A 54,887-nucleotide genomic window follows, 5' to 3' on the forward strand; every position below is an offset into this window, starting at 1 on the left:
AGGCGGCCGCACTGTTGGGTCCGGTGTTGTATCCAAAATCGTTGAGTAATTGCGCCTAGCGTAATTCTTACAACAGACTACGGAAAGGCCGCCCAATGGGCGGCCTTTTTGCTTGGAGTGGGAAACGATTGTCCCGATTTCCGACACATTCCCCTTTTCCGCCATGTTTTGCCCGCATTTGCCCGTCAGGTTGGCGCCATGCCGGGGGGCAATCATGCGCAGACTGCGAAAGGGAGCATGGAAATGGGTTGGGTTTACGAGGTTTGGGCCGCACTTAAGGGTATGTTTTGGGGCTGGGAATCGCGTTTGGCGGTATTTTATCTCTGCACCACTGTTGTGATGATTTTTGGTATTTGGCTCTATCGCGGACGTCCTACCAGTTTTGCGAAGTTCTTGTTCCCGCGCGAGGTTTACACTCACAAATCCAACCTCATCGACATTCAGATTTTTGCCATCAACTTGCTGCTTGGTGTGGGTGGTATTTTTGGCGCGGTGTTGTTTACGCCGATTGTTGCCAAGGTGATGCTGTCCAATCTCATCGACTGGCAAGGCACACCGTTTCAGCCGCTGGATGTCACCTGGGGCCGTAGCGCGCTGGCCACCTTGGTCATGATCCTGGCGATGGATTTCTGCAAATACTGGGCACACTACATCCACCACGAAAGCAAGATTCTGTGGCCGTTTCACGCGCTGCATCACTCTGCTGAGGTGATGACGCCGCTGACCGCCAACCGCAACCACCCCGTGTTCCTGCTGGTTCGCAATCTGATTTACAGCATGGTGCTAGGCACGGTGCAGGCGTTGATCTTGTTTCTGTTGATTGGTCAAATTGACTTGCTGACTATTGGCGGGGCAAATGCAGGCTATTTCCTCTTCAATCTGCTGGGCGCCAACCTGCGCCACAGCCATGTATGGCTGAGCTACGGGCCTGTGCTTGAACACATCTTTATCTCTCCAGCACAGCATCATGTGCACCACTCCAGCGCCAAGAAGCACTTCAACAAGAACTACGGTGAAGTGTTTGCGATCTGGGATTGGATGTTTGGCACGCTGTATGTGCCCAAGGGCTACGAAAAACTGCAATTTGGTGTGGCGGACGGCAAAGGTGAATTGATTGAGCAACCTCATGCCACGCTGAAAGACGCGCTGATCAAGCCCTTTGTCGAGAGCCTTGAAGAGGCCACAGGCATCGAGATGGTCAAGCGTAAGCCCGATGATAGCGCGGCTCCGGCACAGGGACGTTAAGATGACCAAAGGCGTCTCAATCTGGTTGGATGTCTTGCGGGTGGTGGCCACGATTGTCGTGGTCCTCTCCCATTTGGCCTACCCGCGTTTTACCGGCACAAGCTACGCCTTCCTGCGCGACTGGAACGTGGGCAGCGACGCGGTGATTGTGTTTTTTGTGATGTCCGGCTGTGTGATCGCGTTTGCATCAGACCGGGATGGATCTGCCGGGCAGTTTGCGTTCAACCGGGTGACACGGCTGTTGACTGTGATGGTGCCCGCGCTGATCCTGACACTGGTGTTTGATGCGCTTGGCACACGGATTGACGCGGGGGCCTATCCAAACGGGTTCTATCAGGCGCTGCCGGTTGGGGAGTTCCTGCTGCGCGGTGTGACATTCACCAATGAATGGGCGGCGTTTGACCGGGTGCGATTGGGCACAAATGGGCCGCTGTGGTCGTTGAGCTATGAGGCGGCGTATTATGCGCTGTTTGGCGTGGCGTTGTTCACCAAAGGTGTGGCGCGTGTTGTTGGACTGGTGGCGCTGACATGGTTGGCTGGACTAAATGTGCTGCTGTTGATGCCGGCGTGGCTGCTTGGTGTAGCCTTATGGCATTGGTTGCGTTCTGAGCGCGTTTGCTCGTTTTCCCGCGGAATGGGCTGGGCTTTGGCACTTGGCGGGCCATCATTCTATTTGGTGGGGCAAATTGCTGGGATGCCGGTTGTTCTAGCTGCGATGACCGCAGACTTGTTGGATGTAGCCGATGCGCGGATGGTTTTGGGATTTTCCGATGAGTTTATCTGGAACCTCTTCATCGGGCTCTGCGCGGTGGCACATGTGGCCGGTGTGGCGATCCTGAATCCGCAAAAGATGTGGGGCACGCAGGCCATTCGCTGGATGGCTGGCGCGACGTTTTCGATCTATGTGACGCATTATCCGGCGCTGCACCTGCTGGATGCGATTTTGCCGGAAATGCTGGGCCGTGACGCGCTGTTGTTGAGCGGTTCCATTGTCGTCGGGCTGGTGTTTGCACGTTACTTTGAGCGCCCGGTGAAGACGTTCCGTGCATGGCTGATGCCGGTGATGCAACGGTTTGACCGCCGCTCGGTACAGGCCTCTTGAGCGATCTATTTATTGTTATTGGGGTTTTCGCTGGGTTTGCCCAGTGCGGCGTCCGCGGCATCGGTGATGTCGTCCAGCGCTCGCTCTAAGCTGAGGCGTAGAGTTTCGGTCTGCTCTTCGGTGGGTTTGCGCGGGACCGTATCGGTCCATTCCTGACAGGTGATCACTCCTCGGCTAAACGGCAGCGGCAGCATTTGTTTGTCCCATGTCGGCATACGCAACACCCGTTTTTGGGCAAAGGCCAATGTGAACACCCGCGCACCGGTGGAGCGTGCCCAGATCAGCGGCACAGTGGACGCGACGCGGGCGGGACCACGGGGGCCATCTGGGACAACGCCCAGAGAGCAGCCTTCGCGGTAGCGTTTGAGCACGTCGCGCGACAGGCTCACATGGCGTTGATGGCTGGACATGGGAATGGTTTCCCATCCCAGACGCACGAGGATTTGCCCTGCAAGACGTCCGGCGCGGGCCGCGGAGGTGAGTGACGCCACGCGGGTGCCTTTGGGCGCGTTGACCATATAGGGGCCAAGGATCAGCCGTTGGTGCCAGACCGTGGTGATCACGGCCTCGCCCCGAGCCAGGCAGGCGTCGAGTTCTTCGCAACCGTTGCGCTCAAATCGGGAGGTCTTAAAGGCGAATCGCACATACCCCGCCAGCATGCCTTCGACAGCGTTGTTGAAACGCGGGCTGTCGGCGATTTTTTTGCGCAGTTTGTTGAGCGATTGCTTGAGCGACATGGGGCAAAAACCTCTTGAGTGCGCACCTCTCTTACAGGGGCAAATCAAAGCTGGCCAGTCTTGCCATTTTTGCGCGTTTTCCCTCTTGCCACCGGCGCGGTGGTGCCTTACGAAACACCCCACGTTAGGGGTATAGCTCAGTTGGTAGAGCGACGGTCTCCAAAACCGTAGGTCCCGGGTTCGAACCCTGGTGCCCCTGCCATTTCCCATAGATTTGGACACGTCTCAAAGCCCCTTCGGGGGCTTTTTGTTGTTGGTCAGCCATGAAGACTGCGAAACTTTCGGTAAACCAATCGCCCTAATGGCGTGCAGAGCCAGTCTTTTGGTGTGTTGTTTTTGGGATCTCGAAAATCGATTTTTGGAATCGAGAATGAGGCCGCAAACAAACTATGGTAGTAGCGCGCCGCTGACGGGCCGTAGAGGGTTTGCAACACAAACACCGATGATGCCCTGCCATCCACAACGCCGTGGATAGTCGGGTGAGTTACGAAGTCCATAATTTTGAAAACATCTGCACAGAAGGACAGGCCATGGTCATCGTCAAAGGCAGGGGCATCCAGAAGTACAAAGCCATAGTTCCGCTTCGGTATGTTGGAGTGCACGTAGCCGCGGAAAAATCCCATTTCGAATTTTTCTCTTGGTCCGAGAATAATCTCGACGTGTTCGCGGTACTTTTCCGGCAAGTTCTCTGATGCGATCGCATGCCAAGCGGCCACACTTTCCATACTGGTCACACGGCCATTGTAGTCAGAATTTTCGGCTTTGAGCTTCTTGACACAGGCTGCAAGGACCATCGTTGAGGAACCCGTGCCAGACTCCAGGATCGCGACCGGTTGATACTTGAGGATGCGTTTTACGGACATCCAGAGGGTGATCCATTGTGTTCCGGTGGTGTTAGACTTTTTCTTGTAAGCGTCCAGATCGGACAAAACCCCTGGCAGGGTCTGCCCAATCCGCCAGCGACAGTACTTGTTTGCCGCCCGTTGGATGACCTTGCGCATCTTGTTTGCCCCTCTCAAAACGAGTCCTGTGCCGCTCTACATTCTGAGGTAGAGCTAGGTGGTCATAGGAGGCGTTTGTGAGAAAGCTGTCCAGTATTTTGGGCGGCGCTTAGGCAATAGAGGCGAAAAACTGCAACCTCGGGCGTTTCACCCGGCATAATTAGGCGTCTTTACCCCAGTCGGCGTCCTGCATTTCGCGCAGGCGCGAGGCGGTGCGTTCAAATTCAAAGATGCCTTCGCCTTCAAGATAGAGCATTTCCGGCTCGGCGGCAGCGGAGCAGATCAGGCGGACCTTAGCCTCATAAAGCGCGTCGATCAGGGTCACGAAGCGTTTGGCTTCGTTGAAGTTGTTGCGGCTGAGCGTGGGAATGTCTTCGAGGATCAGCACTTTCACCGCATTGGCCACGGCGAGGTAGTCGCCGGGGCCCAACATCTTGCCACAGAGGTCAAAGAAGCTCGCACGTCCGATGCCGTTGCGATAGGCGGGCAGGGTGACTTCGCGGCCTTTCACAGTGAGCACCAATGGCTCGGCGACGCCGCCGGTGAGGTCATCCCAGATGGCGCGGATTTGCGCACGGGCCTCAGAGCCAGCTTGTACAAAGTAGACCTGATTCCCTGCCAAGCGATTTTGGCGATAATCAGTTGGACTGACCAACTCCCAGCTGCGCATCTGTTCTTTGATCAAGGCGATAAACGGCAGGAAAAGTTGGCGGTTGAGGCCGTTTTTGTAGAGATCATCTGGCACACGGTTGGAGGTGGTGACCACCACAACGCCAGCCTCAAAAAGCTGTTCAAACAGGCGCCCAACAATCATCGCATCGGTGATGTCGGTGATCTGCATTTCGTCAAACGCCAGCACGCGCACACTGTCGGCTACAGCCTTGGCGACCGGTCGCACTGTGTCTTCGACGCCTTCGGCGCGGGCCTTGTGCATGGCCTCGTGGATTTCCTGCATAAAGGCGTGGAAGTGTACGCGACGTACCGGCACGGTGAGGCTGTCGACAAACAGGTCCATCAACATGGATTTGCCCCGCCCCACACCGCCCCAGAGGTAGAGACCTTGCACCGACTCCGGTGTAGATTTTCGGAACCATTTTTTGGGGACGGGTTTGGATACCGCAACACGGATGCGTTCCAGTTCCGGCAGCACCGCAACTTGGGCGTCGTCGGCGTGCAGGGTTCCGTCAGCCACGCGGGCGGCGTAAATCTCGGGCAAGCTATCCATACATGTCCCTTAGCCAATTGAGAGCGTGAGGAAAAGGGCCGCGCCGGACCCTATGACAGACTGTTATGAGGGAGTGAACAAATGCTGAATTGACCTCGGGTCGTTCATTTGTTCAGAGTTTGCGACGCGCGAACAGGAGTGAGATGATGAGTGAGAAGACCCCGTTGATGACCCCGGTTTTGATGGTGGGCTGTATCATCATCCTGGTGAGCTTTGCCATTCGGGCCAGTTTTGGGGTGTTTCAAATCCCAATTGCCGAGGAGTTTGGTTGGCTGCGCAGTGAGTTCTCGCTGGCGATTGCGATTCAGAACCTGGCCTGGGGTATTGGGCAGCCAATTTTTGGTGCGATTGCCGAGAAGATTGGGGATCAGAAAGCCATTATTCTAGGCGCGTTGACCTATGCGGCAGGGCTGGTGTTGTCGTCCTTTGCCGTCACGCCGGAAGCGCATCAGATGCTTGAAATTCTTGTGGGATTTGGCATCGCTGGTACGGGCTTTGGTGTGATCCTCGCCGTGGTTGGGCGCGCAAGTTCGGATGAGAACCGCAGCATGTCTTTGGCGATTGCCACGGCGGCTGGATCTGGCGGGCAGGTGTTTGGGGCGCCGATGGCGGAGTGGATGCTGTCGTTCATGACCTGGCAGCAGACTTTTGTGGTATTTGCGGCGGCGATTCTGGCGGTCTTGCTGTTACTGCCAGCGATGCGGGCACCTGTGGCGGCCAGCAAGGAAGAGCTGCAAGAAAGCATGGGCACGATCCTGAAGCGGGCCTTCAAAGATCCGTCATATACGTTGATCTTTTTGGGCTTCTTCAGCTGTGGCTATCAGCTCGCTTTTGTCACCGCACATTTCCCGGCAATGATTGCGGAGATGTGTGGGCCAATTGCGGCGGGATCAACGCTGGCAAATATGGGCATCACCTCAACCTCCACGCTTGGTGCCGTGGCGATTTCCTTGATTGGTTTGGCCAATATTGGCGGCACCTTGCTGGCCGGTTGGGCTGGCAAACATTTTCCGAAAAAGTACCTGTTGGCAGGGATTTACACCGGGCGTACCTTAGCGGCGGCGATCTTTATTCTGATGCCAATCACACCGATGAGCGTGGTGGTGTTCTCGGTGGTCATGGGCTCACTGTGGCTCGCAACTGTGCCGCTGACCTCTGGTCTTGTGGCCCATCTGTATGGGCTGCGTTACATGGGCACGCTTTATGGGATTGTGTTCTTCTCCCACCAGCTGGGCAGCTTCCTTGGCGTGTGGCTGGGTGGTCGGATGTATGATCTTTATGGCGACTACACGATGGTCTGGTGGGTTGGTGTGGGCGTGGGCGCGTTTAGTGCAATTGTGCACCTGCCGATCCGCGAAAACCGCACGCCAAGTGCCCCGGCGAGCGTTGCAGCGTAGGGCGCGTTAACCCGCCAAAACCACGTCAGTATAACGTCGGTATCGCGACTGTTTTGCGGAGGTGGGGTGTTTTTGAGGCCGTTGCGGGTTACCGCAGCGGCCTTTGCTTTAGGATTGGCTTAAGATTGCGCCGCCTGCCATTGGTCCAAGATATAGCGGCTGGTCATCAGGTCGAGATGCGCGCCGCCGCCGTTTTTGAACAAGGTGATCTCGTCGTCCGAAGTGCGTGTGAACCTGTCGAGGTTGTAGTAATCAGCCAGCACGTCCTCGCGGGTGATCACTCCTTCGGCAAGCGGGATTTTCAACTCGCCAATGTGATCCAGCGTGGTGTCGAAGCTGTCGACAAAGAGGCTGGCGCGGGTGAGGGCGACATCGTCGATCTCGCGCATGTCGGGGCGGTAAGCCCCAATCAGGTCGATGTGCTGGCCCGGTTGCAGCCAGTCGCCACGCAGGGTCGGTTCAGTGGACATAGTTGCCGAAGTCACGATGTCCGCTTCGCCCACGGCCTGCTCGAGATCGGTGGCGACGTTCAAGCCGTCAATTTCTGCGGCCATTTTTTCGGCGTTGGCCTGTGTGCGGTTCCAGACGGTGAACTCTGCGTCGGGGAAGGCGGCGGAATATGCCGCGTGCAGGTTGCGGCCCACGGTGCCCGCGCCAACAATCAGGATTTTGGAGCTGTCTGGGCGGGCGAGGCGACGGGCGGCCAAAAGGCTGTCGCCTGCGGTTTTCCATTTGGTCACAAGGTGGAAGTCGATGAGCGCGGACAGGATGCCGTGGGCGTCGTCAAACAGCGTTACGGCGCCGTGGATCATTGGCACGTCCTGAGACGGGTTACCCGGGAAGATGGTGGCGGATTTCACCGCGATGCCGAGCCCGTCGATCCAGGCTTGGCGTTGCAGCAGCGTGTCTTTGCCACGGTAGAGGAAACTGTCGGAGATTTCCGCTTTGGGCAGGGTGTGGCCAGCGGCGAGCGCGTCTGTCAGCCCAAGCCAGTTGATGTTATTTTCGCCCTCTTCAAAGGAAATAATGGTGGTCATTTGGCTTCTTCCTTTGTGAGCAGGCCTTCGGATACCAGACGGTCGGCCCAGCCTTGCGGATGTTCAAACAGATGGGTTTGCCAGCCACGTGCCGCGGCAGCGGTGATGTTCTCGGCACGGTCATCGGCGAACAGCAGGCGGTCCGGCGCGATGCCGCAGTCGGCCTCGACATGGGCATAGATTGCCGGATCGGGTTTGATGAGCTTTAGGCGGCCGGAGACATATTCGCGACTGAAACGATTGAGGAAGGGGTAGACGGCTTGCGAGAGCGGGAAGTTGTCGTGGCCAAAGTTGGTGAGGGTGAAGACAGTCACGCCTTTGTCCACCAGCGCATCCAGAAGGCGCACGGAGTGCGGGATGGCGGGCGCAGCGAGGTCGTTCCAATTGTCGTTCCACATACGCAGCTCAGCCTCATATTCGGGATACTGCGGCACAAGGCTGTCGATCATGCCGGGCAAGGAGGCGCCTGCGTCGATCTGTTCGTGGTGGTGATGGATGTTGGTGTCCGCAAAGAAGGCTTTGCGACGGGCTTCGCCGACGGTGCGGTCGTAGAAGTTTTCCGGCTGCCACTGGATCAGCACATTGCCAATGTCAAAAATCACGGCGTCAATTTGCGACATAATTTGCCCCTGAAGTGAAATGTTTGCGCCGACCTTAGTCAGTGCAAACACGGAAGCAAACTGGGATTTGTGGGTTTTGCCTTAGCGGCGGACTCGCGGGCGATCGGGAATGGGCGCGCTGCTGACTTTGGTTTCGCGCCAGAACACAAACAGCCCTGCGCCAGTAATCAGCGCCATGCCAATCCACGTTGTGGGGGCAGGCCATTCCTTAAAGATCACGATGCCAAACAACACACCCACGGGCAGGGCGGCATATTCCAGCGGCGCAATCAAGCTGGCCTCCGACACCCGGTAAGCTTGGGAGATGAAGAAGCCGCCAAAGGCGATGGAGCAGCCCAGCAAAAGCAGGATGGGCCAGTCACCCAGAGCAGGCCAATGCCACGCGCGCAGCAGAAAGCTGATCATCTCGCCGCCAGCGTTTTCATATTCCCCATGGCCCAGAAGCAGGCCCACAATGCTGGCCACGACAATGAAAACAACCTGGATGAAGACAGCCATTGTGGCGGCGCTGTCGGTGGTGCCAATTTTGCGGGTCAGCACGTGCAGCAGCGCGTAGGCGACGGCGGAGACCAAGGGCAGGAGCAGCGCGAGGTTGAAGTCAGAGGCCCCGGGGCGGATCATGATCAAGACGCCAATCATGCCGGCCACCACGGCGACTTTGCGACGCGGGCCAATGACCTCACCGAGCAGAAGCGCGCCAAACAGGGTGATCAGCAGGGGCGAGATGAAAAACACCGCCATGGCGTCGGCCAGAGGCAGCACGGACAGGCCCAGGAAGAAGGTGGTGTTGGCAAAGACCACGCAGAGACCGCGCAGCATGTGCATGCCAAGGCGTCGGGTGCGCAGGGCAGAGAAACCACCTTGGAACGGCACAATCACAATCATCAGAATGGTCAGGCCAATGAGCGAGCGGATCAGCACAATTTGATGCAGCGCATAGTCGCCGGACAGGAACTTGATGGCGGCGTCGTTGATTGCAAAGAAAAACGTCGCGATCAGGGCGGAGAGCGGGCCAATTGGCAAGGTGGAACGGGACTGGGACATAGGCGCAGATGGCGCGAATTCGGGAGGCGGGTCTAGGTCAAAAACGACCTTGGCGGGAAAACATGTGAATTGCGCTCTCACAAAGGCTGTTGACTCAGTTTGATTTTATTCATAACCATTGAGTTATGAAACTATCTGGTTATGAAAGCCCCGAATTGAACGCTGTGTTTGCCGCGTTGGCAGACCCCACCCGCCGCGCGATTCTGGCGCGGTTGAGTGAGGGTGAAGCCAATGTGCGCGATTTGGCAGAGCCGTTTGAGATGAGCCAACCGGCGGTGTCCAAACATCTGAAGGTGCTGGAGGCCTCTGGGTTAATTGAGCGCGGACAGGTGGGACAAAGCCGTCCAGCGTATCTGAAGGCCGCGCCGATGAAAGAGGCAGTGGACTGGATGGAGCAATTCAGCCGCTTCTGGTCCGGCAGCTTTGATCAACTGGATGCGCTCCTTGAGACAATGAAATCTGAAACTGAAACCACTGTAAAAAAGGACTTTTTGAAAGATGACTGATTTACCGATCTATTTGTTCAACCGCACGTTTGCAGCGCCCGCCGAAATGGTGTGGAAGACGTTTAGCGACCCAAAACTATTGTCGGTCTGGTACGGACCGGGTGTGGAAACCGTGATCCACGAGTTTGATCTGCGCCCCGGGGGGCGGTGGCTCAATGAGATGAAATGGGGCGAGAAATCTGACTACAGTCGGATGGAGTTTCAAGAGGTGGCCAATGGAGAGAAGATTGTCTGGATGCACCACAGCACTGATGCAGAGTGGCTGCAAATCCCCAATCCAATGATGCCAAACTGGCCGCAGAAGCTGTTGACCACGGTAACATTTGCCGAGGATGGCGGGCAGACCAAAGTGAAGCTGGAGCAAGTGCCAGTGGACGCCAGTGCGGAAGAAGCCGCCTGTTTTGCGGAGATGATGGGCAACATGGACAGTGGTTGGGGCAAAGGCTTCGATCTGTTGGAAACACTGCTCTAAGAGGCAAATCTCTATTTTCTTTGCCAAAAACGCCTGTCTCAGCTTACGCTGGGGCAGGCGTTGCGGTGTTTTGAGACTGTTTTGCGCAAGGGGGATGAGATGAAACACATGTTTTTTACGGCCTGTATTGCAGGCCTGATTGGTGGCGTTGGCATGGCGGTGGCGGAGGATGCGGGGGCGTTCTGGCAACCGGCGCGGGACACGTTCAACAAGATGTCTGACGACGCTTGTGATGGGGATGGCAGTGCGTTTCGCGAGCTGATGCAGGCGGCGATTATGGAAGAGCATCCGGTGGCGCAGAATGATCTGGCCTGGGTGTTTGGCACGGAGCGGTGCCAATATTACGCCGATGATATTGAAGCGGTCGCGGAGCTGCAAAAAGACGCGGCCGATGCGGGCTACCCGGTGGCGCAACACAACATTGGCGTCAAGTTCATGGAAGGCGATGGGGTGGCGCAGAACACCGATCTGGCCATCGACTATTTTGAAGCGGCGCTGCGGGCGGGCTACGGCAAAGCGGCGGCGCAGTTGGGCATCTACTTTGCAGAAGGGGAGTATGTTCAGCGCAACATCGCGCGGGCGGATTTGTTGCTGGAAGACGCTTACGCGCAGGGAGCAGATCAGGACATGATTGATCGGCTGACGGCGGCGTTGGAAAACGCGGCGCCAACACCCGCGTCTTTGTCGTCTGATCGATGGGCGTATGAGGATGGTGAAGCGGGGTATGATCTGGTGCAGAACAGCGCGTTGCTGGCGCGGGTGTTTTTAGGCCGGGATCAGGAGACTGGTGATTATTACTACGGCATGTACCGCGTGTCTGATGACCCGATGATCCACTTCATGGGGGTGTCGGTGAAACATGCCAACGGCCGCGACACCGAGTTGGATATGAACGGCTGCGGCGGACAAAACTGTTTGATCGATTACGGCGACAGTGGGCAGGTGCGGATTCCAATTTCCGGACCCACTCAGGCGGCGATGCTGGAAGCGTTTAAGTCCGGGGACACAGTGAAGTTCCGCTATCAAACCGAAGCCAGTTACGCAGAAAACGAGTTCAAGACGATGACGTTGGGTCTCAAAGGCTCACGCAAGGCGATTGAGGCGGTGCAAAGGTACGCACCTGCGCCCAAGACCCCATCAGTGAGCGCTCCTGAGGTGATCGCTCCGCAAACAGACACCACAGCACAGGCGGACCCGCAATACACCGCTGGAACGTCTTACTACTATGAGGATACCAAAAACGGGGATAGATTCTGCCAGGCTGACGACCAAGCGGAATTTCCAGCGCACTTCTTTTCCGAATTGAACGAACTGCAGATCAAAGGCTGGGTGGAGGAGCCCACCGGCCTGCTGAAACCGGCCAATCTGGACTATCTCAATACGGCGACGACATTGTGGCATGGTGGGCTGCATTCCAGCAGCTCGGGGAATCTGGTGTTCTACAAAAACGGCGCAGTGAAAGAGCTGCAACACACCGCACGGGATGGCGTGTTTGACGTATATGAGGTTCTGTCTGGCAGTTGGCAACGTGACAGCGGGCGAGGCGTGGTCCTGCGATTGAAATCAAAGTGGAGTTATTGGCAGTCGGGCCATGACCACTATGAGTGTACTGGTGGCACGTTGGCTTCCAACACATCTTTTGGCTTCCGCGACGGGGAAAACGCCAGTTGGCGCAGCTGTTCCATTGTCTTTAAATGTGAGCGTTGGAGTGACGAGCGGCCTGAGCGTAAGCCCATGCAATATTACGGATCTTTACGGGAATGGGCACCAGGCGATGTGGCGCCGAAGCAATTGAAATGGAGCCAATTGCAACTGAAGGGCCGGAACTAGGGCTTTGCCTTCATTGTCGCCAACATCCCCGCCAGAGGTTCCAACATGTGCCGCGCACGCAGGTTTTAGCGCTGAGCCGCCCGCAATTCTCGCTCCAGCGCCTCTAGAAAACGGGAGCGGTCGGCCTTGGTAAAGCCTTTGCCACCGCCTTGCCGGAAAGGGTCCGCGGCGCGCAGGTCGGTCATCAGGTCGCGGGTGGCCAGCACATTGCCGATGTTGGCGGAGGTCAAAGCCTCGCCGTTGTGTTTGAGCACGCGTGCGCCGCTTTCCACACATTTGGCCGCCAGGGGGATGTCGCCAGTGATGACGACGTCGCCTGTTTTGGCCCGGTCCGCGATCCACATGTCGGCCACATCGGGGCCTTCGGGTACAATCACGTTTTCCACCAGCGGGTTCTGCGAGGGGCGCAGCCCGCCGTTGGATACCACGTAGATGGTCACTTTGTGACGGGTGCCAACGCGTTCGACCTCGGCTTTCACCGGACAGGCGTCGGCATCCACATAAATAGCGGTCATTTGTAGTGCTCTTTCTTAATCTGCGTAGAGCGCTTCGGCGTGGAAGGCGATGTGCTCTTCCATGAAAGTGGAGACAAAGAAGTAGCTGTGATCATAGCCTTTTTGCAGGCGCAGCGTGGCTTCCTGACGGCGGGCATTGGCGGCTTGTGCCAGGGCTTCAGGACACAGCAGATCGATGAACTGATCGTTGGTGCCGGTGTCGACCAGCATGGGGCCGTCAAAGCCTTTGTCTTTCATTAGCAGGGTGGCGTCATGCGCGGCCCAAGTGGACTCGTCGTCGCCCAGATAGGCGGTGAGCTGCTTGCGGCCCCATTCAGAGGCAGTGGGGTTGGCGATGGGCGCAAAGGCAGATACGGAGCGGAAGCGGCCCGGCAAGGACATCGCCATGGTTAGGGCTCCGTGGCCGCCCATGGAGTGGCCCATGATGGATTGGCGGGATAGGTCGAGCGGGAAGTCCTCTTGCAGGAAGGATGGCAGGTCTTCGGTGATGTAGTCCCACATATTGTAATGCGGGGTCCACGGTGCTTGGGTGGCGTTCACGTAAAAGCCTGCGCCTTTGCCAAGGTCATACGCCGGATCATCGGCCACAGACTCGCCGCGGGGCGATGTGTCTGGGAACACCAGCGCGATGCCCTGTTCGGCGGCCCATTGCTGGGCGCCCGTTTTTACCATGGCGTTTTCGTGGGTGCAGGTCAGGCCAGACAGATACCAGATCACTGGCACGGGCCCCATTTGGGCTTCTTCGGGCAGGAACAGGCCAAAGGTCATGTCACAGCGGGTGCTGTGGGAATTGTGGCTGTACACGCCTTGGGTGCCGCCAAACGCGCGATTTTCTGAGATGATTTCCATGGGAAGGCCTCCTGCCAAAAGGGTCGACGTCCACGATGTCAGAGTTGGGAGACCCATGCAATCACAACACTGACGCTGGCGATGGAGAAGAGCGTGGAGAACAGGATTGCCGCCGATGCGCGATGGGGCGCAACGCCATAGTGCTGGGCCAGCATGTAGACGTTTCCGGCAACAGGGAGCGCGGCAGCAGCGATCACTACAGAGGCGGAGTAGGTGTCAATTGGCAGGAGCCAAAGGACAGCGATGGCAACACACAGCGGGTGCAGGATCAGCTTGGCAAAGGTGAGCCAAAGCGCCACTTCGACCCGCTCGGCAGATTTGCCGGCGAGGGACGCACCAATCGCAAACAGAGCGCCCGGGGTGGCGGCCCCACCAAGGATAGCGAGGAACTCGTTTAATGGGTCGGGGATTGGGATTTCCAGCGCGGACCAGACAAAGCCGAGAGAAATGGCCACAATCATTGGGTTGCGCAGCAGACCCATGGTGACGGTTTTCAACACGCCGAGGTGCATACGGCCGTCACGCGATCCGGTAATCAGGATCACAATCAAGCTGGAAAACACAATCAGGTCGACGGCCAGCACCATCATGACAGGGCCAATGGCCTCAGCGCCCATCAGAAGGGTGAGCATTGGCACGCCAAGGAAACCGACGTTGCCGATGGTGGCGCATTGGGCTTCTACAGCGGCGGTGGCGATGTCTTGTTTGCGTAACATGGCCACAAGGGTCGCCAGGCCGTAGACCGCAACGCAGCCCATGAGGTAGCCGCCAATCAGGCGCCAGTTGAGCACTTCGGCGAGGCTGAGATTGGCGGAAAACCGAAAGAGCATGGCCGAGAGGGCAAAGTAGAAGACAAACTTGGTGAGATAGGCCGTGGCTTCCGCAGAAAAGAAGCGTGTGCGCCCGGCCCAGTAGCCCAGGCCGATGATCGCAAAAAACGGTAGTGTTTTCAGAAAGATTGCCAACATGCGCCAGCCTTAGCAGGTTTGGGAATGTTGGCAAATGGTGCGGCTTAGGCGAGCGCGATGACTGCGGTGCCCAAAACCGTAAGAAGCGCCCCGATTATTGCGTGGCTGTGTGGTCGCTGGCGGTCTTTCCACCAAAGGATGGGCAAAATGAGCACGGGGGAGAGCGATCCAAACACCGCCGCGATCCCCGCATCAAGTTGGGTGAACGCGTAGAGCAGAAGGGATGACGACACGACGTATCCAATAAAACCGGGCAAAATGGTGCGACCAAGGAGGGTTGGGGAAACCGGGCTTTGCGCGCGCACTGCTGCACCGGGCCAGAACGCCAAGATGGAGATCAAGACAGCGGCACCTATGAGGCGGATGGCGGTGGCAGTCAGCGGTTCGAGGCCGGCCTGCAAAGCCGGTTTCATTGCCAAAAACCCGTAGCCTTGAAGGGTGGTGGCCGTCAGTCCCAAAAGGATAGTGATCGACAGTTTGCCGGTTTGCGCGTCGCTCTTTGACGGGGAGCTGTTGCCAAAGAAAATGGCGAGACAAACGCCGCAGAGCGCGATGCAGGCCCCCATGAGGTCTGTTGTTGTTGGGATTTCGTTGAGCCAGATAAACGCCATGATCCCGACAACGGGGGCTTTCATGGAGAGCAACAACTCGGTGCGGCGCGGCCCTCCGCGACGCAAGCAGGCGATCATGGCAAGGTTTCCAAGGACAATGCCAAACACGCTGCTTGTGACAAATGCGGGCCAGAAGCTCCACTCCACACTGTGCCAATCTCCAAGGGTGGAAACGAGAAGCGTCACAATAAGAGCGCAAGCAATCAGTTGAATGCGGGTGAAGGCAAACGCGCCCAGCTGTTTGGCAGGTGCCTCTGCCAGCACGATGCCACTGGCCCAGCCAAAAGAAGCGCCGATGGCGACGAGAAGGGGAAGAAAGATCATGACAGGGGCACTCAGATTCGCTACGCTTTATGTAGCAGATACATCGCTATCAAAAATGTAGCAAGGGGGCGAGATGCCAGCACAAGTTCCAATCCCAGGTCAGCCGGTGCGTGGGTCCAGGTCAGGCAAGCCGATTATGGCGTTGTTTGATTTGCTTGGGCGCAGTTGGACGCTGGGCGTGTTGTGGCAGCTCTCTGAAGGGGGGCTTACCTTCCGGGCGTTGCAAGACAGGTGCGAAAAGGTGTCCCCAACGGTGTTGAACCGCCGACTCAAGGAATTGAGCGCAAGCGGCTTGGTATGTCGCGGCGAAGAGGGCTATGCGCTGACAGAGGCTGGGCAGGAGTTGTTCGCGCTTTTGCGCCCGTTTGGGCCGTGGGCGCAGAGCTGGGCGGTGATGTTGGAAGACATGGACAGCGACTAGCCGCCGCCAATGATTGCCCCAGCGGCAAACACCAGCGCGCCGCCCAGCACCACTTGGAACGTGGCGCGGCCAAAGGGGGTTTTCATAAAGCGGTTCTGGATCCAGACGATGGCCCAAAGCTCCACAAACACCACGATGATGGCGATGATGGTTGCGGTCCAGAAGTCGGTGATCAGATACGGCAAGGCATGGCCCAGGCCACCCAATGTGGTCATGATGCCAGAGGCAAAACCGCGTTTTACTGGGGAGCCACGTCCAGAAAGCTCACCGTCGTCGCTGGCGGCCTCCGTGAAGCCCATGGAGATGCCTGCGCCGACCGAGGCGGCGAGGCCAACCAGAAAAGTGGTGTGTGTGTCTTGCGTGGCAAAGGCGGTGGCAAAGATCGGCGCTAGGGTGGAGACCGAGCCGTCCATGAGGCCGGCAAGACCGGGTTGTACCCAAGTCAGAAGAAACTGGCGGTTGGCTTTGTCGTTTTCCTCATCCCGCGCGGCGGGGTCGAGGTGTTTTTCTGCCATCTCAACAGCGGTGTTTTGGTGGCCCGCTTCGGCGGCGGCCAGATCTCCCAGCAGCTTGCGAGTCTTGGCGTTGCTGACTTGCTTCATGGCGTTGAGGTAGAAGTTTTCGGCATCCTGCTCCATGCCAGCAGCCTGCGCACGGATGGCCTCCAATGACAGATTTGCGGTCAGCCATAGGGGCGCACGGCTGTGAAATCCGGCGACATGTTCGCGACGGATCAAAGGGATTGTGTCGCCAAAACGGGCGCGGTGTTGGGCTATCAGCGATTGTCGGTGGCTGTCTTCTTCCGCCGCCATGTCATCAAACACCTTGGCGGAGGCGGGGTAATCCTCACGCAGGTGTTGGGCAAAGCTGCGGTAGATGCGGGCGTCATCTTCTTCAGACGCAATGGCCAGAGCAAGAATATCTTGTTCGCTGAGGTCTTTGAGACGTTTGCGGGACGGCAGAAAGCGCATAAGAAGCTCCAGTTTAGAATAATTCTAAACAATCATACCGTTTTGTGAGGTGCAAGCGCTTGCTGCAAAGGAAGCGCACGGTGTATTGTACCCATCACACTCACCGGGAGGCCGGACAAGCCTATGAGAGATCTATGACGGACACTGTGGCGATCCTGAAAAAGGGGCGCAAGTTTGCACAGGTGGTGGCCAGCGCACGGGCGTTGTTCATGTCCCATGGCTTTGAAAGCGTGAGCATGGATGTGATCGCGCAGAAGGCCGGGGTCTCTAAGGCGACGTTGTATAATTACTTTCCTGACAAACGCATGTTGTTTGCAGAGGTGGCGCGGCGGGAGTGCATTTTACAGGCAGAAGGGCTTGAGGCACAGGTGGACCTTGAGCGGCCTGTGCCAGAGGTGCTGGGCATTGTGGGTCGTGGACTGATGGAGATCATCCTGTCTGACTTTGGCCGCAATATGTTTCGGGTCTGTGTGTCTGAGGGTGAGCGGTTTCCGGATATTGGGCGGCAGTTTTACGAAACCGGCCCGGGGATTTTGAAAACCCGCCTGATTGAGTTTTTCTACATGGCGGAAGAGCGCGGCGAATTGCAAGTTGATGATTTTGGCCTCGCGGCGGATCAGTTTGCTGAGTTGTGCAAAGCCGGGCTGTTTTTGCGACAGGTGACCGGGGTGCAAACTGATTTTGCGCAGGGCGAGATTGATTATGTCGTGGATGGCGCGGTGGAGATGTTCATGGCGCGCTATGGGGCGCGGCAATAGCAATCTGAGCTGACGCCACCGGTCTGAGAAGGCCGTTTCAAGTATAAGTTGATAGATTTGGGCGGCAGCTGTGTTAGGCTACCGCCAATTGACTTGCGCGTATGGCGTGAATTTATGGCCCTGCGCGTCCCAAAATACCTTTGCTTAGATTGTTGCTTGGAGGATGCCATGCCTAAGGCTCTTTGGAACTCACGTAAGACACGCTATTTTTTAGCCGCCCTTTCTGTGACGGGTTTGACGCTTTCAACCAGCGTCGTCGCCCAAGAATATAGCACCAAAAAAGAAGACACCGAGGTGGTGCTCGCGCCGGATGGGTATTCACCCTACGCGGGCCGGAATTTCCCGCAGGTGCCGCTTTGGGGGGATAGCCATTTGCACACGATGGTGTCTGTGGATGCGGGCACCATGACGCGGTTGTCACAAGAAGATGCCTTCCGCTTTGCGCGCGGCGAGGAGGTGACCACCACCCACGGACTGCGGGCGAAGCTGTCGCGGCCCTTGGACTGGTTGGTGGTGTCAGACCACGCGGAGATGTACGGGCTGATGCCGCAGCTTTTGGGAGGGGATGCAGAAATCTTGTCCACACCCAAAGGCAAGGAGTGGTATGAAAAGCTAACGGCCGGGGACCCTCAGGTCACTTTTGACACCGCGATGGAGATTGTGGCCTCGCTGTCCGGGGATGTGCCGCCAATTGATAATCCTAAGGCAATAAAACACGCATGGGAGAATTACACGGCGCTGGCAGACAGGTTCAATGAACCTGGCGTGTTTTCGGCGATCATCGGTTATGAGTACACCACCGAAGGTGCCAACAACCTGCACCGAAATGTGCTGTTCCGGGATGACAGCGTGCGGGCCAATCAGACTCGGCCGTTTTCTCAGTTTGATAGCAAGAACCCTGAAGACCTGTGGGCTTCCCTGGCGGAGTATGAAGCCCGAACGGGCGGCGAGGTCTTGGCAATTGCGCACAACGGCAACCTGTCCAATGGGCGGATGTTTTCGATGAACGCCTGGGATGGGTCCGAGCTGACAAAAGAGATTGCCGAGATGCGGGCGCGGTTTGAGCCGATTTACGAGCCGACACAGATCAAAGGGGACGGTGAGGCGCATCCGTTCCTAAGCCCGGACGATGAGTTTGCGGATTTTGATACCTGGGATGCGTCTAATCTGAACGGCACCGAGGTCAAAACGCCGGAGATGCTGGCCGCAGAATATGCGCGAGAGGCACTCAAACGTGGCTTGAAAATTGAGCAAGAGTTGGGCGTGAACCCGTTTAAGTTTGGCATGGTGGGGGCGACTGATTCCCATACCGGCATGGCCACGGCGCAGGAGGACAACTTCTTTGGCAAACACTCCGGGGTGGAGCCAGAGCCGGAGCGGTGGAAGCATATTGTGATTGAGGCACCGGACCCTGACTTGTCGATTTACGGCTGGAAACAGGCGGCAGGGGGCCTTGGCGCGGTTTGGGCGCGGGAGAACACGCGGGCGGCGATTTTTGACGCGATGATGCGCAAAGAGACCTATGCCACCACCGGATCGCGTATGATGGTGCGGTTCTTTGGCGGGTATAATTTCACGGACGAAGATGCGTTGAGCCGCCTGCCTGCGGATGCGGGCTATGCCAAAGGGGTGCCAATGGGCGGTAATTTGGCGATGACCGAGGATGGCAAGGCGCCGACCTTTTTGTTTGCGGCGCTGAAAGACCCGTTGTCGGGCAATCTGGATCGGATTCAGATTGTGAAAGGTTGGCTGGACTCGGCCGGAGAGACCCAGGAGCAGATTTATGATGTGGCTTGGTCCGGAGAGCGGGAGATAGGAACGGACGGAAAGCTGCCGGACGTGGGCAATACGGTGGATGTGGCCAATGCGACCTGGACCAACAGTATTGGCGCGGCGGAGCTGATTGGGACCTGGCAAGACCCGGATTTTGAGGCCAGTCAGTCAGCGTTTTACTACGCGCGGGTGATTGAAATCCCAACGCCGCGCTGGACCGCCTATGAGGCCAAGCGCTTTGGGGTGGAAATGGGTGCTGAGGTGCCGATGATCACCACGGAGCGGGCATATACGTCGCCAATCTGGTACACACCGGGGTAGGAGCCTATTCTCCGCGCAGGGCCTGAGCCAGATCGGCGTTTTCCAGCACGTAGTTGCCAAAGCTGGGGCGCCAGACAAGTCCGCGGTCGCGCAGCACATCGAGGGCTTTTTGCACGCCGCCTTTGGAGTAGGGCTTGCGGTCTGGACCTGCGAGGGCCTGGCGGGTGGCGTCGGTGTAGGGCGAGAACTGGATGCCTTCGACGGCCATTTTGCGCAATACGGCCTGTTGTAATTTGGTGAGCGTGCCGATTTCGGCAAGCAGGGCTTCACGCATCTGGTGTTTTTTGCGCAAAGCAATGGCGCGTAGGGCGGCGTCGCCTGCGGTGGGCTCCAGGATCAGATCCCGCAGACAATCGTTGAGGATTTCCGGGCGGCGACCGAGTTCGTCAAACACGGCCTCCACAGTGGCGGCGGTGAGTTGGGCCTCAGGTGCGAGCCGGGCATTGATGCGGTGTGTCAGTGCAGTGCTGTAGCTGCTGCTCAGCGTGGGAAAGTCACGTACGCGGGCGCCAAAGAACGGGGCTTGCTGGTCGTGGATCAGCGCGGCGAGCTTGTCGCGGTGGGAGCCGGTCATCACCAGATAGAGATGATTGGGCAGGCCGGATTGGTTCACCGCGTCGCGGGCGGCTTTGAGGGCGAACATGGCGTTTTTGCCGGCCTCGGTGGCGAGGCTTTGCTGGGCTTCGTCGATGATCAGCACCACGTCTTTTTGCGTGGCTTCACACAGCAGCAGGAGCGCATCGGGAATGGTGCCTTCCCACTGGCCAGCGGACTTCAAGTTCACGCTGAAGCCCAGCGCGCCGACGGAGGTGAATGGCACGTTGCGGTGTAATTTGGCGATCAGGCTGTCGTTGTCTTTGAGCGCATTGGCGAGGCAGGCAGTGATCAGCTTGGCCGGATCAGAGCTGCGGTCGGCCCAGAGATCGACGTAGAGCACGCATTTGCCTTGCTGCTCCAAAAGCGGTGCAAGGTCACGACGCAGGAAAGTGCTTTTGCCGGTGCGGCGCGGGGCGGCAAGGAACAGCCCAGCGCTCTCACCCACCAGAGGATCGGGATTGAGCAGGCTGGCGACCTGTTCGGCCTCAAACGGGCGCGGGATGTGGTGGTCTGTGGGCATGGGTATCCTGCGGTAATTTTAGCAGTGGTAGGGTAATCTAATTAGGAGTACTTTGGAATACCCTACGAAGAACAGGATTTAAGGCGACGCGGAAAGCGCTAGCTTTTCTTGGTGGCGAGGGCGACTTCTATGTGGTTGCCATTGCCGCTGGTTTTTCGGGTTTTGAATTGCGAGAGATTTTTTACAAGGTCACTGAGTTTCGGTTGCCCATACGTGCGCGTGTCAAAATCCGAATGGGCTTCGGCGATCTTGTGGCCGATCGCACCAAGTGCAAACCACTCCCCGTCTTGATCGAGCTTGTCCATGGCGGCGCGGATCAAGGGCGCCGCCTCATTGGTTGGGCGCTTGCTCGAGGTGGTGGCTGCCCCGGTGGTTGGTTTCTGTTCTGGTTCAACGATGTTCTCGATCAAGATGAAACGATTGCAGACGTTGCGCAGGCTTTCTGGGGTTTTCTGTTCTCCGATTCCAAACACGCTTAACCCTTGTTCGCGGATGCGGCTGGCGAGCGCGGTAAAGTCACTGTCTGAGCTGACCAGGACAAAACCGTCAAACCGGCCAGAGTGCAGGATGTCCATGGCGTCGATCACCAGACCAATGTCCGAGGCGTTTTTGCCCTTGGTGTTGGCGGATTCCTGATGTGCAACGAGGCCAAGGGTACGCACCGGATCCAGCCAGCTTTGCAAGGCGGGGGAGGCCCAGTCGCCATAGACTCGGCGTAGGGCTGGCTCTCCTAACACAGTGATTTCTTTAAGAATGGCGGAGGCGTGCTTGGCGGGGATGTTGTCAGCATCAATCAGGACGGCCAGCAATGGGCGGGTACGGTTGGGCATAGGTTTAAAATCAATCTATAAACAAAAAGGCGCGCCACGGGGGCGCGCCTGGCTATTTCAAAGATGGCCCTTACGGGATCAAAACTCAACCACTGCGCGAATGGATTTTCCTGCGTGCATCAGATCAAAGCCGTGGTTGATCTCATCAAGGCTGAGCTTGTGGGTGATCATCGAGTCGATCTCGATCTTGCCGTCCATGTACCAATCGACAAACTTGGGTACGTCGGTGCGGCCTTTGGCGCCGCCAAAAGCGGTGCCTTTCCAGACACGACCGGTCACAAGTTGGAAGGGACGGGTGGAGATTTCGGCACCAGCCGGGGCCACGCCGATGATCACAGAGACACCCCATCCTCGGTGGGAGCATTCCAGCGCGTCGCGCATGACCTGCACGTTGCCGGTGGCGTCAAAGGAATAGTCCACGCCGCCAAACTGGTCTTTCTCAGTCTTGGTGATCTCGACAATGGCGTCGACCACGGACTGGTCGCCCAGCTTGGACGGGTTCACAAAGTCGGTCATGCCAAATTTCTTGGCCATCTCCGCTTTGTCGTCATTGAGATCCACACCGATGATGGTGTCCGCGCCAGCCATGCGCAGGCCTTGGATCACGTTGAGGCCAATGCCGCCGAGACCAAAGACCGCCGCAGAAGAGCCGATCTCCACGCCGGCGGTGTTGATCACTGCGCCGATGCCGGTGGTCACGCCGCAGCCGATGTAGCAGATTTTGTCAAACGGCGCGTCGTCGCGCACCTTGGCGAGCGCAATTTCCGGCATCACGGTGTGATTGGCGAAGGTCGAGCAGCCCATGTAGTGGTAGATCGGCGTGCCATCGAGCATGGAAAAACGCGTGGTGCCGTCTGGCATCAGGCCCTGACCCTGGGTGCCACGGATGGCGGTGCAGAGGTTGGTTTTGCCTGACAGGCAGGAATGACACTCGCGGCATTCCGGCGTGTAGAGCGGGATCACATGATCGCCGGGTTTCAGCGTGGTGACGCCTTCGCCGACTTCCATAACGATGCCTGCGCCCTCGTGGCCCAGGATCGATGGGAACAGCCCTTCGGGGTCCGCCCCGGAGCGGGTGAACTCATCTGTGTGACACAGGCCTGTGGCCTTGATTTCAATAAGAACCTCGCCGGCCTTGGGGCCTTCCAGGTTCACGTCCATGATTTCGAGTGGTTTGCCGGCTTCCAAAGCGACGGCGGCACGGGTGCGCATCATTTTGCCTATCCTCCCTGTTTGCAGTGAAGCGTGGTTGAAAGATCTGGTCTTTGCAACCTTATTGGAGGTGTAGCAAGGCCCTGTCCGTATTGCACGGCAGGGGCGAAGCAAATTTAAGTGTTTGCGACAAGGAGTGAGATTATGCGGTTTGTGGTTTTTGCAGCAGCTGGCTTTGTAGGCCTGGCAGCGTTGACAGCATGCAAGGGGGAAGACGTGGCGGAGGCAAAAGGCAGCACCACCTGTGATCCGGCGACGTTTGAGTTCCTCGTTGGTCAGAATAAAAGTGCGCTGGACGGCGTGACTGTGCCGGAGATGGTGCGGGTGATGGCGGAAAATTCGCCAGCCACCATGGATTTCCATGAGAACCGGCTGAACGTTGTGCATGATGCAGACGGCAAGATTTTGCAGGTCAGCTGCGGGTGATGACATGACAGGGTGGCCCTCTTCTAAGGAGGGCCATCGCCGTCTTTAGTCCTTCTTTAGGCGGTAGTTTTTGTGGCAGGCCTTGCAGGCAAGGCCAACGCCACCAAGGGTGCTGGCCAGCGCCGCACGGTCTTTGAAATCCAGCGCAATAGCGGCTTTGGTCAAGTCGTCAGACTTGGCGCTGAAGTGAGCCCAATCTTCCCAAATTGTGGGCAGGGCTTCGGATTTTGGGTCCGTGGCCGGGTTTTCAAACAGCGCGTTGATTTTGCCGGATTGTATCACAATGGTGTCGCGCGCCATGCGGGCTTTGGCCTGATGCAGGGGGATTTCCTGTTTGGCCATGCTGATCAGCGTTTTGAAGGCGGCGCCAATTTTCTCCATTGCCATCATGCGGGCCATGACCTCTGGGTCTTTTACGCCGTTGTGGGCGTGGGCCGAGGTGGTGATCAACACAGCTGCAGCAATCAGGATGTGGCGGCGCATTTTGGCTCCTTTGGTTGGCTGCTCCTATGCAGCCCATGGCAGGGGTGGGAATCAAGTGGAAAATATGAGAACATAAGGTGAACAAACATCACGATTCTGTTCAGTCTGCTGCCTATGCCAAACCGTCGTATTCTTTCCCTGTGGTTCCCGCGATTGGGGGCCGAGCGCCTAATCCGAATGGAGCGGGGCACCTTTGATGCGCCTTTGGCGGTGCTCCGGGACACCGGGCAGATGCAGGTGATTTGCTCCCTGTCAGAGCAGGCGGAGCGGGAAGGGCTCACGTTGGGGCAGCCATTGCGGGATGCGCAGGCGATGTGTCCACATCTGATCACGCGGCTTCGGAATGTGCAGGCGGAGCAGGGCTTTGTGAAGGTGCTGACGCGCTGGGCCGGGAAGTATTCGCCTTGGGTGGCGGCCACGGAAGAAGATGCGTTGGTGCTGGATGTGACCGGCAGCACACATCTGTTTGGCGGCGAAGAAGGCGTGCTGACCCAAGTGGGAGAGGATTGTGAGGATCTGCAGCTGACGGTGCGGGCTGGATTGGCGGACACATTGGGGGCGGCCTGGGCGTTGGCGCGGTTTGGGGCGCAGCCGGGGCTGGCCCATCGCAGCGGAGATGACATTGATCAGGAGGCCCCGGCCACGCGGTCGCGGGCGGCGAAGCGGCGCCATTGGACACGTGGGGGCACGGCGCCGCCTGCGGTCAGTGGCACAGCGGATGTGGGGCGGATTGCCTTGCCGGGGCAGGCACGGGAAGCTTTGGCGCCCTTGCCGGTGGCGGCGTTGCGGCTGGAGGGCGACACGCAGGCGGAATTGGCGCGGCTGGGGCTGCGGCGGATTGGGGATCTGACCGGGCAGCCGCGGGCTGGAGTGGCGCGCCGCTTTGGCAAAGGCTTGGTGCTGCGGCTGGATCAGGCGCTGGGCGCGGTGCCGGAACCGGTGAACCCCGCGCCGCCGGAGACGTTTTACGCGGTGCGCATGAGCTTGCCGGACCCAATTGGGCTGGAAGAGGATGTGGCGGCAGCGGTGGACAAGGTGCTGGGGCCGCTGTGTGAACGGCTGAAGAAGAAGTCCAAAGGCCTCCGCGTGGTGCGCTTGCAGGTGTTTCGCACCGATCAAACCATGCAAAGCGTGGAGGTGGGGCTGGCACGGGCGACGGATGATCCGGAGCGGGTGCGGCCTTTGCTGCGGATGAAGCTGACCGACATCGATGCGGGGTTTGGCATTGATATGCTGCGGCTGGAAGCGGTGCGGGTGGAGACCTTACATTTGCGCCACACGGCGGGGCATCTGGAGGCGCGGCAGGCAGCAGATAAGCGGCTGAGCCAAGGCCAAGCGCTGGAGGATTTGATTGGCCGCATTGGCGCGCGGGTGGGGCTGGAGCAAATCACGCGGCGGCATCCGGCCTCCAGCCACATTCCGGAGAAAACCGCGCAGGTGTTGCATGCGGCCTGGTCCGAACCCTGGGAGCAGGCCTGGCCGGAGGGGGTGTTGAAACGGCCATTGCTGTTGTGGCGGCCGGAGCCGGTGCATGCGCCGGAGGTGCCGCGCTTGCCCGAGGTGTTTCGGTGGCGGGGACGGGATTTGGCTGTGGCAGACGCGCGCGGGCCGGAGCGGATTGCACCGGAATGGTGGCTGGATGAGCCGGAGTGGCGCAGTGGGGTGCGTGATTACTGGCGGGTGACCTGCAAAAACGGTGAGCGGCTGTGGCTGTACTTTGCCCATGGCGGGCAGATGTCGGCGGGCTGGTTTTGTCAGGGCAGCTTTGCGTGAGGGATCGGACAAAGCCGGAGTGCCCCAAAAATAAAACCGCCCCAGAGGGCGGCTTTATTGGGTCTTAAGAAAAGTGCCCTCCGGCGGAGCAGACTGGGTGGGGGCAATAGTGCCGCGCCGCCGGAGGTAGCGTTTCGTTTCGCTATGAAGCCAAGATGCCGGTCAGTTGCGGCAACAAAAGGAAGGCACCGCGGCCTTTTCCGGAAGAATCTGTGGCCGGAATGGGGCATGGTTAATAGGCGTGTGATGTTCAGCAGGCTTGATTTTGACGGCAATTGACGCAAGGCTAAGGGCATGAATGCCCAAACACCCTCTGCATTACACCCTCCCCCCAAACCACCAGAACAGGTTGCGTTTCATCGCACGGAGCTGTTTGTCATCATGAACCTTTATGGGCGCATGGTGGCGGCTGGGGAATGGCGCGACTATGGGATGTCGTCTTTGCGCGAAGTGGCCGTGTTCTCGGTGTTTCGCCGGGCGGCGGAAAATCCGCTGTACCGGATCGAGAAACGTCCCAAGCTGCGCACCAAGCAGGGGCTGTATGCGGTGATAGGCATGGATGGCCAGGTGCTCAAACGAGGGCATGACCTTAAAACCGTGCTGCGGGTGCTGGAGCGCAAGCTCATTCGCGCCGTGGAGTGAGCCAGCAGGCAGGAACGCCATGACAGTTTTTCGCAACGCCACCCAGGAAGAATTGGTCCCCATTTTGGAGTGGGCCGCACAGGAGGGGTGGAACCCCGGACTGCAAGATGCGGCGGCGTTTTGGCAGGCGGATCCGGAGGGATTTTTTGTCGCCACGGTGGGCGGCGAATTGGTGGCAGCGATTTCGGTGGTGAACCACACAGAGGGTTTTGCGTTTCTCGGACTGTATATCGCGCATCCGGCGTCTCGCGGCCGGGGCATCGGCTATGGGCTGTGGCAACACGCGCTGAAACATGCGGGCACACGTGTGGTGGGCTTAGATGGCGTGCCGGATCAGCAGGCCAACTACGCGGCGTCGGGGTTTGCGTTGTTCAGCGCCACAACGCGGTTCACTGGCGCGGTGGCTGCGGTAGAAAGCGAAGGTATCCGATTGGCGGCGCCGGAGGATGTGGCGGTGTTGATTGACATGGAGGCGGCGGCATCAGGCGTGCGCAAGCCCACGTATTTGCAGGCGTGGTTTACGCCTGCGGAGAGTCGTCAAACATGGGTGGCACAAGGCGAGAGTGGTCTTGCCGGGTATTGCACTGCGCGACGCTGTCGTGAGGGCCTAAAAATTGGGCCGCTTTTGGCGGAGAGTGAAGAGGACGCACAGGCGTTGATCGCCCATGTGGCAGCCCAAATGAGTGGGCCGGTGACCTTGGATGTTCCGGACACGTCGGGGCCGTTGAAAACGATGTGTGAAACGTTGGGCCTAGCGCCTGGATTTGCCACCGCGCGTATGTATCGCGGCACGCCGGTGCCGGTTGGGGCGGCGCAGGGCGGATACTTTGCCGTAAGCACGCTGGAGTTGGGCTGACGTCAAGCTAGGGAAGGGGCCAGCCCCTTCTTGATTTTGCCAATTCATCCCCGAGATATTTGGGGAATGAGAAAGCAAGATATCAGCGCGTGGCGAGGTGCTTGGCCATTACGCAGAGCAGCTCAAACATCACCGAAACGCCCAGGAAGGCGGTGCCGCCGGAGCTGTCAAACGGGGGCGAGACCTCAACCATGTCCGCGCCGATGATGTTGAGACCGTCCAGTTTACGCACCACTTCCAGTGCTTGGAAGCTGTTGGGCCCGCCAACTTCGGGCGTGCCGGTGCCGGGCGCAAAGGTGGGATCGACAAAGTCGATGTCGTAGCTGACGTAGGTCGGCTGATCGCCAACAATTTCGTGGGCCTCTGCCATGACGTCGTCCAGACCACGTTGAAAAAACTCTTCGATGCGGATCACACGAATGCCAACGGACTTGGCAAAATCGGTGTCCTCGTCATCATAGGTGCTGCCACGGATGCCAATTTGCACAACCCGTTTGGGATCCAGCAGGCCTTCTTCCACCGCGCGGCGGAACGGGGTGCCGTGGGTGTACATCGTGCCGCCAAAATAGCTGTGGTAGAGGTCCGTGTGGCTGTCAAAATGCACCATGCCGACGGGGCTGTCTTTGGCGAGGGAGCGCAGGATGGGCAGGGAGGTCAGGTGGTCGCCACCTGCGGTCAAAGGCGTGATACCTTTGGCCAGCGCGTCATCAAAGAAGGCGGTGATGCGCTGCATACTGTCGGGAATGTCAGCCGGATTAGGGCCAACGTCACCGAGGTCCGCGCAGTTGATCAAATCAAAGGGGCGCACGCCGGTCGCACCATTTTGGGCGCGGATCATGGTGGAGGCGTCGCGCAGTTGGCGCGGCCCGTGACGTGGCCCGGGCCGATTTGTTGTTCCGCTGTCCCAAGGTACGCCGATCAGACCCAAATCCACCTCTTCGATGCGCGTGTGATCCAGATCCATGACGGGCAGGCGCATAAACGACGGCACGCCGGCAAATCGGGGCAGATCCATACCGGAGATGGGCTGAAAAAAACCGTTGCTCATGAGGAGGCTCCAAAAACGGGGCGTTTGTGGGAGGTCACAGGGCCGTCACCTTGAGATTGGATGCGGGCGATGGCGGCGGCAATGGGCTCATAAGCCACGGCCATATGATGCGCGTTGGCGTGGATCATGGTGTCTGCGTCAGTGACAATTGCGACGTGGCCTTTCCAAAACAGCAGGTCGCCACGTTGGTAGGGGCCAGTGGCGTCCGGGAAGGCAGCCTCTTGTTGGTCGCTGTCGCCGGGGCAGGCCGTGCCACAGGCCAAAAGGGCGGCTTGTACAAGGCCGGAACAATCGATGCCAAATGAGGAGTTGCCTCCCCAAAGGTACGGTGTGCCGATCAGCCGTTCTGCGACGGCGGCGGCGTCGGGTTCGACGTTATCTATTGGCGTGAGGTGCTGATTGGGCACATAGAGATCGCGGGTGACCTGGCCGCCGTCCCAGGCAATGCGGGACCAGTTGTCGTCTTCCGAAAGGACCACAAGGCGGGTGCCAAAAGACAGGGGGGTCACGTGGCCCATGGTTTTGAGGCCGGGCGTGGTTTTGGCGTAGCTGCGTGCCGCGGAGACGCTGTGGGTTGGGGTTTGTTTTGGGTGGCTCAGAAGATCGCCAATATCGACCCAGCCAACGTAGCCGTCTTTTTCCGTATAACCAAAGGCCATGCCGTTTATGGTGTGCACCACGTGGACCACTTCGCCACGTAGGAGTTGGCGTTCGCGCGTGCCTTGTGGGCCGGACAACAGGTCGGTGACCACCATGGCGACGCGGTAGGGTGTGGGTTCAACAAAACGGTCGGCGGTGACCAAGCCACGCAGGTGTGCGGCGGCAACTTTGCCGGTGCTTGGGGTCAGGCGTTTATCCATCAGAGCGACAACACCTCTGGCAAGGCGGCCAAGATGGCGCGGGCGCCCATGCCAACACCACCTTTGGGACGGGCGGGGGATGGGGTTGGGTTCCAGCCGTAAATGTCAAAATGCGCGTAGCGTTGGTCTTTGGCAAAGCGGCGCAGGAAAAGCGCGGCGGTGATGGAGCCGGCAAAGCCGCCAGCGGGCGCGTTGTCCAGATCGGCAATGCCGGGTTCGATCATCTTTTCATACGGCTCCCAAAACGGCATGCGCCAGACAGGGTCCGCGACGGAGGTGGCGGCTGCTTCTAAAGCGGACACAAAACCGGCATCATCGGTGTAATACGGCGAGAGGTCCGGGCCAACGGCCACGCGGGCGGCACCGGTGAGGGTGGCCATGGAGAGCATCATGTCAGGGTTCTCTTCTGACCCCAGGGCGAGCGCATCGGCCAACACAAGGCGGCCTTCGGCGTCGGTGTTGTTGATCTCAACAGTGAGGCCATTGCGGGCGGTGAGGATGTCGCCCGGGCGGAAGCTATCGCTGCTGACCGAGTTTTCCACGGCGGGGATCAAGACGCGCAGTTGCAGCGGCAGATTGAGCGCCATAATCATGTGGGCGAGGCCCAGCACAGTGGCGGAACCGCCCATGTCCTTTTTCATCAGCGCCATGGAGCCGCCGGGTTTGAGGTTTAATCCACCGGTGTCAAAGCACACACCTTTGCCAACCAAAGTGAGCGTTGGGCCTTCTGAGCCCCAGCGCATGTCGATCAGGCGCGGCGCGCGATGTTCGGCGGCGGCGCGGCCCACGGCGTGGATCATCGGGAAATTTTGCTCGAGTAGGGCGGCACCTTTGGTCACGGTGCAAATGGCGCCGTAATTCAGGGCCAGCGCACGGCTGGCGTCCTCAAGTTCTTGCGGGCCCATGTCAGAAGCCGGGGTGTTGATCAGGTCGCGGGTGAGGGCCTCGCCGGCGGCCATGGCCTCAACTTTGGCAGCGTCCACGCCAGAAGGACAGATCAGTTTTGCAGCAGCACCGGAGGCTTTGGCGTAGCGGTCAAAGGCGTATTGCGCCAGCAGCCAACCGAGGGCTTCGGTTTCCAGATCGCCTGCGGGCAAGCCACTGACAAGAGAATACGTGCCTGCGGGTAGGGTGGCCGCTGCGGCGGCCAGTGCAAAGCGACCACGGGCGCGGGTGTGCGGCGTGCCAAATCCGGCGACTGCCATGACAGGTGCGCCGGAGGCGTCTGGGATCAAGATGGATTTGCCAATGGTTGGTTTGAAGCCGGTGGCGATCAGGAAGGTGCGCGCGGCTTGGGTTTGGGCATCGCGCCAGGCCTCATAGCTGTCGCCGTCCACCACATGCAAGGGGATGGACGGGCCGCTTTGAGCAGAAGCAAATGTGAGGGACATGGCGCACCTTTCTGACCGGTCGTAAGCTGTTTGACCTCCAGCCTAACGGTTGGTGCGCCCCCTGCAAGCAGGATTGGCGCACCGGTCAGATGTAGCTGCGCTTCAGATCCCAGATTTCCCGCAAGGCGCCTTCGCCGACACGGATCAAACGTGCATGTGTGGCCGAAAGCGCCACGCGATCACCGCGATCACAGCAGGACACCACGTCACCTGCGACCTGCGACAGCGCGGTCATGCAAAGACGCCCGGCGATCAGCTCGACCAACGACATGGTGTCAGCCAATTCTGACAGGTTGTCAGCGTTCAAATGATGCTCGCCCATGGTGAGATGATCGGTCAGCGATTTGACCAATCCCATGAAGGTTTCTTCGGCCTCATCTGGATTCATGCGTATAAAGACACGGGCCAATTCGTCTTGATCGACGACGGCCTGCTCGCTCATTTTCAGTTTTGCCACTTGTGACATATCTCACCCTAAGTTTTGTCCGTTTCACCCAAACGGTTAGGAACATCTTTGGCGTGCAAACCTTCTCAAAAAGTTTCTACGGCGTATGATTATCCCTCGAATTACAGACAAATATGCACTATTCCCCCTGAAACCGCGTGAGGAGATACCATGGATCATGTAAAGCCCCTGCCGTCCTATTTGGTGCAGCGTTACCAAGGGTGGAAAGCCACCACCTATGAGGAAAATCAGAGCTGGTATCGCCATTTGGGCACCGAGGGACAGCATCCCCGTGCGATGATTATCAGCTGTTGTGACAGCCGCGTGCATGTGACGTCGATTTTTGGGGCGGACCAAGGGGAATTTTTTATTCACCGTAACATTGCCAATTTGGTGCCGCCGTTTAAGCCGGATGGCAATCAGCACGGCACCAGTGCGGCTGTGGAATATGCGGTCACCGCGCTTAAGGTCGCGCATGTGGTTGTGTTGGGGCACAGCCAATGTGGCGGGGTTCAGGGCTGTATCGACATGTGCAAGGGCAACGCCCCCGCGTTGGAAGCCAAGGACAGTTTTGTGGGCCGCTGGATGGATGTTTTGCGCCCCGGCTATGAAGATGTTGCGGACATTAAAGACAGTGCAGAACAGGCACGGGCGTTGGAAAAACGGTCGGTGTTGGTGTCGCTGGACAACTTGATGACCTTCCCGTTTGTAAAAGAACGTGTGGATGCCGGTGCGCTGACGCTGCACGGGTTGTGGCACAACATTGCCGAAGGTGGGCTTGAAGCTTACGACAGCGGCAAAGACGGGTTTTCGCAGGTTTAAACCATCCCGGTTTGCATTCGAACTTAGTACTTAAAAAGCCCGCGAATTACGCGGGCTTTTTTTGCGTTGCGGCATCGGTTAGCGCAGAATCATTTCTGATGGCCATTGGATTTTGTGGGACAGTTCGACCTCGAAGCTCTCGCCCGCATCAAGCGACCGTTTCCACATCAGAATGCCACGCTGATCTTCGTGGTTGGTTTCAGTGGGCGCGGGCGAGGATTGATGTGTGATCACCAGGTCTTCCTGTTCGCTGAAAGGCACGCGTCCCAGCAGACGCAGGTCCCAAGCACGGCCGGTGAGGTTTTCGGCGGTCAACACACGGGTTTCACTTTGTTCGTTGCGGGTGGTGAGCACGCCTTTGTCACCTGTCACTTTGTTGGTGATTTTGTCCGACAAGCGCAGGCCGTTGATTGGTCCAAAGGAGAAGTCGACACTGTCGCCTTCGGCAATCAGTGGCATGGTCTGTTGGCCGATGTAGGTGCCATTGAGGAAGAAATTGGCCTCATAGCTTGGCAGGATCAGCTCCCCTGCGTCGTTGGTCACTTCGGCCATCAGGAAGGCGGTTTCGTCCCGCATCGGATTGGCGAGCGCGTAGGTTTTTGGAGTCAAATCCAAGGTGCCAAGCGCGAGGTGAAGGGCGTCAGAGGCGGAGGACACCGACACAGGGGTGGGGTAGACGTAAGTGGCGTTGATGCCGTCGCCAAAGCTGTGGGCGGCTGCGTATCCGGCAGAATCCTCCAGTATGGCAGTTTCTGCCATTGGAGCCGCTTGCATGCTGAGTTCGGCAAGGCGGCCCGCGTTTTTGGGCAGAACCGGCCGCTCCTCTTCGATGTGACGGCGCCAGGGGGAGAGGCCGCTGGGCTCGGATTGTTCGTCCGGGCGGCTGGTTGAAAGGGTGATCGCGACGTCGGTCCAGTCCTCATCGGTAAACTGGCTCACAAACGCACCTCGTTCGATGTTCAGTTGTGGTGTCTCGACGTTGTTGAGGTGCACATCATATGCCGGGACCCAGCGGGCAAACTGCGTGAGGTGAGACAGGGTCAGCGTGCCCTCAGACGCGGCCTCCGCAGAAATGGAAATCGCCAACATCGCGTTGTCGCTTTCACTTGGGGTCAGCGCGTCGACGGTTTGCTGGGCGTTCGCATAAGCTTCCAGCAGGTCTTCGAGCGTTTTTGTGGAGGCACGGGCCTGCCGTTCCGCGGCAGCAATTTCCTGACGGGCGGCAAGGGTTTCTTGCCCAATCAAGGCCAGCGTGGCGGTTATGGTGTCCGGCGTTGCCGCCGTGTCCGTGGGGCCTTGCAGAGTTGAGAGGTAGGCAAGGCGGGCTTTGGCGGCATCGGCTTTCATGAGCACATCCGCGCGACCGTCCTCTGCAGCGCGCAAGTCTGCCTCGGCTTGTTCCAGTGCGGCTTTGGCCGCGGTCAGCTCCGGGCTATCTTCTTGGGCATTGGGCAGGGTGCGCTCGTGGCGCACGGTCACGGCCCCAAGTTTGGCACCGTCCAAAGCCACCCGCACGGACATCGGGTCCAGGCTTTCGGGCAGGTTGGTGATCAACAGCTCATGGGTGCCGGCAGGGGCCGAGAAAGGCACGGCGCGGGTGAGGGTTGCGCCTTCGGAATAGAGTGTGGCCGCGGTGACGGGGGCGTTGAGACGGATGTCGTCTGCCCAAAGCGGCGTGGCAAGTGGGAAAAGAGCTGTGGCAAAAATCACGTGTTTCATCAATCACCTGTGTGTTGTTTGAGGTGAGACCAACACGGACAGGCGAGAGTGGCAAGTCAGGTTTGCGTGGGGAGCAGGTATTGGGCGAGGAGTTGCCGGAAACGCAGGGTTTCACCCATGAAAAAGGGCGCCCAAGTGGACGCCCTTTGCATTTCAATTTGGAAAGGACTTAGCCTTTCTTGAGCACTTCGCGGCCCAGCGTTTCGGCGATTTGTACCGCATTCAGCGCCGCGCCTTTGCGGAGGTTGTCAGACACACACCAGAGGTTCAGGCCGTTGTCCAATGTGCTGTCCTGACGGACGCGGGAGATGAAGGTTGCGAAGTCGCCAACACATTCCTTGGGGGTCACGTAGCCGCCGTCTTCGCGCTTGTCGATCACCATGATGCCCGGGCTTTCGCGCAGGATGTCACGGGCTTCGTCTTCGTCAAGGAACTCTTCGAATTCGATGTTGATTGCCTCGGAGTGGCCAACAAACACCGGCACCCGCACACAGGTCGCTGTGACCTTGATTTTGGTGTCGAGAATTTTCTTGGTTTCGGCGACCATTTTCCACTCTTCTTTGGTGGAGCCATCGTCCAGGAAGACATCGATGTGCGGGATCACGTTAAACGCGATCTCTTTGGTGAAGGTTTTGGGTGGCACGTCTTTGGTGGGGTTGTAGACCGCTTTGGTCTGTTCCCACAGCTCGTCCATGCCGTCTTTGCCGGAGCCGGACACCGACTGGTAAGTCGACACCACAACGCGTTTGATTTTTGCGCGGTCGTGCAATGGCTTCAGCGCCACAACCATCTGTGCGGTGGAGCAGTTTGGGTTGGCGATAATGTTTTTCTTGGAATAGCCGTGGATGTCGCCTGCGTTGCACTCCGGCACGATCAACGGCACGTCCGGATCGTAGCGGTAGAGTGAGCTGTTATCGATCACAACACAGTTGGCGGCGGCAGCGCGCGGCGCGTATTTTTTGGTGGCGTCGGAGCCAATGGCAAACAGCGCCATGTCCCAGCCCGCAAAATCGAACTGTTCAATGTCCTGAATCTTCAGGGTTTTGTCGGCAAACGTGACCTCGGTGCCCTGGCTGCGGCGGCTTGCCAATACAGCAATCTCATCCACGGGGAACTGACGTTCCTCCAGAATGTTCAGCATTTCGCGGCCCACGTTGCCCGTGGCGCCAGCGACGACGATGCGATAACCCATCTGAGGTCTCCATTTCTAACGACGCGCCCTCTTAGCCCTGTTTGGCCCAAGAAAAAAGGGGTGGGAGGCGTGAAATTGCTGAAGCGGGTCATTCCGGTTTGCGATGAATGCGCGCGGTGCCGTTTTTTTGATCAATCCATGCGGTCTTCAGAGAAGCAATAGATCAGCGCGCCAAGCAGGAGCAAACCGGCCATCAGACCAAACAGGCTTTGATAGGCCAGCAGGGGATCGGTGGGGGAAATTGCGGCGTGTAGCTTGCCGGAGCCAAACTGCATCACACCCACGCCGCCAATGCCAAACAGGTTCATCAGGGTCACGCCTCGGCCTGTGAGATGTGCCGGGAAGAAACTGCGGGCGTGGGCGATGAGCACAGGGAAACTGGCCCCGGCAAAGCCGATAATGGACATCAGCAGGATCGAGCGGAGGGGGCTGGCATCGGCAAAGACTGTCAAACCAATCAGGGTGATGGCACCCGTCAGGTTGCCGCCGATGATCACCCATTTGCGACTGCCTAAGATGCGATCAGCCGGGCCGTAGGCAAAGGTGCCAATGATCATGGCAAGGCCCATTACCAGTGTGGCCTGGCCAATCTCACTGGTTGTGAGGTTAAACACATCTGACAGGTAGGGGCCAATCCAGAGGCCGCGAATGCCGGCAGCGGGCATGTAGTTCACGAACATCAGGGGGAAGAGCAGCCAGAGAGCTGGGATTTTCAAGAGGTCCAGCACGGAGCCTTTTTCGGTGCCGTTGGCTTTGGGCGGGTCTTGCACCAAGGCCCAAAGGCCAATTGCGATGCTGGAGCTGATCGCGGCCAGTACCCAGAGGGTGGCGCGCCAGCCGATGGTTTCGGCAGCCCAGGCAGTCGGGTAGGCGGCGATCAGGTTGCCCACGGAGCCGACACCCAACATGAGCGCGGCCAGTGTGGCAAAGCGGGCCGGTGGGTACATGCGGGCAAAGATGAAGTAACTGGCCATCAGCACCGGGGAACAGCCAACGCCGATGAGGCCCATGGCGATGGTGATGTGCAGCGGTTGCGTGGCCATGGCAAAGAGTGCTGCGCCGCCACCACCGCCAATCAGCAGCAGGACGGCCGAAGTACGGCGTGGGCCGATGCTATCGAGCGCGGCACCGACCGGGATTTGCATCGCGGCAAAGACAATGAACCAAAGTCCAGAGGCAAAGGCGAGGTCGGCGGGTGTGGCGCCGATGTCGACCTCAAGTACTTGCGTAAGCACCGCCAGAAAGGCGCGGAAGAACTGGCTCAGCACATAAGCCAAACACAACAAAACCAAATCAATGCGCATGTTAAGTACCTCCCCTTCGCTGCGGCGACAGGACCGCAAGCGACAGGGAATTGCAAGAGGCGGCTGTTACTTGCCGCGCAGGCGACCAACAATGCCTGTGGGGAAGAAGTAGACCGACAGGATGAAGAGCACACCAAGCCAGAGCAGCCAGCGGTCTGCGTTCAACAGGTCTGGCAGGAACGGCAGGGCGGAGACGCTTTCACCGGCGAGGCTGAGCACGTTTTGCAGGTAGTTTTGCGCCAGCACAAACAGGGTGGCGCCAATCACAGCCCCGTACATGGTGCCCATGCCGCCGATCACCACCATCAGCAAGATGTCGATCATGATCTCCATGCTGAGCGTGGTGTCCGGGCCAACGTATCGCAGCCATATGGCGTAGAGTGCGCCAGCAAGGGCGGCAATGGCGGCGGACAGGCAAGTTGCGGCCACGCGGTAGTGCACAACGCGGTAGCCAATGGCCTCAGCCCGGAAGTCGTTTTCGCGGATGGCTTGCAGGACGCGCCCAAACGGGGAGTTCACCACACGCAGCATCAGCAGGAAGAGCACAAAGCAGGAGATGAAGACGAGGTAGTATTTCAGCAGTTTACCGTTGGCTTTCACGCCGAAGATCTCGCCGTCCATGAACTTGAAGGCTGGGCCAAGTGCGCGGGGGATTTTGAAGGACAGGCCATCTTCGCCGCCGGTGAGGCTGGAAAGCTGGCTGACCAGCACAGCGACAGCAGAGGCCACTGCAAGGGTGATCATCGCGAAGAAGATAGCGCGGACACGGAGCGAAAATAGGCCGATCACCAAAGCCAGCAGAGCTGCGAGACCTGCGCCTGCAACAGAGCCCACCAGCAAGCTGTCAAAGCCAGGGCCCATACGTGAGCTGGCTAAGGCGACGCCATAAGCGCCAAGCCCAAAGAACATGGTGTGAGCAAAGCTGACGATGCCGCCGTAGCCCAGCAGCAGGTCATAAGAGGCCACCAACACAATGAAGATGCAGATGCGGGCGGCGGTGTCCACAGAGCGCACGCCGGGGAACAGGAACGGGGCCAAGGCGAGGCACACAAGGATGGCGAGCAGGACCGCCAAGAGGATGGGCGACCGTGGGGTGTCGCCGGAAACAAGGGTTTTCAGCATGTCTATTTCGCCTTTACCACGGGAATCATGCCCATTGGGCGCCACATCAGGATCGCCACCATCAGGGCGATGTTGGAAATCAGGGCGGCTTTGGGTTCTAGAAAGGCCACGTAGTTTTGTAACAGGCCCACCATAAGCGCGCCGATGAAGCAGCCTTCGACCGAGCCAAGTCCGCCGATGATCACCACGATGAACACAAGGATCATGGTCTGGTTGCCCATGTGGGCGGTGATGACTTCCTGGTAGAGGCCCCAGAGGACACCGCCGAGACCTGCGAGGGCAGAGCCCGCGACAAAGACACCAATGAAAACCATGCGGAGATTGTAGCCAAGCGCCTGCACCATCTCGCCATTCTCCACACCGGCGCGCACGATCAGGCCAATTTTGGTGCGGCGCAGGGTGTAACGCATAGCGAGGAAGACCACGAGGCCGATGCCCACAGCCACAAGGCGATATTTTTCAAGCGCGGCACCGGCGAAGGTGATTGCGCCTTTCAGCGCTTCGGGGCGGGTGATGTAGATCTCTTCCGGCCCCCAGAGCACGATGATCAGCTGCTCGACCACGATCAGGCCGCCCATGGTGACCAAGATTTGTTTGAGGTGGTGGCCATAGACCGGCTTCACAATCACCCGCTCAAAGGCGTAGCCCATGAGGCCAGTCGCGGCCATGGCGCCAACAATGGTCACCATCAGGGCAGTCAGATTCCACAGCAGGTTGGGCGCGCCGGTCATGTGCTCCAGCAGGAGCAAAAAGGAGACGCCAACAAAGGCCCCGACGGAGACAAAAGCGCCGTGGCCGAAGTTGATGACGTCCATCAGGCCAAAGACCAACGTTAGGCCCGAAGCCATGATGAAGATCATCATGCCCATGGCGAGGCCGGAGACGGTTAAAGTGAGCCAGCTGGAGGTGGCAGGAATGGCGACGAAACCGGCAATCACAAGGCCGACAACCAAAAGGATCGGCGCATAGGGGGCAACCCGCTCTGCGAGGGACATTTGCGCCATCGTGGGGGCGTGTTTGGGGGCGGCGCTCATGGGCGGACCTCCAGTTGAAGTGTGTTCATTGGCATCAGTGAGCCTCCATGCTGAGGCCCATCAGGCGCTCTTGCAGCTCGGCATCTTGGGTCAGTTCGGACATCTGGCCGGACCAGGCCATGCGGCCGTCGTCCATCACATTGGCGCTATCCCCCAAGGCTTTGGCTACGGCGAAGTTTTGCTCTACCAAGAGGATGGATGCGCCTTGGTCTTTCAGTTCCTTGATGGCGCGGGCCATGGTGGTGATGATGGCAGGCGCAAGGCCTTTGGTCGGCTCGTCTATCAGATACAGCGCACGCTCTTCGATCATGGCGCGGGCGATGGATAGCATCTGTTTTTGGCCACCAGAGAGCGTGCCTGCGTCTTTTTTCCAGAAGGTTTCCAGTGCCGGGAAGACGGTGAAGAGCCATTGCAGGCGGGCCTCGTCAATCGCGCCGGAGACAGCGGCGAGGATCATGTTTTCCTCCACCGTCAGGTCGGCAAAGATGCCCATGTCCTCGGGCACAAATCCGATGCCTGCACGGGCGATCGCGGGAGTTGGCAGTTTGGTGATGTCCTGACCGTCAAACGTGACGCTGCCCTGATGGGCGCGCCAGTGGCCGATGATGGTGCGCAGCGTGGTGGTTTTGCCCACGCCGTTGCGGCCCAAAAGCATGGTGACTTCGCCACGCGGCACGGTGAGCTCGACGCCTTGCAGGATGTGATACTGCGCGATGTTGGTGAAGACACCCTCAAGTTTCAGGATGGGATCAGACATTGGCGAGGGCCTCCTCAAGATCGCGGCCCATGTATGCTTCTTGCACCACGTCAGACGCCATGACCTCGGCAGGATCGCCATCGGCCGCCAGCGCGCCGTTGTGCAATACGATGATGCGGTCCGCGAGGGTGCGGATCACGTCCATTTTGTGCTCCACCAGTAAGATGGCGCGGTCTTTGCGGGTTTTGAGTTCGGCGATCAGGTCGAGCACTACGGGGGCTTCGTCCACGCTCATGCCAGCGGTGGGTTCGTCAAACATATAGACCAGCGGGTCCAGCGCGATCAGCAGGGCGACCTCCAATTTGCGTTGGTCGCCATGAGAGAGTTCAGAGACAACCTGATCCGCTTGATCGGTCATGCGGATGCGCTCGAGAATCTCGTAAGCTGGGCCGGTGAGTTCGGCGTGGCTGTCGGCCATGGACAGGATGTTGAAACCGCGACCGGCTTTGGATTGCACCACAAGGCGGATGTTTTCCAACACAGAAAGATTGGGAAACAGGTTGGTGAGCTGGAAGGCGCGGCCAATGCCGCGGTGGGTACGCTGGGCTACGGACATGCGGGTGATGTCGGTGCCATTGAGTTTCACACGGCCTTCGGAGACGGGAATCTGACCAGAGATCAGATTGAAATACGTGGTTTTGCCTGCGCCGTTGGGGCCAACAATTGCGGTCAATTCGCCAGCATTGAAGTTGCAGGTGATGTGGTCGACCGCCACGTGACCGCCAAAGCGCACGGTCAGGTCGGTGGTTTCCAGAATGGGGTGGGGCATTTTTGTGGTCCCTGAGAGGGAAAGGAGGCTGGCCCCGGCACAAGATCCGGAACCAGCCATGGAGGTTAGGGAACGGTCTTAGTTGCGGACCGGGATGGGCAGGTCTTCGAGCTTCAGCTCACGCACCAGCTCCGGGATGGCCCATTCGACGTTGTCATCCACTTTGATCTTGAAGTGGTACATGGTCTGCATCGCCTGGTGATCTTCGGCGCGGAATTTCATGGTGCCTTTGGGGGTCTCCCACTCCATGCCTTCCATCGCGGTGATCAGCTCTTCGGTGTCGGTGCCGCCAGCCTTTTTGATGGCCTCAACAACGGCGATGCCTGCGGACATGCCCCCTGCGGTGAAGAAATCTGGCGGGGTGCCAAAACGCTCCTGGTGAGTTTTCACCAGCCAGTTGTTCACATCGTTTTTGGGGATGTCATAGTAGTAGTAGGTTGCGCCTTCGAGGCCCGGGAAGTCTTTGTAGGCTTTCATCGCGGCGAGGATGTTGCCGCCTGTGGCGATCTCAACGCCAAAGCGGGACGGGTCCATGGCCTGAATTTTGCCCATTGGGTTGCCGCCACCGGCCCAGATAATGAACAGTTTTTTGTTGCCTTCAAGGTTTTTCATCGCAGTGAAAATGCGCTCTGCCGCGGCGGTGAAATCGGTGGTGTCGGTGGGCACGTATTCTTCATGCGTAATCGATTGGCCTTGGCCTTCGAGTGCTTCGCGGAAGGCGGAGATGCCGTCACGGCCAAAGGCGTAATCTTGGGCCAATGTGGCGATGTGCACGTCTTCACCAGCCAGAGCGATGGCGTTGGCCACGGCGTCTTGCGAGCTGTTACGGCCGGTGCGGAAGATGTAGCGGTTGTAGTTTGCGCCGGTGATGCTGTCGGCCACGGCGGGCTCCACGATCAGCAGCTTTTCATATTCTTCTGCCACTGGCAGCATTGCAAGCGCCACGCCGGAGCTGACGGGGCCAACGGCGAGGTCCACTTCGTCGTCGCCGTATGCTTCCTCGAGCAGGGCTTTGCCATTGTCTGGTTTCAGCTGGGTGTCTTTTTCGATCACAACAATTTTTTCGCCGTTGATCTCCATGGTGCCGCCGGTGGCGTATTCTAGACCCAGCATCAGGCCGTCGTGGGATTGTTTGGCGTAGGCCTCATAGGGGCCGGTTTTGCCATATACGTGGGCGATCTTAATGTCTGCGGATGCGGCGCTGGTCAGCGCCAAAGCAGAAATCGCGCCCGAGATGAGCCATTTCTTCATGAGTGTTCCTCCCTGAACTCAACCGCAACTTGGGATCACGGCGATTGTGGCCATGGTAGGTGGCAGGGGGGAAATGGGTCAATTCGGGGAAACTACGTAGGTCTGCAGGACGATAGAACCATACCAATTTGGTCGGTGCCGTTTTGCACATTCTGATGCGTGTGACGCTGCGGAGGCGAGGGAGGAAAGCCAAACAAATTGCCTTTTGAACTATTCCGGTGCATGTAGGAGGTATGACAGGCAAGACCAATATTCCCGATACATCTCAATCGCTTCCAATCGCGCTGCTGCGCGCCAGAGAGAAGGTGATGAAACCGGCACGATTATTGCTTGCCGATGCTGGTGTAACTGAACAGCAGTGGCGTGTGGTGCGTGTGTTGGTTGAAGAAGGCCCTATGGATCCCACCACCATTGCCGATCGGGCGGTGTTGTTGTTGCCCAGCCTGACGCGGATTTTGCAGAAGCTCGAAGAAAAGGGCTACATCACGCGGGCGCGGGATGAGCAGGATGGCCGTCGGCAGGTGATTAATGCCACCTCAGACGGGTGCCGGTTGATTGCGGACAACATTCCCGCAGCCAAGAGTTATGCGGGCAAGCTGCGTGACCATCTTGGCACGGACCGTTATGAGCAGCTTTTGGAACTGCTCAACGATCTGAACGAGATTGAGCTCTAAAACCTAGTCGAGACGGGCTTTGTCCGGATGCGCACGATTGATGTCCAAGACTGGCGCGAACTCTTTCGGATTGCGCGCCAGTAGTCATACAGCACTGTGTTCATGGGGCGATTCTCACCGCTGGTGGCCGCTGTTTTGCGCCGCTGCCAGGGCTTCGGTGAGTACGTCGTTGTTGCCAATGTGGTTGGCCAGCAGGAAGATCAGCCGAGCGTTAAGCGCGTCGCTGGTGGATTTTTCAAGACCGTCATGGGCGCGGGCAAGGGCGTCAAAGAAGCCGTCGGCGTTGTCCAGATTAGGATTCAGGATCAGCTTGTCAGACATCAGATCACTCCTTGCCTGTGGCGCGGCGCAGAGCAGCGCGGAAATGGGGCTCATCAAAAGATTCACGGCGGGCGGCGACGTGTTGGTCCGGTCGGATCAGATAGACACCAGAGGGGGCATCGCCGAGGTATTGCCGTTTGAGCGTGAGGGATGGGTCGTCGCGCACCGACAGGGCGAGGCGGGTGGCAGTGACGCCGTCTTCCTCAAAGCCGTCCGGCGCGTCTGCATCGATGGTCAGCAGAATGAAGTCATTGCCCAGTTTGCCAAGCAGGTGGTCGTCACCCAGTGGTGCATCCGGACAGGGGCTGCCGGGGCGGGTGAGGTCTGGTGCGGCCAGTGCGTCCGCCGAATTCAGCATACTGCCGTCATAGGTGCAGGGCACTGAGAGACGACCCGAGTTGACCACCGGCTGCGCAAATGCGTGATGTGCCGAAAGGTCCAAAATGGCGTCACGCAGAATGCGGCTCATCTCTGATTTGGGTGTGATGAACTCGGTGGAGCGGGTGGAGTTGAGGATATTTTCATCTGCGCCGTGGACCCGCTCGATGTTGTAACTGTCCATCAGGGTTTCTGGCGCTTTGCCGTCCAGCACCAGTTTCAGTTTCCAAGCAATGTTGTCGGCGTCTTGAAGGCCGGAGTTGGCACCACGTGCGCCAAAAGGGGAGACTTGGTGAGCGGAGTCGCCAGCAAACAACGTGCGGCCGTGGCGGAAGCGGTCCATGCGGCAACATTGGAAGGTGTAAATGCTGACCCATTCGAGGTCGAACTCTGCGTCATCCCCCAGCATGGCCTTGAGACGCTGCATTACGTTTTCCGGGCGCTTTTCACGCTCTTTGTCGATGTCGCGGCCCAGTTGCAAGTCGATGCGCCAGACGTTGTCGGGTTGTTTGTGCAGCAGGGCGGATTGGCCGCGATTAAACGGCGGATCAAACCAGAACCAGCGCTCGGAGGGGAAGTCAGCCTTCATCACCACATCGGCGATCAGGAAATTGTCTTCAAAGACCTGTCCGTCAAAGTCCAAACCCAGCATCCTGCGGGTGGGGGAGTTGGCGCCATCACAAGCCACCAGCCAGTCTGCCTCAATCGTGTAGCTGCCTTCGGGGGTTTCCACTTCGAGTTTGACGTGGTCGTCGTGTTGGCCAATGGCCTCCACCTTGTTGCGGCCACGGATTTCGATGGGTGCGCCTTCACCCTGCAGCTCGCGGATGCGTTCGACCAAAACTTGTTCAAAGGTGTATTGCTGGAGATTGATGAAGGCAGGGTTTTTGTGGCCTTCTTCTTCGGTCAGGCTGAATTCATAAACCTGACGGGTGTCAAAGAAGACTTTGCCGGTGTCCCATTGCACGCCACGTTTGACCATGGCGTCGCCACACCCCAAACGGTCGAGAATTTCCAGTGGACGTTTGGCAAAGCAAATCGCACGTGAGCCAAAGGACACGCGGTCGTTGTCATCCAAAATGACGGTGTTGATGCCTTGCTGCGCCAGATCGATGGCGGTTGCGAGACCTACGGGGCCAGCACCAATGATCACCACCGAGTGGCGGACAGGCATACCTTCGTCTTGATCCGGGCTGCGCTCATAGGCGTAGAGCGGGACGTCAAAAATCTTGCTCATGGGGCTCCTCCTCCCAATAACGGGCGCGTTTGTTGGGGCTTAGCGTGGCGCTCCATGGGATGGCGCGCCACGACATAGATCAAGGACGCGGGGAATCTTCTTTTGCTTTAGCCGCCTTCGATTGCTTCGGAAGATTCAACTGGTTCGTAGTTTTCCGCATCATTGCTGTCGTCGGTTTCCTCGTCGACACGTCGAGTGTAACTTTTTTCGTCAACCCCAATGGATGCAGCAAAAAAGCTAGAGGCCGCAAGAGTGGGAACGACCCAAACCATTTTGTCACTGAAATATGCGGCCACGTAAGAAGGCACCAGAACCACCAGTGCCTTGAGAGCTGCGGTTCTGAAATGCATTACCTTCATCAACCTAACCTTGTAAATCGTTCCACATATCAATGTCTCGTTGTGCCGTCCAAATGCGTGGCGTGTCAATGCCGCGGGCTTCGTCATAAGCGCGGGCGACGTTGAACGGCAGGCAGTGCTCATAAATCGCGTAGTCGGCAAATTTCGGATCACACTCGGCACGCACGGCGTCCCAGGCTTCTTTCAGGGTGCCGCCACGGGCCGCAACTTTGGCGGCGGGGCGGTAGGTGCTCTCGACAAAGTCACGGGTGTTCTCAATCGCGGCGTTGACCATCTGTTTGCCGATCAATGCGTCGCCGCGACCGGGTGCAATGGCGTCCACGTCAAAAGATGCAATATTGCCGAGCGTGTCGCCCCAATCAGCAAAATGCCCGTCGCCGCAGTAGCAGGCGGAGTGGTATTCGACGATGTCGCCGGTGAACATGACGTTCTGGTCCGGCACGTGGATCACGATGTCGCCTGCTGTGTGGGCGCGGCCCAGGTGCATGAGGTCAACGCGGCGGTTGCCGAGGTAGACTGTCATGTCGTCGGAAAACGTGGTGGTGGGGTAGGTCAGGCCGGGGATGCTTTCGTGGCCTTCAAACAGACGTGGGAAGCGTTGGAATTCGCTGTCCCAGTCTTCTTGTCCACGTTCCACCACCATAGCGCGAGCGGCGTCGCCCATGATGATCTGGTCCGCACCATAAGCCGACGCGCCAAGCACGCGCACGGCGTGGTAGTGGGTCAACACCACATGGGAAATCGGCTTGTCGGTCACGGAGCGCACGCATTCAATAACCTTGTTTGCCAGACGCGGCGTGGCCTGTGCCTCGACAATCATCACGCTGTCATCGCCGATAATCACACCGGAGTTTGGATCACCTTCGGCAGTGAAGGCGTAGAGGCCGTCTCCAACTTCGGTGAAAGAGGTCTTTTTCTCGGTCATGTCCCCTTGGGAGGCGAAGGCTTTGGCCATGTTTTGAGGTCCTGTTGAATGATATGTTGTAAGGCTTAAGCAGCTTTGCTGTCGTGCATATCGTAATCCAGCTGCAAAATGCCGCCGGGTTTTTGGCTGGAGGTCTTGAGGGTCAAGTTGTGTTGTGCGCCTTTGGCAAAGCAGGGCAGGCCGTCGCCCAACAGCGTCGGCATAACAAAGACGGAAAGTTCGTCAAACATGCCGCTATCCAGCGCCGCGCGTTGGGTTTCACCGCCACCCATGATCCAGACTTTTTGGTGGCCGTTGGCCTCAATGGCGGCGCGTAGGCCATCAATGGGGCCAGCGGCAGTGATATGATCACCTTTGTAGTCGTGGCGATGCGTGAGCACGTAGCCGGCACGGTCGCCGTAAGGCCAGCCCCAGCCCATCACCTGTCGGTAGGTGGCGCGGCCCATCAGGACCGCATCGACCTCATTGATAAACGCATTGTAGCCGCCTGCGTCTTCGCAGCTACACTCCGCCAGCGCTGCATTGAACGGGTCCAACCAGCCCACCTCGCCATCCGGGGTGGCAATAAACCCGTCCAAACTTTGGGCGATGTATCCGACATAGCGAGGCGAAACGGTCATGGTGATTACCTTTCGAAAGGATCCGAAAGCGCGGGCAGAAGCGTGCCGGTACAGTCACCAAATCCGATTGTGTACCCGTCCCCTTTGGCCGCGCCATGGAGGGTGAGCGTGTCTCCATCTTCAATGAAGGTACGGGTTTCACCACTATCAAGGGTCAGCGGTTCTTTTCCGCCCCAGCTGAGCTCCAAAAGGCTGCCGCGTTCCGGTTTTGTAGGTCCGGAAATGGTGCCGGAGCCCAGCAAATCGCCTGCGTTCATTGGGCAGCCGGAGGTGCTGTGATGCGCCAGTTGTTGCGCAGCGGAGTAGTACATTTGATTGTAGTTGGTGCGGGCGATTTCCGTTGCCTCTGTGCCTTCGGGTGCCATGCTCACCGACAAATCGATGTCATAGAGCATCGGGCCGACGTCTTTGAGGTGATCGAGCAGCTCAAATTCACGCTTGGGCGTATCAGTGCGGAAGGGCTCCAGCGCGGCTTTGGTGACGATCCACGGGGAGATCGAGGTGGCGGTGGCTTTGGCTTGAAAGGGGCCAAGCGGCTGGTATTCCCAGGCCTGAATGTCGCGCGCAGACCAGTCGTTGAGCAGCACGTAGCCAAAGATCATGTCGTCGGCTTCTTGCACGGTCACAGGGTGGTCGGAGAACTGGCCAACAATGGCGCCCATTTCCAGCTCGATGTCAAAGCGGCGGCAAGGCAGGAAGGCAGGGGTGTCGTGATCTGGCGATTTGAGTTGCCCCCAAGGACGGCGGACATCGGTGCCGGACACCACGACAGAAGAGGCGCGACCGTTGTAGCCAATCGGGATGTGCAGCCAGTTTGGCGGTAGGGCATTTTCGGCACCGCGGAACATGGTGCCCACGTTGGTTGCGTGGTGGCGACCGGCGTAAAAATCGGTGTATTCGCTCACCGCCATCGGCATGTGCAGCGTGGCGTCGGCCAAGGGCAGTGAGAAATAGGTCAGGGCTTCTTGGACATCTTCGGGGGCGTCCGCTGAGAGCATCTTCTGAAGCTTCGTGCGATAGCCCGCCCAAGCCTCTGGACCCAACTCCATAAAGTCGTTCCAATACGGCGCGTCCAGAACATCGGCGTCCGGATCAGCGCGCAGGGTGCTGATTTCTTCCAGGCCAGTGAGGTCGATGATGCGGTCGCCAATGGCGGTGCCGCAGCGCAATTCGCCGTCATCGACGGAGAACACACCGTACGGCAGGTTATTAAGTGGGAAAGGGCAGGCAGCGTCGTTGGCGCTTGCGACCCAGGATTTTAACAAAGACATGCGCGTTTCCTTGTGTTGCGGTCAGTTGAGCGGGATTTTCATCCCGTCAGTGCCGATGAAAAGAGGACCGGACCACGTGCGGGAGGTTTCGTCCTGCCAGTGGGTCTCGGTGAAGTTGGGATCGTCACAGGGGACGAGGTGATTGAGGGCAAGGCGGACCACACCAGCCTCTGTGGCAATACGGCCTGCCTCGGCGGCGGGGGTGTGGCTGCGTTCTAGATGGATGCGCAAACGGTCATCACCGTTACCCACGCGGGCGCAGAGCGCGTCGATGCCCGCTGACAACATCGCCTCATGCACCAGAAGGTCGGCGCCTTTGGCCAGATCGGCCATGTCCGCAATAGGCGCGGTGTCCCCGGAGAGCACCACGCTGTGAGACGCACTGTCAAACCGCAGGGCAAAGCTGTCGGTGATTGGCGGGTGTGCGTTGCGCAGGGTGGTGATTTTAAGTGGGCCCAGGTCCATCTGACCCGGTTCCAAGACATGGATTTGGGCCAGACGCGCCAGATCCGGACGGCCTTCGTCGCGCAGCCGCAGCTCCACGTCAAAGGACATCGCATTGAGGAAACCGGCCCAATAGTGATCCAGCCCTTTGGGGCCATAAATTGGGATGGGCTTGTTTAAGCCTGCTGTCCAGGCAGTGTGCAGAAGGGGTCCCAGTTCCAGATAATGGTCGGAATGCAGATGTGTGATCAAGATCGCGTCAAGATCGGTCAGGGCCACACCTGCATCGCAAAGGCCTCGGCTCACGCCAAGGCCCGCGTCCACAAGAATGGTAAGCCCATCCATCTGCACAAGGATCGAGGTGGGCATGCGGGTGCCGGGCCGGATGGCTGGACCGCCTTTGGTGCCCAGAAGAGTGACTTGGTTCAACTGGAGGGTCTCCCGCGGTTGTTGGTACTGGGCAATGGTGCGCCCGGAGGGCACACCCTACGTAGTGTGTGCATTCATTGCACACCGTTACATCATTTTTTGCCCGGGGTGCCGTCGAATTTCTTTTCGATGTCTGTCCAGCAGTCGATGTAGTCATCCTGCACCGGGGCCTCGTTGGCGGCAAATTGGGTGATGTGCTGCGGGAAGCGGGTCTCGAACATAAACGACATTGTGTTGGTGAGCTTATCGGGGCCGAGATTGGCGTTGGAGGCCCCTTCAAAGGCGTTTTTGTCTGGGCCGTGCGGCATCATCATGTTGTGCAAGCTCATGCCGCCCGGGACAAAGCCTTCCGGTTTGGCGTCGTACTGGCCGTAGATGTTGCCCATCAGCTCGGACATGATATTTTTGTGATACCACGGTGGACGGAAGGTATCCTCTGCCACCAGCCAGCGCTCGCGGAACAGCACGAAGTCAATGTTGGCGGTGCCGGGTTGCCCCGAAGGCGCGGTCAGCACTGTGAAGATCGAGGGGTCTGGGTGGTCAAACAGGATGGCGCCAACCGGGCAATAGGTGCGCAGATCATATTTCACCGGCGCGTAGTTGCCGTGCCAAGCGACAACGTCCAACGGCGATTGATCGATGTCGGCGCGGTGGAATTGGCCACACCATTTGACGGTCACAGTTGAGGGCACTTCGCGGTCTTCATAGGCGGCCACGGGTGCTTTGAAGTCACGTGGATTGGCCATGCAGTTGGCGCCAATCGGGCCACGGCCGGGCAGCTCAAACTTCTGACCATAGTTTTCACAAACAAAACCACGCGCCGGGCCTTCGAGCACTTCCACGCGATACACCAATCCGCGGGGCAGGATGGCAATTTCTTTTGGTTCCACGTCGATGATACCCAACTCGGTCGAGAAACGCAGCACGCCCTCTTGGGGCACAACCAGCAGTTCGGAATCGGCGGAGAAGAAATAGTCATCCTCCATTGAGGTGTTCACCAGGTAAATATGCGTGGCCATGCCAACCTGTGTGTTCACGTCCCCGGCGGAGGTCATGGTGCGCATGCCGGTTATCCAGGTCAGCGCCTTTTCGGTGTGGGGCACCGGGTTCCAGCGGTATTGGCCAAGGCTGCCCAACTCTGGATCAACATTGGGGGCAGACTGCCAATACGGCACGTCGATTTTCTCGTAGCGGTTGTTGTGCTTCACTGAGGGACGAATGCGGTAACACCATGTGCGTTCTACATTTTCAGCGGTGAAAGCTGTGCCGGAGAGCTGCTCACCATAAAGGCCGTAGTTGCATTTCTGCGGGCTATTCATGCCCTGCGGCAAGGCATCTGGTAGTGCCTCGGTTTCATAGTCATTGCCAAAGCCGGGCATATAGCCTTCATGCGGGCCTGCCATGGAGGGGGCCTTCTGCATGCGGGTCGGAACTGTGTGTTTGGTCATCGGGTCGCTCCTGAGTTCGAATTTGGTTGCGGTGGTAATAGTCGTTTTTGTAACTAACAAGCAGGAGGACGCGCACACCATGACAAATTCTGAAGACTTCGATTTACAGGCCTTCCTGCCGTATCTGCTGAATCAGGCAGCGGAGGAGGCTAGCCTTGGGTTTCAGAAGGTCTACAAAGATCGCTATGGACTGTTGCGCAGCGAGTGGCGGGTGCTGTTTCATCTTGGAATATTTGGGCGGCTGACGGCCACCGAGATTGGCGCCAAAGGCAAGGTGCACAAAACCAAAGTAAGCCGTGCGGTGCAACGGTTGGCTGACCGACGCTTGGTGCAACGTGCGCGAAGCGAAGAAGATCGGCGGGTGGAGTGGCTGGAGCTCACGCCTGCGGGTGAGAAGGTGTATCGTGACCTTCGCGATGTGGCGCAAGAGTACGAGGGCAGTTTGCAGGCGCAGCTGAGTGAAGATGAAGTGCGTGTGCTAAAATCATTGTTGTCCAAACTGGCAGGGCGCTTTTAATGCCGCGAATCGGTGTTCGGTGAAACGGTTTGTGAGCAGAGGCAGCGACAGTTTTCTAGCTCATGCGGCATTGTTCCGACACTGGGGACAATAGGGTCTCGATTTGTGGAAATACTGTGCAATTGCAGCAAATCGCTTGAGTCGGCACAGGGGGCTATGGCACCCTGAACCAACACTAATGGATAGGTCCGGGAGTATTCTTATGGGTCTTAAGAACAAAATGAATGCCGCAATTCTCGCGGCGACAACTCTGACACTGAGTGCCCCTGCTGCGTTTGCGCAGGATGCTGGTGGTTGGTACGGCTGGTGGTGGCGCTGGTGGGGCGGCGGCAACACGGGCGGTGGCGACACCGGTGGTGGGTCCAACGCGGTTCCAGAAATTGATGCGGGTGCGGGGCTTTTGGCCGTTGCGGCCGTGCTTGCGACCCTGGCGCTGGTTTGGGAACTGCGCCGTCGTCGCCAAAAACAAAGCTAAGCCAGTCTCAACAGGCTGAGGAAACTTAGGTGGGCGCTCAGATGAGCGCCCATTTTGCTGTCAGCAGGGCGGCAAGCGCGATGGTGGCGTTTGCCACGATATGCGCAGTGATGGCATCCGAAGTTTCAGACCGGCGCAGATAGAGCAGGCCAAAGGCCACACCCGCCAGCGTTCCGGCGAGAAAACGGTCGTGCATCAGGCCAAACAGCAGGCTGGAGACCGCAACAGCCACGACGGCCCAGATCAGCGAGTCTCTGTGCAGCCGGCGCAGAAGGTAGCCGCGGAAAAACAGCTCTTCGATGATGGGTACCAAGAGAATGGTGCCAAGGAGGCGTGTGGCAATCCAGAAAAGTGTTGGTGCCTCTGCCTCCGGGAGTTTTTGTTCAGGCGCTGTGACAATCCAGATGCCGCCGATGACCAGGCCAACAAGCGCGGCTTCAAATGACGGGCGCTGCCACAAGTCGCGCAAGGCTGGAAGAAAAATTAGCAGAGGCAGGGCCATGAGGGCCGCGCGCACCGGATAGCCTGCTTCCGGATCAGGCCAAAACGCAGACACAAAAACGCCAGACAGCATCATCACAATAAAGGGGACAATCTTGGCGGCGAGGGTGTCGTGCCGGATGGCGGCTGTTGGGTGATTTGGCAGCGGATTGCGGTGCAACCATTGAGCACGATGGGCAATTAGCACAATCAGCAAAGCCAAAGCGGTGAACATCAGCCAGCCCGCATAAGAATGAAACCCATTGAGAGCGTGTTCTGGCGAAACACGCGCGCCGATCACAATCAGAATGGTGATGCGCAGGATGTTGAAAAGCCAGCTGGCCAAGACCGCCAGTGGGAACAGGATCAGCCAGAAGCGTTTCTGGCGAAGTTCGGGCCGCATCAGGATGGCGTAAAACCCCATAAAGATGGTGATCAGAGCAATGCCTTCGACACCGGAACATTGGCTGGCGATCTGCACCCAAAAGCCTTCGACGCCAATTTCATAGGTGGGCGGATGTACCCCCACATCAAAACCGGTGAGCGTTAGGACAAGAAACACAAGGAAGAAAGTCAGGCTGCTGAGCGTGCTCCATTCCCACAGAGGGCGCATGAGATCGGCAAAGTCGGGGACCAGAAACCCCGTGAGCAAGGCAAGCGGTAACAGGTAGCTGTCATTGCGCATCCAATTCCGCCAAACACCCAAAGGCGTGACCCAGAAAATGGCACCTGTGGCGGTCAGAAGGCCACCTGTGGTCAGCAAGATAAGGGTTGGTGTGAAGGCGCGCGAGATTTCCGCCGCGCCAAACAAAACTAGCGGCAAAAAGATGAACGCCAAGCCAACAAGGTGAACCAGCATCCAGATATGGTGGCCGGGGTGCGCTATCGCCCGCTCCGCAAGAGCGCGATAGCCGGTGGGGCGCAGCCAGAAATACAGAGCCATCACAGTCATGACGGCCAAGCCGCGCGCGGTCATTGAACGCAGTGCGCGGCAGGCGACCTCGATCTCGGTCTGGCGGCACTCAATAGAGGCCATGACTTGATAGGCAAGGATGACCAGCAGCAATTCAGCCACGGCCAATGCGGCCATGGTCATCAGGCGCGTGGGACGCGCGGGAGGCTGTGCCGCTTGGCCGCGCGTGTCCATGGTTTTAGAAGTCGACCGATACCCCGGGCAGATTCAGCGCTTTGATCAGTTCGCGCAATTCCTGCCGGGCGGCTACGTTGGAGATATTGAGTTGCTTCACGCCTGTGTCGCGCAGATCAAGCAGTGTGAGGCCGCGAGGAAACAGCTCACGAAAGACAACCCGTTCGTTGAAGCCTGGCGCTACGCGGAAGCCGATGCGCTTGGCCAAACGGTCGAGTGCTTTGCCCATTTTCTCTTTGTTGACCATCTGTTGCGCGCCCATCCGGTTGCGCATGACAATCCAGTCGATGGGCTTGAGGCCCGCCTGTGCACGTAGTTGGCGGGCGTTCCAGACCATTTCAGAATAGACCGAAGGGCCAATGATCTTTTCGCCGTCAGCATCAATTTTGGCGAGCAGGTCAAAGTCGACAAAGCTGTCGTTCAGCGGCGTCACAAGTGTGTCGGCCAAAGAGTGCGCCACCTGGCTCAACCGGGTGTGGGAGCCAGGGCAGTCGATCAGGATAAAATCGTTGTTTGGTTCCAACATCGAAACCGCAGCTGACAAGCGGTGATCATAGATATTTTCGCCGGGTTGCAGCGCGGCTTGATCGACTTCGGGCAGGTCGTGGTAATCTGGGCTGGGCAGCTCTAGGCCGGCCTTTTGTAGGAATTTCCGACGGTTGGCGACGTAGCTGCCAAAACTCTTTTGCCGCAAGTCCAGATCGATTCCACCCACGCGGTGGCCCATGCGTGCCAGTGCGGTGGCGACATGCATCGACAGGGTGGATTTGCCCGCGCCGCCCTTCTCGTTTCCGACCACAATGATATGTGCCATTCCCGTTGTCCCTGCTCGTGTTTCAGTGCCGCGGCTCTTACGGCGCGGGTTTGTTGGTGTCTACTATATGTTGTGATTATCCACAGGAAAAGCGATTGATGCGCTAGGCGTCGCGCCAGGTTCCGGTTTCCAAGCCATCAAGTGACCAATCACCAATTTGTGCCCGAATAAGTCGCAAGGTCGGATGGCCCACAGCGGCGGTCATGCGGCGGACCTGGCGGTTGCGTCCTTCGCGGATGGTTAGGGAGATCCATGTGTCGGGAATTGATTTTCGCACCCGGATTGGTGGGGTGCGTGGCCAGAGATTGGCTGGTCCATCAATGCGTTGCGCCTTGGCGGGCTTGGTTTTGCCGTCCTTGAGGTCAACCCCCGTGCGCAGGGCGGCAAGTGCTGCATCGTCTGGCGTGCCTTCTACCTGCACCCAATAGGTTTTGGACATTTTGTGACGAGGGTCCGCGATGCGGGCTTGGAGCTTGCCATCGTCGGTGAGCACCATGAGGCCTTCGCTGTCGCGGTCCAAACGGCCTGCCGGATAGACTTGGGGCACGTCGATGAAATCCGACAAGGTGCGGCGGGTGCTGCCCTCAAGGCCTTTGTCGGTAAATTGCGACAGCACATCGAAGGGTTTGTTGAAGAGTATCACGCGGGTCATGAAGACCTCCTACACGGGCGTGCGTTGGGGTTGCAAGTTTACTGTCGCTGCGATCTTGTGCGCGGCACGCACGCAAGGGGATGATTATGGAATTTGAAGACATGAAGCCGGAAACCCTGTTGGCGCAGGCCGGGGGCGCCATTGATCAACAGAGCGGGGGCGTGGTGCCGCCGATCCAACCGGCGACCACCTTTGCGCGAGATGAAAATTACAACCCTCTGAATGAAAACAACATTTACGCCCGGCCTCACAATGATGTGGCGCGTCAGGCTGAGGCAGTTTTGGCGCAGTTGGAAGGCGGCGCGGCGGCGCTGTTGTTCCCGTCCGGCATGGCGGCAATTACGGCGCTGTTTCGTACGGTGCCAACCGGCGGCCGGGTGATCGTGCAGAGCGGGATTTATTGGAATACCACCAAGTGGATTCGGGATTTTTGTGAGCGCCGTCAGATTGTTATCAACGAGGTGGACGCAAGTGACACAGCGGCATTGACTGCGGAGTGCGCTAAGGGACCGGCCAACGTGGTTTGGGTGGAAACACCGTCCAATCCGTGGCTGAAAGTGACCGATGTCACAGCGGCCAAAAAGGCGGCGGAAAGCTGCGGTGCACTGCTCGCAGTGGACAGCACGGCGGCCTCGCCCATTTTGACCAACCCATTGAAATTGGGCGCAGATATTGTGATGCACTCGACCACCAAGGTGATCAATGGGCACTCAGATGTTTTGGGAGGTGTGTTGGTTTGCAAAGAGGTCACGCCGGTTTGGGAAGAGATCGAAGTGGATCGGGCCAGCGCGGGTGCGGTGATGGGGCCGTTTGAGGCGTGGTTGCTGTTGCGCGGGATGCGCACGATGGCGTTGCGGGTCGAGCGTATGGTGGATAACGCTATGAAAATAGCGCGTTTTTTGGAGGATCATCCCAAAGTCGACAGCGTGTTGTTTCCTGGCCTTGAGAGCCATCCGCAACATGATTTGGCCACGGCGCAGATGCCGGGTGGGGCGGGGTTTCTGATGTCTTTTCTTGTGAAAGGGGACAAAGAGGCTGCGTTGCAAGTGGCGGGAAAGATGAAGCTTTTCCATCGCGCCACGTCGCTGGGTGGCGTGGAGAGCCTGGTGGAACATCGCCACACCATTGAGCCGCACACCGGCATTCCGGAAACGTTGCTGCGCATCTCCGTAGGGGCGGAACATGCCGAGGATCTAATTGCAGATTTGGGGCAGGCGTTGGGGCAATAAGGGCCCCAATTTTCACGTCGGTTTAACGTCTGTATCGCGGCTGTATTGCGACGGTGGCGATTGCGAGAGAGTCTCGGTTTTGGATGTGCAATTTTGCACGGATTGCTGCGACGTTCTGTCTCTCATGCCAATAAATTGTTAAGGCGTTTCGAAGACTATTGGCGCTGTACGAACGGGTGCAAACCCCAACGCAGCAGCGGACCAGACCTTGAAGAAACGTATCGAAAACCCAGCCCTGATCACCCCTGCCTATGAAGATGGGGGTCTGTTCAAAAAACCGCCAACAGAATTGGTGGTGAATCTGATTCCAAAATTTTCGAAAAATTCCCGTGGCGATGTGATCATCAAAGGCCTGGTGCAAAATGACGTTGAGATTGATGTGATTTTTGCAGGCCGCCGAAAGCGGGAAGCCGCGGAGCTGGTGACGCTTTTGAAACGCAAGTGGGACAACGCAAATTATCGCGCCGCCAAAACGCCAACGCGCAAAGATGTGCGTGTGCCGACGCGGGTGCAGGGCTCTTGGCGCATGCGGGTTGCGGAAGATGAGCACGAGCAAGACCTGTACACTAAGGAGTACCAGCTGTTGGTCGCGCGGTGGGCGTTTAACGCAGACAATGGCGAGTTTCGCAGCTTTGGGGAACCGCCGTTTCAGCAACAGGTTGTTGAAACGGCCGCGGACCCTAAGGG

At 58.3% G+C, this 54,887-nt stretch carries 57 protein-coding genes and 1 tRNA gene (1 of these 58 running past the window's edge); 20 read left to right on the forward strand and 38 right to left on the reverse strand.

The features are described 5' to 3' along the window. Window positions 1-243 precede the first annotated feature (243 nt). Both QZ517_RS03995 and QZ517_RS04000 read left to right on the forward strand, forming a co-directional pair. Entirely contained in the window at window positions 244-1,245 is a 1,002-nt protein-coding gene (locus QZ517_RS03995) for a sterol desaturase family protein (protein ID WP_294222477.1), read from the forward strand. A gap of 1 nt (window position 1,246) precedes the next feature. Further along, window positions 1,247-2,347, forward strand: a complete 1,101-nt coding sequence (locus tag QZ517_RS04000; protein ID WP_294222480.1) for an acyltransferase — start codon at window positions 1,247-1,249, stop codon at window positions 2,345-2,347. Window positions 2,348-2,352: 5 nt separating this feature from the next. Here QZ517_RS04000 and QZ517_RS04005 read toward each other — a convergent pair whose 3' ends face one another. Further along, window positions 2,353-3,084, reverse strand: coding sequence for a DUF374 domain-containing protein (locus QZ517_RS04005; protein ID WP_294222483.1), 732 nt, complete (start codon window positions 3,082-3,084; stop codon window positions 2,353-2,355). Window positions 3,085-3,210: 126 nt separating this feature from the next. Here QZ517_RS04005 and QZ517_RS04010 point away from each other — a divergent pair. Beyond that, window positions 3,211-3,286, forward strand: a tRNA-Trp gene (locus QZ517_RS04010). 55 nt (window positions 3,287-3,341) lie between these two features. Here QZ517_RS04010 and QZ517_RS04015 read toward each other — a convergent pair. Beyond that, window positions 3,342-4,013 carry a hypothetical protein gene (locus QZ517_RS04015; RefSeq protein ID WP_294222486.1) on the reverse strand — a complete coding sequence of 224 codons (672 nt, stop codon included), beginning with the start codon at window positions 4,011-4,013 and terminating at the stop codon, window positions 3,342-3,344. 232 nt (window positions 4,014-4,245) lie between these two features. Then, window positions 4,246-5,310: a cell division protein ZapE gene (zapE, locus tag QZ517_RS04020; RefSeq protein WP_294222489.1), complete on the reverse strand. Its 1,065-nt coding sequence runs from the start codon at window positions 5,308-5,310 to the stop codon at window positions 4,246-4,248. A gap of 146 nt (window positions 5,311-5,456) precedes the next feature. On the opposite strand from zapE, the gene QZ517_RS04025 reads away from it, so the two are divergent. Further along, complete coding sequence (locus QZ517_RS04025) at window positions 5,457-6,707, forward strand: MFS transporter (protein ID WP_294222492.1); 1,251 nt, start codon at window positions 5,457-5,459, stop codon at window positions 6,705-6,707. 119 nt (window positions 6,708-6,826) lie between these two features. Here the strand turns inward: QZ517_RS04025 and QZ517_RS04030 are convergent, their stop codons facing one another. From QZ517_RS04030 to QZ517_RS04040, 3 genes are all read right to left on the reverse strand, one after another. Then, window positions 6,827-7,744, reverse strand: a complete 918-nt coding sequence (locus tag QZ517_RS04030) for an ornithine cyclodeaminase (RefSeq protein ID WP_294222495.1) — start codon at window positions 7,742-7,744, stop codon at window positions 6,827-6,829. Further along, window positions 7,741-8,364, reverse strand: coding sequence for an HAD family phosphatase (locus QZ517_RS04035; protein WP_294222498.1), 624 nt, complete (start codon window positions 8,362-8,364; stop codon window positions 7,741-7,743). The genes QZ517_RS04030 and QZ517_RS04035 overlap by 4 nt, the downstream gene beginning before the upstream one ends. 81 nt (window positions 8,365-8,445) lie before the next feature. Further along, window positions 8,446-9,408, reverse strand: a complete 963-nt coding sequence (locus QZ517_RS04040; RefSeq protein ID WP_294222501.1) for a DMT family transporter — start codon at window positions 9,406-9,408, stop codon at window positions 8,446-8,448. Window positions 9,409-9,533: 125 nt separating this feature from the next. On the opposite strand from QZ517_RS04040, the gene QZ517_RS04045 reads away from it, so the two are divergent. The 3 genes from QZ517_RS04045 to QZ517_RS04055 all read left to right on the forward strand — a co-directional run bounded on the left by QZ517_RS04045 (window position 9,534) and on the right by QZ517_RS04055 (window position 12,216). After that, entirely contained in the window at window positions 9,534-9,914 is a 381-nt protein-coding gene (locus tag QZ517_RS04045) for a metalloregulator ArsR/SmtB family transcription factor (RefSeq protein ID WP_294222504.1), read from the forward strand. Further along, on the forward strand, window positions 9,907-10,386 hold the full coding sequence (locus QZ517_RS04050; protein WP_294222507.1) for an SRPBCC domain-containing protein: 480 nt from the start codon (window positions 9,907-9,909) through the stop codon (window positions 10,384-10,386). The genes QZ517_RS04045 and QZ517_RS04050 overlap by 8 nt, the downstream gene beginning before the upstream one ends. Window positions 10,387-10,485: 99 nt before the next feature. After that, window positions 10,486-12,216, forward strand: coding sequence for a hypothetical protein (locus tag QZ517_RS04055; RefSeq protein ID WP_294222510.1), 1,731 nt, complete (start codon window positions 10,486-10,488; stop codon window positions 12,214-12,216). Between the two features lie 65 nt (window positions 12,217-12,281). On the opposite strand, the gene QZ517_RS04060 is transcribed toward QZ517_RS04055, so the two are convergent. The 4 genes from QZ517_RS04060 to QZ517_RS04075 are packed head-to-tail and all read right to left on the reverse strand — an operon-like array spanning window position 12,282 to window position 15,483. Further along, the gene (locus tag QZ517_RS04060) at window positions 12,282-12,731 is read right to left on the reverse strand and encodes a YaiI/YqxD family protein (RefSeq protein ID WP_294222513.1); all 450 of its coding nucleotides are present in this window, start codon (window positions 12,729-12,731) and stop codon (window positions 12,282-12,284) included. 15 nt (window positions 12,732-12,746) lie between these two features. Next, the gene (gene fghA, locus QZ517_RS04065) at window positions 12,747-13,580 is read right to left on the reverse strand and encodes an S-formylglutathione hydrolase (protein WP_294222515.1); all 834 of its coding nucleotides are present in this window, start codon (window positions 13,578-13,580) and stop codon (window positions 12,747-12,749) included. 38 nt (window positions 13,581-13,618) lie between these two features. Further along, window positions 13,619-14,548: an AEC family transporter gene (locus tag QZ517_RS04070; RefSeq protein ID WP_294222517.1), complete on the reverse strand. Its 930-nt coding sequence runs from the start codon at window positions 14,546-14,548 to the stop codon at window positions 13,619-13,621. Window positions 14,549-14,592: 44 nt separating this feature from the next. Further along, complete coding sequence (locus QZ517_RS04075; RefSeq protein ID WP_294222520.1) at window positions 14,593-15,483, reverse strand: DMT family transporter; 891 nt, start codon at window positions 15,481-15,483, stop codon at window positions 14,593-14,595. A 73-nt stretch (window positions 15,484-15,556) separates the two neighbouring features. Here QZ517_RS04075 and QZ517_RS04080 point away from each other — a divergent pair, with 73 nt between their 5' ends. Then, window positions 15,557-15,904 (forward strand): helix-turn-helix domain-containing protein, encoded by a 348-nt coding sequence (locus QZ517_RS04080; protein WP_294222523.1) that lies wholly within the window; start codon window positions 15,557-15,559, stop codon window positions 15,902-15,904. Here the strand turns inward: QZ517_RS04080 and mbfA are convergent. Continuing rightward, a complete protein-coding gene (gene mbfA, locus QZ517_RS04085; RefSeq protein WP_294222525.1) occupies window positions 15,901-16,875 on the reverse strand; it encodes an iron exporter MbfA in 975 nt (324 codons plus the stop codon). The two genes, QZ517_RS04080 and mbfA, sit on opposite strands and share 4 nt — an antisense overlap. A 134-nt stretch (window positions 16,876-17,009) precedes the next feature. Here mbfA and QZ517_RS04090 point away from each other — a divergent pair, with 134 nt between their 5' ends. Both QZ517_RS04090 and QZ517_RS04095 read left to right on the forward strand, forming a co-directional pair. Next, entirely contained in the window at window positions 17,010-17,633 is a 624-nt protein-coding gene (locus QZ517_RS04090) for a TetR/AcrR family transcriptional regulator (protein WP_294222528.1), read from the forward strand. A 168-nt stretch (window positions 17,634-17,801) separates the two neighbouring features. Further along, window positions 17,802-19,727, forward strand: coding sequence for a DUF3604 domain-containing protein (locus QZ517_RS04095; RefSeq protein ID WP_294222530.1), 1,926 nt, complete (start codon window positions 17,802-17,804; stop codon window positions 19,725-19,727). 4 nt (window positions 19,728-19,731) lie between these two features. Here the strand turns inward: QZ517_RS04095 and QZ517_RS04100 are convergent, their stop codons facing one another. The 3 genes from QZ517_RS04100 to QZ517_RS04110 form a co-directional block, all read right to left on the reverse strand. After that, window positions 19,732-20,844, reverse strand: a complete 1,113-nt coding sequence (locus tag QZ517_RS04100; RefSeq protein ID WP_294222533.1) for a hypothetical protein — start codon at window positions 20,842-20,844, stop codon at window positions 19,732-19,734. 98 nt (window positions 20,845-20,942) lie between these two features. After that, window positions 20,943-21,674 (reverse strand): NYN domain-containing protein, encoded by a 732-nt coding sequence (locus QZ517_RS04105; RefSeq protein ID WP_294222539.1) that lies wholly within the window; start codon window positions 21,672-21,674, stop codon window positions 20,943-20,945. Between the two features lie 78 nt (window positions 21,675-21,752). Next, entirely contained in the window at window positions 21,753-22,886 is a 1,134-nt protein-coding gene (locus QZ517_RS04110; protein ID WP_294222688.1) for an S-(hydroxymethyl)glutathione dehydrogenase/class III alcohol dehydrogenase, read from the reverse strand. A gap of 144 nt (window positions 22,887-23,030) precedes the next feature. Between QZ517_RS04110 and QZ517_RS04115 the strand changes: the two genes are divergently transcribed. After that, window positions 23,031-23,312, forward strand: coding sequence for an I78 family peptidase inhibitor (locus tag QZ517_RS04115; RefSeq protein WP_294222542.1), 282 nt, complete (start codon window positions 23,031-23,033; stop codon window positions 23,310-23,312). A gap of 45 nt (window positions 23,313-23,357) precedes the next feature. Here the strand turns inward: QZ517_RS04115 and QZ517_RS04120 are convergent, their stop codons facing one another. Further along, window positions 23,358-23,795, reverse strand: a complete 438-nt coding sequence (locus tag QZ517_RS04120) for a cytochrome c (RefSeq protein ID WP_294222545.1) — start codon at window positions 23,793-23,795, stop codon at window positions 23,358-23,360. A 114-nt stretch (window positions 23,796-23,909) separates the two neighbouring features. On the opposite strand from QZ517_RS04120, the gene QZ517_RS04125 reads away from it, so the two are divergent. From QZ517_RS04125 to QZ517_RS04135, 3 genes are all read left to right on the forward strand, one after another. After that, window positions 23,910-25,568 carry a DUF6504 family protein gene (locus tag QZ517_RS04125; protein ID WP_294222549.1) on the forward strand — a complete coding sequence of 553 codons (1,659 nt, stop codon included), beginning with the start codon at window positions 23,910-23,912 and terminating at the stop codon, window positions 25,566-25,568. Between the two features lie 294 nt (window positions 25,569-25,862). Next, a complete protein-coding gene (locus QZ517_RS04130) occupies window positions 25,863-26,210 on the forward strand; it encodes a DUF2794 domain-containing protein (protein WP_294222553.1) in 348 nt (115 codons plus the stop codon). 19 nt (window positions 26,211-26,229) lie between these two features. Then, a complete protein-coding gene (locus tag QZ517_RS04135; protein WP_294222556.1) occupies window positions 26,230-27,066 on the forward strand; it encodes a GNAT family N-acetyltransferase in 837 nt (278 codons plus the stop codon). An 82-nt stretch (window positions 27,067-27,148) separates the two neighbouring features. Here QZ517_RS04135 and speB read toward each other — a convergent pair whose 3' ends face one another. The 4 genes from speB to QZ517_RS04155 all read right to left on the reverse strand — a co-directional run bounded on the left by speB (window position 27,149) and on the right by QZ517_RS04155 (window position 30,831). Further along, a complete protein-coding gene (gene speB, locus QZ517_RS04140; RefSeq protein ID WP_294222559.1) occupies window positions 27,149-28,114 on the reverse strand; it encodes an agmatinase in 966 nt (321 codons plus the stop codon). Then, entirely contained in the window at window positions 28,111-28,974 is an 864-nt protein-coding gene (locus tag QZ517_RS04145; RefSeq protein WP_294222562.1) for an NlpC/P60 family protein, read from the reverse strand. The genes speB and QZ517_RS04145 overlap by 4 nt, the downstream gene beginning before the upstream one ends. Further along, a complete protein-coding gene (locus QZ517_RS04150; protein ID WP_294222565.1) occupies window positions 28,974-30,365 on the reverse strand; it encodes a M17 family metallopeptidase in 1,392 nt (463 codons plus the stop codon). The genes QZ517_RS04145 and QZ517_RS04150 overlap by 1 nt, the downstream gene beginning before the upstream one ends. 85 nt (window positions 30,366-30,450) lie before the next feature. Beyond that, on the reverse strand, window positions 30,451-30,831 hold the full coding sequence (locus tag QZ517_RS04155; RefSeq protein WP_294222567.1) for a hypothetical protein: 381 nt from the start codon (window positions 30,829-30,831) through the stop codon (window positions 30,451-30,453). Window positions 30,832-30,981: 150 nt separating this feature from the next. On the opposite strand from QZ517_RS04155, the gene QZ517_RS04160 reads away from it, so the two are divergent. Continuing rightward, a complete protein-coding gene (locus QZ517_RS04160) occupies window positions 30,982-31,632 on the forward strand; it encodes a carbonic anhydrase (RefSeq protein ID WP_294222572.1) in 651 nt (216 codons plus the stop codon). A gap of 78 nt (window positions 31,633-31,710) precedes the next feature. Here the strand turns inward: QZ517_RS04160 and QZ517_RS04165 are convergent, their stop codons facing one another. The 8 genes from QZ517_RS04165 to QZ517_RS04200 all read right to left on the reverse strand — a co-directional run bounded on the left by QZ517_RS04165 (window position 31,711) and on the right by QZ517_RS04200 (window position 40,780). Next, on the reverse strand, window positions 31,711-33,351 hold the full coding sequence (locus QZ517_RS04165; RefSeq protein WP_294222577.1) for a mucoidy inhibitor MuiA family protein: 1,641 nt from the start codon (window positions 33,349-33,351) through the stop codon (window positions 31,711-31,713). Window positions 33,352-33,520: 169 nt separating this feature from the next. Beyond that, window positions 33,521-34,543 (reverse strand): aspartate-semialdehyde dehydrogenase, encoded by a 1,023-nt coding sequence (locus QZ517_RS04170; protein ID WP_294222580.1) that lies wholly within the window; start codon window positions 34,541-34,543, stop codon window positions 33,521-33,523. 131 nt (window positions 34,544-34,674) lie between these two features. Continuing rightward, window positions 34,675-35,847, reverse strand: coding sequence for an MFS transporter (locus QZ517_RS04175; RefSeq protein WP_294222583.1), 1,173 nt, complete (start codon window positions 35,845-35,847; stop codon window positions 34,675-34,677). Window positions 35,848-35,913: 66 nt separating this feature from the next. Continuing rightward, a complete protein-coding gene (locus QZ517_RS04180) occupies window positions 35,914-36,969 on the reverse strand; it encodes a branched-chain amino acid ABC transporter permease (protein ID WP_294222586.1) in 1,056 nt (351 codons plus the stop codon). Between the two features lie 2 nt (window positions 36,970-36,971). Then, the gene (locus tag QZ517_RS04185) at window positions 36,972-38,003 is read right to left on the reverse strand and encodes a branched-chain amino acid ABC transporter permease (protein ID WP_294222589.1); all 1,032 of its coding nucleotides are present in this window, start codon (window positions 38,001-38,003) and stop codon (window positions 36,972-36,974) included. 34 nt (window positions 38,004-38,037) lie between these two features. After that, window positions 38,038-38,760, reverse strand: coding sequence for an ABC transporter ATP-binding protein (locus tag QZ517_RS04190; RefSeq protein WP_294222592.1), 723 nt, complete (start codon window positions 38,758-38,760; stop codon window positions 38,038-38,040). After that, on the reverse strand, window positions 38,753-39,529 hold the full coding sequence (locus QZ517_RS04195) for an ABC transporter ATP-binding protein (RefSeq protein ID WP_294222595.1): 777 nt from the start codon (window positions 39,527-39,529) through the stop codon (window positions 38,753-38,755). The genes QZ517_RS04190 and QZ517_RS04195 overlap by 8 nt, the downstream gene beginning before the upstream one ends. Window positions 39,530-39,607: 78 nt before the next feature. Then, window positions 39,608-40,780 (reverse strand): substrate-binding domain-containing protein, encoded by a 1,173-nt coding sequence (locus QZ517_RS04200; protein WP_294222598.1) that lies wholly within the window; start codon window positions 40,778-40,780, stop codon window positions 39,608-39,610. Window positions 40,781-41,013: 233 nt separating this feature from the next. On the opposite strand from QZ517_RS04200, the gene hpaR reads away from it, so the two are divergent. Then, window positions 41,014-41,454: a homoprotocatechuate degradation operon regulator HpaR gene (gene hpaR, locus QZ517_RS04205; RefSeq protein WP_294222601.1), complete on the forward strand. Its 441-nt coding sequence runs from the start codon at window positions 41,014-41,016 to the stop codon at window positions 41,452-41,454. 114 nt (window positions 41,455-41,568) lie between these two features. On the opposite strand, the gene QZ517_RS04210 is transcribed toward hpaR, so the two are convergent. The 8 genes from QZ517_RS04210 to hmgA all read right to left on the reverse strand — a co-directional run bounded on the left by QZ517_RS04210 (window position 41,569) and on the right by hmgA (window position 48,886). Next, window positions 41,569-41,775: a DUF2783 domain-containing protein gene (locus QZ517_RS04210; RefSeq protein WP_294222604.1), complete on the reverse strand. Its 207-nt coding sequence runs from the start codon at window positions 41,773-41,775 to the stop codon at window positions 41,569-41,571. 4 nt (window positions 41,776-41,779) lie between these two features. After that, a complete protein-coding gene (locus QZ517_RS04215) occupies window positions 41,780-43,390 on the reverse strand; it encodes an FAD-dependent oxidoreductase (protein WP_294222606.1) in 1,611 nt (536 codons plus the stop codon). 107 nt (window positions 43,391-43,497) lie between these two features. Continuing rightward, window positions 43,498-43,749, reverse strand: a complete 252-nt coding sequence (locus QZ517_RS04220) for a hypothetical protein (protein ID WP_294222609.1) — start codon at window positions 43,747-43,749, stop codon at window positions 43,498-43,500. A gap of 4 nt (window positions 43,750-43,753) precedes the next feature. Continuing rightward, window positions 43,754-44,704: an MBL fold metallo-hydrolase gene (locus QZ517_RS04225; RefSeq protein WP_294222612.1), complete on the reverse strand. Its 951-nt coding sequence runs from the start codon at window positions 44,702-44,704 to the stop codon at window positions 43,754-43,756. A 35-nt stretch (window positions 44,705-44,739) separates the two neighbouring features. Then, window positions 44,740-45,294 carry a dihydrofolate reductase family protein gene (locus QZ517_RS04230; protein WP_294222615.1) on the reverse strand — a complete coding sequence of 185 codons (555 nt, stop codon included), beginning with the start codon at window positions 45,292-45,294 and terminating at the stop codon, window positions 44,740-44,742. Between the two features lie 5 nt (window positions 45,295-45,299). Next, window positions 45,300-46,565, reverse strand: coding sequence for a fumarylacetoacetase (fahA, locus tag QZ517_RS04235; protein WP_294222618.1), 1,266 nt, complete (start codon window positions 46,563-46,565; stop codon window positions 45,300-45,302). Window positions 46,566-46,586: 21 nt separating this feature from the next. Further along, on the reverse strand, window positions 46,587-47,438 hold the full coding sequence (locus QZ517_RS04240) for an MBL fold metallo-hydrolase (protein WP_294222621.1): 852 nt from the start codon (window positions 47,436-47,438) through the stop codon (window positions 46,587-46,589). Between the two features lie 92 nt (window positions 47,439-47,530). Next, entirely contained in the window at window positions 47,531-48,886 is a 1,356-nt protein-coding gene (gene hmgA / locus QZ517_RS04245) for a homogentisate 1,2-dioxygenase (protein ID WP_294222624.1), read from the reverse strand. Window positions 48,887-48,965: 79 nt separating this feature from the next. Here hmgA and QZ517_RS04250 point away from each other — a divergent pair, with 79 nt between their 5' ends. Continuing rightward, window positions 48,966-49,403: a MarR family transcriptional regulator gene (locus QZ517_RS04250; RefSeq protein WP_294222627.1), complete on the forward strand. Its 438-nt coding sequence runs from the start codon at window positions 48,966-48,968 to the stop codon at window positions 49,401-49,403. Window positions 49,404-49,605: 202 nt separating this feature from the next. Beyond that, window positions 49,606-49,878 carry a VPEID-CTERM sorting domain-containing protein gene (locus QZ517_RS04255; protein ID WP_294222631.1) on the forward strand — a complete coding sequence of 91 codons (273 nt, stop codon included), beginning with the start codon at window positions 49,606-49,608 and terminating at the stop codon, window positions 49,876-49,878. 37 nt (window positions 49,879-49,915) lie between these two features. Here the strand turns inward: QZ517_RS04255 and xrtE are convergent, their stop codons facing one another. From xrtE to QZ517_RS04270, 3 genes are all read right to left on the reverse strand, one after another. Beyond that, on the reverse strand, window positions 49,916-51,505 hold the full coding sequence (gene xrtE, locus QZ517_RS04260) for an exosortase E/protease, VPEID-CTERM system (protein WP_294222634.1): 1,590 nt from the start codon (window positions 51,503-51,505) through the stop codon (window positions 49,916-49,918). Between the two features lie 4 nt (window positions 51,506-51,509). Continuing rightward, complete coding sequence (locus tag QZ517_RS04265; protein WP_294222637.1) at window positions 51,510-52,319, reverse strand: division plane positioning ATPase MipZ; 810 nt, start codon at window positions 52,317-52,319, stop codon at window positions 51,510-51,512. A gap of 103 nt (window positions 52,320-52,422) precedes the next feature. Beyond that, entirely contained in the window at window positions 52,423-52,971 is a 549-nt protein-coding gene (locus tag QZ517_RS04270; RefSeq protein ID WP_294222642.1) for a pseudouridine synthase, read from the reverse strand. Between the two features lie 86 nt (window positions 52,972-53,057). Here QZ517_RS04270 and QZ517_RS04275 point away from each other — a divergent pair, with 86 nt between their 5' ends. Continuing rightward, window positions 53,058-54,200 (forward strand): aminotransferase class I/II-fold pyridoxal phosphate-dependent enzyme, encoded by a 1,143-nt coding sequence (locus QZ517_RS04275; protein ID WP_294222645.1) that lies wholly within the window; start codon window positions 53,058-53,060, stop codon window positions 54,198-54,200. Between the two features lie 208 nt (window positions 54,201-54,408). After that, window positions 54,409-54,887, forward strand: the 5' portion of a protein-coding gene (locus QZ517_RS04280; protein WP_294222648.1) for a hypothetical protein. Its footprint extends 4 nt past the window's final position; 479 of the gene's 483 nt are visible here — the first part of the coding sequence; it begins with the start codon at window positions 54,409-54,411; its stop codon lies beyond the right edge, outside the window.

The organism is uncultured Shimia sp. (assembly GCF_913054185.1).
Lineage (GTDB): Bacteria > Pseudomonadota > Alphaproteobacteria > Rhodobacterales > Rhodobacteraceae > Shimia.

Coding starts and splice junctions, on each gene's coding strand:
- QZ517_RS03995 (WP_294222477.1), top strand. CDS start 244: ATGGGTTGGGTTTACGAGGTTTGGGCCGCACTTAAGGGTATGTTTTGG.
- QZ517_RS04000 (WP_294222480.1), top strand. CDS start 1,247: ATGACCAAAGGCGTCTCAATCTGGTTGGATGTCTTGCGGGTGGTGGCC.
- QZ517_RS04005 (WP_294222483.1), bottom strand. CDS start 3,084: ATGTCGCTCAAGCAATCGCTCAACAAACTGCGCAAAAAAATCGCCGAC.
- zapE (WP_294222489.1), bottom strand. CDS start 5,310: ATGGATAGCTTGCCCGAGATTTACGCCGCCCGCGTGGCTGACGGAACC.
- QZ517_RS04025 (WP_294222492.1), top strand. CDS start 5,457: ATGAGTGAGAAGACCCCGTTGATGACCCCGGTTTTGATGGTGGGCTGT.
- QZ517_RS04030 (WP_294222495.1), bottom strand. CDS start 7,744: ATGACCACCATTATTTCCTTTGAAGAGGGCGAAAATAACATCAACTGG.
- QZ517_RS04035 (WP_294222498.1), bottom strand. CDS start 8,364: ATGTCGCAAATTGACGCCGTGATTTTTGACATTGGCAATGTGCTGATC.
- QZ517_RS04040 (WP_294222501.1), bottom strand. CDS start 9,408: ATGTCCCAGTCCCGTTCCACCTTGCCAATTGGCCCGCTCTCCGCCCTG.
- QZ517_RS04045 (WP_294222504.1), top strand. CDS start 9,534: ATGAAACTATCTGGTTATGAAAGCCCCGAATTGAACGCTGTGTTTGCC.
- QZ517_RS04050 (WP_294222507.1), top strand. CDS start 9,907: ATGACTGATTTACCGATCTATTTGTTCAACCGCACGTTTGCAGCGCCC.
- QZ517_RS04055 (WP_294222510.1), top strand. CDS start 10,486: ATGAAACACATGTTTTTTACGGCCTGTATTGCAGGCCTGATTGGTGGC.
- QZ517_RS04060 (WP_294222513.1), bottom strand. CDS start 12,731: ATGACCGCTATTTATGTGGATGCCGACGCCTGTCCGGTGAAAGCCGAG.
- fghA (WP_294222515.1), bottom strand. CDS start 13,580: ATGGAAATCATCTCAGAAAATCGCGCGTTTGGCGGCACCCAAGGCGTG.
- QZ517_RS04070 (WP_294222517.1), bottom strand. CDS start 14,548: ATGTTGGCAATCTTTCTGAAAACACTACCGTTTTTTGCGATCATCGGC.
- QZ517_RS04075 (WP_294222520.1), bottom strand. CDS start 15,483: ATGATCTTTCTTCCCCTTCTCGTCGCCATCGGCGCTTCTTTTGGCTGG.
- QZ517_RS04080 (WP_294222523.1), top strand. CDS start 15,557: ATGCCAGCACAAGTTCCAATCCCAGGTCAGCCGGTGCGTGGGTCCAGG.
- mbfA (WP_294222525.1), bottom strand. CDS start 16,875: ATGCGCTTTCTGCCGTCCCGCAAACGTCTCAAAGACCTCAGCGAACAA.
- QZ517_RS04090 (WP_294222528.1), top strand. CDS start 17,010: ATGACGGACACTGTGGCGATCCTGAAAAAGGGGCGCAAGTTTGCACAG.
- QZ517_RS04095 (WP_294222530.1), top strand. CDS start 17,802: ATGCCTAAGGCTCTTTGGAACTCACGTAAGACACGCTATTTTTTAGCC.
- QZ517_RS04100 (WP_294222533.1), bottom strand. CDS start 20,844: ATGCCCACAGACCACCACATCCCGCGCCCGTTTGAGGCCGAACAGGTC.
- QZ517_RS04105 (WP_294222539.1), bottom strand. CDS start 21,674: ATGCCCAACCGTACCCGCCCATTGCTGGCCGTCCTGATTGATGCTGAC.
- QZ517_RS04110 (WP_294222688.1), bottom strand. CDS start 22,886: ATGCGCACCCGTGCCGCCGTCGCTTTGGAAGCCGGCAAACCACTCGAA.
- QZ517_RS04115 (WP_294222542.1), top strand. CDS start 23,031: ATGCGGTTTGTGGTTTTTGCAGCAGCTGGCTTTGTAGGCCTGGCAGCG.
- QZ517_RS04120 (WP_294222545.1), bottom strand. CDS start 23,795: ATGCGCCGCCACATCCTGATTGCTGCAGCTGTGTTGATCACCACCTCG.
- QZ517_RS04125 (WP_294222549.1), top strand. CDS start 23,910: ATGCCAAACCGTCGTATTCTTTCCCTGTGGTTCCCGCGATTGGGGGCC.
- QZ517_RS04130 (WP_294222553.1), top strand. CDS start 25,863: ATGAATGCCCAAACACCCTCTGCATTACACCCTCCCCCCAAACCACCA.
- QZ517_RS04135 (WP_294222556.1), top strand. CDS start 26,230: ATGACAGTTTTTCGCAACGCCACCCAGGAAGAATTGGTCCCCATTTTG.
- speB (WP_294222559.1), bottom strand. CDS start 28,114: ATGAGCAACGGTTTTTTTCAGCCCATCTCCGGTATGGATCTGCCCCGA.
- QZ517_RS04145 (WP_294222562.1), bottom strand. CDS start 28,974: ATGGATAAACGCCTGACCCCAAGCACCGGCAAAGTTGCCGCCGCACAC.
- QZ517_RS04150 (WP_294222565.1), bottom strand. CDS start 30,365: ATGTCCCTCACATTTGCTTCTGCTCAAAGCGGCCCGTCCATCCCCTTG.
- QZ517_RS04155 (WP_294222567.1), bottom strand. CDS start 30,831: ATGTCACAAGTGGCAAAACTGAAAATGAGCGAGCAGGCCGTCGTCGAT.
- QZ517_RS04160 (WP_294222572.1), top strand. CDS start 30,982: ATGGATCATGTAAAGCCCCTGCCGTCCTATTTGGTGCAGCGTTACCAA.
- QZ517_RS04165 (WP_294222577.1), bottom strand. CDS start 33,351: ATGAAACACGTGATTTTTGCCACAGCTCTTTTCCCACTTGCCACGCCG.
- QZ517_RS04170 (WP_294222580.1), bottom strand. CDS start 34,543: ATGGGTTATCGCATCGTCGTCGCTGGCGCCACGGGCAACGTGGGCCGC.
- QZ517_RS04175 (WP_294222583.1), bottom strand. CDS start 35,847: ATGCGCATTGATTTGGTTTTGTTGTGTTTGGCTTATGTGCTGAGCCAG.
- QZ517_RS04180 (WP_294222586.1), bottom strand. CDS start 36,969: ATGCTGAAAACCCTTGTTTCCGGCGACACCCCACGGTCGCCCATCCTC.
- QZ517_RS04185 (WP_294222589.1), bottom strand. CDS start 38,003: ATGAGCGCCGCCCCCAAACACGCCCCCACGATGGCGCAAATGTCCCTC.
- QZ517_RS04190 (WP_294222592.1), bottom strand. CDS start 38,760: ATGTCTGATCCCATCCTGAAACTTGAGGGTGTCTTCACCAACATCGCG.
- QZ517_RS04195 (WP_294222595.1), bottom strand. CDS start 39,529: ATGCCCCACCCCATTCTGGAAACCACCGACCTGACCGTGCGCTTTGGC.
- QZ517_RS04200 (WP_294222598.1), bottom strand. CDS start 40,780: ATGAAGAAATGGCTCATCTCGGGCGCGATTTCTGCTTTGGCGCTGACC.
- hpaR (WP_294222601.1), top strand. CDS start 41,014: ATGACAGGCAAGACCAATATTCCCGATACATCTCAATCGCTTCCAATC.
- QZ517_RS04210 (WP_294222604.1), bottom strand. CDS start 41,775: ATGTCTGACAAGCTGATCCTGAATCCTAATCTGGACAACGCCGACGGC.
- QZ517_RS04215 (WP_294222606.1), bottom strand. CDS start 43,390: ATGAGCAAGATTTTTGACGTCCCGCTCTACGCCTATGAGCGCAGCCCG.
- QZ517_RS04220 (WP_294222609.1), bottom strand. CDS start 43,749: ATGAAGGTAATGCATTTCAGAACCGCAGCTCTCAAGGCACTGGTGGTT.
- QZ517_RS04225 (WP_294222612.1), bottom strand. CDS start 44,704: ATGGCCAAAGCCTTCGCCTCCCAAGGGGACATGACCGAGAAAAAGACC.
- QZ517_RS04230 (WP_294222615.1), bottom strand. CDS start 45,294: ATGACCGTTTCGCCTCGCTATGTCGGATACATCGCCCAAAGTTTGGAC.
- fahA (WP_294222618.1), bottom strand. CDS start 46,565: ATGTCTTTGTTAAAATCCTGGGTCGCAAGCGCCAACGACGCTGCCTGC.
- hmgA (WP_294222624.1), bottom strand. CDS start 48,886: ATGACCAAACACACAGTTCCGACCCGCATGCAGAAGGCCCCCTCCATG.
- QZ517_RS04250 (WP_294222627.1), top strand. CDS start 48,966: ATGACAAATTCTGAAGACTTCGATTTACAGGCCTTCCTGCCGTATCTG.
- QZ517_RS04255 (WP_294222631.1), top strand. CDS start 49,606: ATGGGTCTTAAGAACAAAATGAATGCCGCAATTCTCGCGGCGACAACT.
- xrtE (WP_294222634.1), bottom strand. CDS start 51,505: ATGGACACGCGCGGCCAAGCGGCACAGCCTCCCGCGCGTCCCACGCGC.
- QZ517_RS04265 (WP_294222637.1), bottom strand. CDS start 52,319: ATGGCACATATCATTGTGGTCGGAAACGAGAAGGGCGGCGCGGGCAAA.
- QZ517_RS04270 (WP_294222642.1), bottom strand. CDS start 52,971: ATGACCCGCGTGATACTCTTCAACAAACCCTTCGATGTGCTGTCGCAA.
- QZ517_RS04275 (WP_294222645.1), top strand. CDS start 53,058: ATGGAATTTGAAGACATGAAGCCGGAAACCCTGTTGGCGCAGGCCGGG.